The sequence below is a fragment of the Actinophytocola sp. genome, from assembly GCF_035712165.1.
GTDB lineage: Bacteria > Actinomycetota > Actinomycetes > Mycobacteriales > Pseudonocardiaceae > DASYTH01.
This window is the reverse complement of sequence record NZ_DASTBH010000432.1, coordinates 1-45483: the sequence shown is the minus strand read 5'-3', so window position 1 is coordinate 45483 and position 45483 is coordinate 1. Positions and strand designations below refer to the sequence as shown.

The following is a 45483-nucleotide window of genomic DNA, read 5'->3' as shown; positions in this document are numbered from 1 at the left end:
AACTGGCTGCGGGTCAGCGGCCGTTGTCAGGTGACGAACATGGTGAACTCGGCCCGGTGGATCTGACCGCTCACGCTGAACTCGAGGAACAGGCGGTGTTCTCCGCGGTTGGCGAATTGGGCGGTGAAGGTCAGCTCCGGTCCGCCCGGGATGCTGTCGATCGCCTGGCCGACAGGGTGTTGGTGGTTCAGGCCCATGGTGAGTGAGTTGAACGCGGACAGGTGTGCGTAGGCGCCCAGGTATGGCTCGAGCGCCTCGACGGGTTTGCCGGCGCCGTCGGTGATGCGGAAGCGCAGCTGGTTGACCTTCTCGGCGGGCACCGCCGCCGTGCCGTCGGCCCGGCTCACGGTGTACCCGTCCACGCTCATGCTGGCCTCGGGCGCGGGCAGTGGGACGAACGCGGTGTCGCCGGGCACGACGAACGAGACCCCGAGCACGGTCGGGTGCGACAGGTTCTGGCGTCCTTTGGGGACGAACTCGGTGTAGAGCCGGTAGAACCCGCCGTCCGGCACCGAGATCGTGGTGCGCCAGCTGTCGCCGTCCAGCACCGGGTGCAGATGCTGGTACTGGCTCATGTCGTCGCGCAGCACATAGAAGTGCAGCATCTTGGTGTGCGGGGTCTCGTACCCCAGCTGCGGCCGGCCGGTGGGGTCGAGCACCCGAAACGTCACCGGCACGGCGGGGCCGCGTCCGGCTGGAGCCGTGATCAGCTCCAGCCGGAAGCCGTCCTGCACCTGCTTGAGCCCTTCGTCCTGGACCGTGGCACTCGGGGGCGGCATGGAGTGGGACTGGTGCCCACTGGCCGGCGGTCCCGGTCGCAGCATGAGGAACAGCGCCACACCGACGAACGCCACCGCGAAGGCGGCCATGACCGCGGTGACCGCACGGTTTCCCCGGCGTGGCACGAGTTCGGGCCCCATCACGTTCCCAATAATCAGAACTGCAGGACCCACGAGTCGACGAACCCGGTGTCCAGCCGGGCGGCGTCGCGCACCCGCAGCTTCCAGCTGCCGTTGGCGGCCTCGCTGGAGGCGTTGACCGTGTAGGTCTGGATGATGTTGTCCGCACTGCCGCCGGTGCGGTTGTGCAGGTTGTAGACGCTGCCGTCCGGCGCGACCAGGTCGACCACGAGGTCACCTCGGAAGGTGTGTTTGATGTCCACGCTGACCTGCAGCGTGGCCGGCGCATTGCCCGGTATCCCGGTCACCTGGATCAGGCTTTCCACAGTGGACACGTCGGGAATGGGGACGTCGGTGTCGTTGCGGAAGGAGTTGCCGGGTGGCGGCGTCTGGGTGAGGTTCGGCCGGACCACGACCAGACCCTGTTCGATGCCGTTGACGATGACGATCCCGCTGTTGAAGTAGGGGTAGTTGCTCCACGTGCCGTTGAACGCGGCATTGTTCCCCGCCGGGTAGATGTCGAAGAAGCCGACCTCGGTCAGCTGAGCGGACGCCACGTTGGTGATGTCCAGGATCCGCAGCCCAGCCTGGTAGTTGGACTGGAAGGACAGGTTCCCCTTGATGTACTGGTTGTGGTCGATCGCGGTGGCCGGTGAGCTGTAGGTGCCGATGTGCGCCGGACTGTTGATGTTCGCCAGATCCCAGATGTAGGTCCGGGTGTGCTTGTCGGTGCTGCGCGACTCGTCCAGTTCGTCGTCGAGCAGGAAGTAGCGCTGGTCCTCGGTCAGCCAACCCTGATGGGAGTACTGCGCCCCGCTGTAGGCGGCCCTGGCCAGCTGCACCGGGCTGGACTTGGTGGTCACGTCCACGATCGTCAGCGTGTCCTCGTTGGAGCTGAAGCACAGCTCCCGACCGGTGAAGCGGGTGTCCGGCCCCCGGTACACCACGCACTGCGTGTCGTGGGTGTAGCCGTCCTGGCTCACACACCCCGCACCGGTCGGCGACTTCGGGGACTGGATGTTCACCATGTGCGGGCCACCGCTGCAGGTGTTGGAGCCGACCGCGTAGGCGAACCCGGTCGCCTCGTTGATCGCGAGGTTGTGCGCGGGGCCGAACCCGGCGTAGTGCGCGTCCTCGGTGAACGTCTGCGGCGTGCTGACGTCGCGCAACCTGGTCAGGTCGAACACCTGCATCCCGTGGCCGGCGATCGCGTCCGCCACGATGAACGCGTGGTCGGCGAAGACCTTGATATCCCGCCACGAACTGCTGCCGCCATGCGACGGGAGATTGCCCAGATAGCGCGGCGAGGTCGGGGCACTGACATCGACGAACGCGGTGCCGTTGGTGCGGCCCACGATCGCATACTCCTTGCTCGTGGTCGGATCGGTCCAACCCCAGATGTCGTTTCCGTTGCCCCCGCCAATACTGGCCAGCGGGAGCACGGCCAGCAGATCGACATTGCGGCACGGGTAGATGTCAGCCATCCCGTTCTGACACGGGACCATCGCGCCCACCACCGGGGCTCTGCGCTCCGCCGGCTGGTGATCCGCCATGAACGCCTTGATGGCCGCTTTGCCCTCCGGTGTCTCCGGGTCATGAGCAGACGCCGGTGACACAGCCACCACACCGGCCACCACCGCGAACACGGCCAAGCTGGTCACACGCTTGAATACACGCACGAGGGCTCCTCTCGGAGTGCAGGGACGTGCGAAGGAAACGGCCGAACCGGCGCCGCCTGTGATCGACGCTAACCGGACAATCCCCTGCTCAACAGGTCCGTCCGGAGTGGGCCAAAGGAGTGAACGACACGGCGAACGCCCCAGGACCGACTGAGCAGCCGGCGACCCCTGGGGGGCGACCGGCGCGACCGTGATGATCATCGGCCGACAAGCCGCCCGACCCTGATCCGCCGTCCGACATCCGGGCTGCCGTCCACCCCGGCGTCCTCAGCGCGGCGGATCGGTGGGTGGTGCCAGGGCGGTGGGGATGTCGGGGTGGATGGCGAGCGTAGGGGCGATGCCGGTGATGTCGAGGGGGCGCAGGACCACGCGGCTGGTGGCCACGATCCGCAGCGGGGTGTGTTGGTCGATCGCGCGCTGGTTGGCGACGATGAGTTCGGCCACGCCGGAGGAGCCGAAGAAGGTGACGCCGGCAAGGTCGACGACGACGGGGTGTGGTGCGGCGACGTCGTTGTGGGCGGCGGTCAGTGCTTTGCGCACGGCCTCGGCGGTGGTCATGTCGATCTCGCCGGTGAACCGCACGATCAGGGCCAAGTCCCGGCGCTGATGTTCGACGGTGAGCGGCGGCGTGGTGCTGCCGTAGGGCTGCTGTGGGTCGATCATGTCGGGTTCCTCCCAACAACGCAGCGCAGTGCCGGTGGGCAGGGTCAGTGGGGCTGGCGGCGGTCGCGGACGCGGTGGCGGAGTTGGTCGACGTGGTCGGTGACCGATTTGACCCGGTTGGCCAGGTCGGTGTGGGTGTCGTCGAGCTGATCGCGGGTGTCGGCCAGCGGGGTGAGCAGGGCGGCCGGGTCGTTGTCGGCCAGAGCGTGGGTGAGCTGGTCGACCCGGTGTTGAGCCGGGCCGGACAGGCCTTGCAGGGCGCCGATCTGGCCGGCGAGTTGGCGCAGGGTGCTGGAGTTCTGGCGAGCCCAGGCGGCCACGGCCCGATCGCCGGCCCGTTTGGTGCGTTCGGCGCGCACCCGTTCCTCGCCGGTCTGCTCGCCGGTGGCGGAGGGCTGCAGGCGCAGGTAGCGGCGTTCAGCGGCTTGCCGGCTGGTCACCCCGAGCGCGGGCGCCAGCGTGGCCCAGCTGATCCCGAGGTGGCGGGCGGCGGTGATGAGCCGCGGCTCCCAGGCGGCCAGTTCCGCACGCAGCGAGCGCAGCACGGTCAAGGCAGCAAGCAGGTCTGCCGGGGCCGGCGCCGAAGAAGCCTGGCCAGTGGCGGGGTCGCCGAGCTCGGCGAGCACGGCATGGACGAGCGCAAGCGCTTCGACCGCACCCGGGTCGGTGGGGACGGGTCGGGTACGAAGCCGCTGGTCGGAGGTGTCGTGTTCGGCGGTGGTGTCGCCGTCACCCATCGCGTCGTCCTCTCGACGACCTTCCACTTGTCATCGGAACGACGACATGTTACAACTGGGGTGCGCGTTGACGCCAGACATCGAACCGAGGAGGGAAATCATGTTGATGCGCACCGACCCGTTCCGGGAGTTGGACCGGTTGACCCAGCAGGTCTTCGGCAACGCCGCCGCGGGTACCTGGTCACGACCCACGTCGATGCCGATGGACGCCTACCGCCGCGGTGATGAGTTCGTGGTCGCCTTCGACCTGCCGGGCGTGGCGGCCGAGGCGATCGAGCTGGACGTGGAGCGCAACGTGTTGACCGTCAAGGCCGAGCGGCGGCCCACGGTCACCGCCGACGATGTGGAGATGCAGGTCGCCGAGCGGCCGCTGGGGGTGTTCTCCCGCCAACTGTTCCTCGGCGACACCCTCGACGCCGACCACATCCAGGCCCACTACGACGCCGGCGTGCTGACGTTGCGGATTCCGATCGCCGAACGGGCCAAACCCCGCAAGATCACGATCACCGGCACGGACAACACCCCCAAGGAAATCAACGCCTGACCGCCCGGCGGCACCGCCCGCTGACAGTGCCCGGGGTGATCGTCATGCCCACACAGCAGTCCACCGACTCCGACGCGTTCCTCGCCATCGTGTGCGCCGACGCCGAACTGCTGCGCGCCGAGTTCGAGGCGATCATCAACGCCGGCTGGAACCCACCGCCCGTCACCCGGCCGGCCCGGCCGGTCCGACCACCCATCAGACCGGACCGGCCGGGCACCCGCCAGCAACCGTCCCATCCCCGATCCACCGACCGACGCAGCGACCACCTGTGGGAACGGCAACGTTCCCCTCCGCACGGCACAGCGGCACCGTGATCCACCGCTTCGAGCAGAAAGGCAGGTGATGAGCTGAACCCGATCGCACCAGGGACATGCTGCCGGGCCGCTCGCCACCCCTTCACCTGATCACGCGGCCACCATCGATGAGCCGCCCGCGCCAGATGGCGCACCACGCGACGGGCCGCGCCGGCAGCATCTCCCCCGGGTGGTGGCCCCGCGCCGGTCGGCCGGGGCCACCACCGCTCATTCACCGAAGATCGGCTACCCGTCTCCAGCCGTCCCATAACTGCTCATGCGTGGTGTGACGCAGCATGCCGAGCGCCAACTGGAGATCGAAGTCGTGAACCGCAAACCGTTGGCGCGGCCTCGGCACACCGCCGCTACTCCTGCCGCCAGTCGGACCGAAACCCCGGCGGGCACACACCAGGATCGCCGCGACCGTGGGCGTCACTGTCAGGTCGACGAACTCGTGCATCAGTCGCTTCGCCAGGTCCGCGACCGGCTCGACCATCGGTTCACCCCATCCCGCCGTCGCGCCTCTCGTCCGCCGGGTACTCGCTCATCTTGCGGGCAGCCAGCCGCAGTCGACCTGACGAGTTCCTGACAATGCGGCCCATGCGTGGCCGGCGGTGCTCGCCATGGACTACAAACGGCTTGGGCCGGCAGGCAACCAACGGCCGCGCGTCTCGTGGGGATCCCAGCCGACATCCCGGCACGGTTGTCGGGACAGTGCTCGTGCCAGGCGCTCGCGGGATCCACGCCCTCGGACGAGGCGCGCGCCTGCCGGCCCGACCAGGCCGGTGATCGGCATGTCATCACGAGGGACACCGCGGAACCTCGACGCGCCGAAGAGTAGAACCGAGGAAGGTTGCGCGGAACAATGGTTGCCATACGCAACGTCGATTGCCCGCTCCGGGTCGGCTGTCCGGCAATCGTCAGGTCCGCCGGGGTTTAGGCCCAGTCGGTGTCGTCGGCGTCGTAGGGGGATGCTGAGGCCGGGGGTTCGCCGCCGGCTTGGCTGAACGCGGTGAGTGCGCGGACCAGCCCGCGGCGGTGGGTTGCGGGCATGTTTTCCACGATGCGCGCGATCTCCTGCCGTCGGCGCCGGGCGACGTTGCGTACCAGTCGCCGGCCGGCGGGGGTCAGGCTGATCTGCATCTCGCGCCGCGAGTTCGGGTTGGTCTGCCGGTCGACCAGGCCCGCGGTGAGGAGCCGGTCAACGGCGCGGGTGGCGGTCGACGGGTTGACCCCCAGGTTCTCCGCGATACCGGCGATCTTCTGCTGGCCGCGTGCGTGCAACACCACCAGCAGCCGGAACTGCGGCAGCGTGATGCTGTCGTCCACCGCCGCGATCGACCGCGCGGACACCGCCACCAGCAGTCGCGAGGCGGTCAGGACCGCGTCGGTGACGGCGTCGACGTCATCGATCTCAGCCCCCTGGACCTTGGATTGCGGCATGGGGAAGTTGTACCTCATCGCGGGTCGGCAGGTGCCACGGCGATCACCGCGCAGGGCATGGTCGCCGAGTGCCGGCTTTGGGCCGGATCTGCGATCGGTCGTGGTGGACCCCGACGAATTTGTCACTACTTGGCTGGTGTGAACGCGATCGCGTGGACCCGGGCGGCGACCTCGGGCCAGTGCGGGTCGTCCTGGTCGGCCGGGAATCCGAGGGCGGGGGCGATGCGTCGCCAGGCATGGCGGTGTGCTTGCCGGTAGGAGAGCAGGACCTGAAGGGTGTCGGCGGGGTCGAGGAATCGGTGCTCGGGCCGCTGCCAGCGGTGCGCGCCCACGCGCAGTTCGATGGCCGGCGCGGCGCGCAGGTTGAGGTACCAGTCGGGATCCTTGCCCCAGGCGGCGATCACGACGACTTCGGGCGGTATCGGGGTGTGCCGGACGACCTCGGCCACCACCTCGCGCCGCGCCCCGGTGCGTCGGCCCCGGTGGGCGATGTAGACCAAGCGGTGGCCGAACAGCCATCCCAACCTGACCCGGTAGACCCAGATCGGGATCCGCAGCAGCCGTCGGAGCAGTCCGGCCGGCTTGCGATCCACGGAACTCACGAGGTGCACCCTTCCGCCGCGCTCGACTCAGCCGGACGCGGTCCGGCCGAGCAGTTGTCCAACCAGGTCGGATCGCGGGTTCGCTCCGGCTCGCCCAGTGTCACACAACAGACGCGACGGCGTACTCAGCTATTCGTGCTATGAACAATGTTTGTTATATGCATCTATTGTATCGCGCATGCAGGCCTGCTAGCTCGGCACAGGTCAGGTTCCCATGATCGCTGGATGGTGTCGGACCGCCGGCTTGGGGGCGAGCGTCCACACGCACGGGATCGCCGTGCTCGGACTGGCGGACGTAGGAACCACCGAACCGGCGGCCCAGCCGCCACAGGCTGCTCACCCAGTCAGCTCCTGTCGTGGATCGGGCGCCAGCCAGCCACCTCATGTTCTACCGCCCCCGCACCCGGTCCGGGGGCCGGAGTGGACATTGTCAGCAAGTCGCAAGGTGGTCGGCGACCCGGTCAGGGCTCGGTGGCGGAACACCACAGGAAATCCGGACGAACCGGAGTGGCCGCGGCCCATGAGTTTCGGTGTAGGCTCATAGTTGGGCGATCGCCCAGGGCGAACGACCAGGATGGTGGCGGTGGCGCGAACGGCGGCGGAGCGGGGTCGAGAGGTGCGCCAACAGCTCGTGGGTGCCGCGCGGGAGCTGATCGCCGAGCGTGGGTGGTCGGCGGTGAGCACCCGGATGCTGGCCGAGCGGGCCGGGGTGGCGCCGGGGTTGGTGCACTACCACTTCGCCTCGCTGCCGGCGTTGTTGACCGAGGCGGCGATCGGTGCCATGCGCAGCGCGGTCGAGGAGATCGGGCAGTTGCTTGATCAGGCCGGGACACCGGCACAGATGCTGGACCGCATGCTCACCGCGCTGGAGGTGCACACCGGGCGCGACCCCCTGTCGCTGCTGTTCACCGAGACCTACCTGGCCGCGACCCGCGATGACGACCTGCGCGCGGCGGTCAGCGGCATCGTCGTGGACCTACGGGACCGGCTGGCCCGGTGGCTGGGCGGGCACGGCATATCCGAACCGGAGCGGACCGCCGCGGTGCTGGCCGCGGCGATCGACGGGGTCGTGCTGCACCGGGCTCTGCAACCCGATCTCACCGCCCGGACGGTCGCGCCCATCTTGCGCGGAATCCTGCGAACGGAAGGTGAACGAGGATGAAGGTCGTGATCTGTGGCGCGGGCATCGGCGGGTTGGCCCTGGCTCACCAGCTTGACGCGCTGGGCTGGGAGGTCGTCCTGGTGGAGCAGGCACCCGGGCCGCGCGAGCAGGGCTACATGATGGACTTCTTCGGACCCGGTTACGACGCCGCCGAGGCGATGGGCGTGCTGCCCCGGCTGCGGGAACTCAGCTACCAGATCGGCGAGGCGTCCTATGTGGACGATGGGGGTCGGCGGCGGGCCGGGCTGGACTATGACCAGTTCACCCGGATCGCGCGGGGTCGGCTGATCAGCATCATGCGTCCCGACCTGGAGCGGGCGCTGCGCGAACACCTCGGCGGACAGGTCGATGCGCGGTTCGGCACCAGTGTGGCCGAGGTGGACAACCAGCCGGACCGCGTCCGCGTCGGGCTCACCGACGGCACCCGGCTCGACGCCGACCTGCTGGTCGGCGCCGACGGCATTCACTCGGCGGTGCGCGGTCTGGTCTTCGGCGCCGAAGAGCGTTTCCTGCGCTACCTCGGCTTGCACACCGCCGCGTACACGTTCACCGACAGCGAGATCCACCAGCGGCTACATGGCCGGTTCTGCCTGACCGACACCCTCGACCGGCAGGTCGGCCTGTACGGGCTGCGCACCGGCCTGGTCGCGGTGTTCACCGTGCACCGCTCGGCCGACCCCACCCTGCCGGCCGACCCCCGGGCCGCCCTGCGCGCCGAGTACGGCTCGCTGAACGGGATCGTGCCGCAGGCGCTGGCGCACTGCCCGCCCGGCGAGGACGTCTACTACGACCAGGTCGCGCAGATCGAACTGCCGCACTGGAGCCGCGGCCGGGTCACCCTCGTCGGCGACGCCTGCTACGCCGTGTCCCTGCTGGCCGGCCAGGGCGCGTCCCTGGCCGTTGCCGGCGCCTACCTGCTGGCCGACCAACTGGTCCGCACCGGCTCCGTCGAGGACGCGCTGCGCCGCTACGAACAACTCTGGCGACCCATCGTCACGCACCGGCAAACCGTCGCCCGCTCGGTGGCCCAGTGGTTCGTGCCACGCTCCCGGCTCCGCCGCCAGGTCCGCCGCACCGCGCTGCACCTCGCCCGGCTGCCCGGCGCCGACCGCTTCCTCGCCGCCGCCATGATCGGCAAGCCCACCACCGTCATCCAGGACCTGACGCAGCGGTCACCGCGTTGACCCGGCTCCTGGCCGGTCAGCCGCTGGCGAGGCGGCGCAGGGTGCGCCGGGCCAGCACGGCGATGGCGACCGCGGTGAGAACGGCGCCGGTGAGCAGGCCGAGCCAGGTGGGGTGCCACAGGGCGGTGACGGTCCAGTAGTACGGGACGGCCCGCAGCGGCCAGGCGGCCGGGTCGGCAAGCCACCACAGGGCCGGGGCGATGGCGGTGGGAAGCAGCGCGAGGATCTTCAGCCAGGCCAGGCCTTCGACCTTGTTGCCGGCCAGGGTGACGGTGGCCAGGGTGAGCAGCGGCGCCTGCGCGGCCGCCAGCAGCAGCGCGGGCGCCTGGGCCGGCAGGGTGGGCCAGGGTGCCAGCCCGCTGACCGGGACGGCGATGGCGAGCATGACCAGGGCGACGGCGGCGACCGCGGTGATCCGGTAGGTGAGGTAGCGGGGCAGGGTGACCGGGCTGGCCCGCAGGATGAGCACCTTGCGGTCGTCGAGGTCGTCGAGGATGAGCAGCGCGCCGACCATCCCGATGATCAACGGGACGTGCAGCACGACCAGCGCGGCCAGCAGCACCGGTTGATAGGGCACCAGGTCCAGACCGAACCGGCTGTGCAGATAGGTGGTCAGCGGCGGGTAGCCCAGCCGCAGCGCGAGCGCGAGCAGGATCGGCCCGGCCAGCACGATGACCAGCAGCGCGCTGCGCACGGTGGTACGCAGGTCGATGTGGATCAACGCACGCAGCCAGCCCGCCGGGTGGGATCCGGCCCGGCCGCGGCGGCTGCGCGGTGGGCGGGCCGGGCGCGGGCTGGTGAGCGCGCGGGCCAGGCGTCGCCGGGCCGCCACGGTGGCGATCACAGTCGCCAGCAGCAGGTAACCGGCCAGGGCCGTGGCCCGGAGGGGCGAGATCACCGTGGCCGGGTCGATGCCGAGGCGGATCAGGTCGGCCGCGCCGGTGGTGGGCACGAGGTAGCCCAGCGGATGGTCGACAAGGCCGGCCAGGTGGGCCAGTGGGACGGCCAGCAGCGGGATCAGCGGCAGCGGGGCGACGGTGAGGAATCCGGTGATGGACCGCTGCCCGGCCACGATCGCGACATTGAGCACCAGGAACAGCACGGCGAGCAGGCCCACGGCCGGCAGCAGCACCCCGAGGCCGGTGTCGGCCCGGCCGGCGGCCAGCGCGACCGGGACGGCCGAGAGCAGCGCCAGCCCGGTCAGCGTGGCCACCTTGACCGTGAGGTATTCGCCGAGCCGCAACGGGCTGACCGCCAGCGCCGCCAAGGCCCCCTCGCCGCGCTCGAACAGCACCAGCGCGGCGATGAAGAACGCGCCGAAGGTGGCGGTGTCCAGGGTCAGAATCATCGGCCCGGCAACGCGGGCCGCCGGCGCCGGCAGCGCCAGCAGCACCACCGTCCACACCACGGTCACCACCAGAGCGACGGCGGGGATGCGGTAGCGCCACTGCACCCGAAGCTCCAGCGCCAGGGCCGCAGCCTGGCGGGTCACAGCGCCCCACCGGTGACGGCGACGAACACCTCGTCCAGGGAGGCTTCGCGGGTGTGGATGGTCTCCACCTGGTGATCGCGCAGCAGCCGCGCGAAGACCGGATCGCGCCCGATGTCGGCGAGCGGGAACTCCTTGCGCTGCACCGTGTCCGCGTCGCGGTACTCGACCACCACACAGGGTTGACCGTGCGCGAGCCGGAAGTTGCGGGGCGTGTCGATGGCGGCGATGCGTCCGTCCACGAGGAACGCGACCCGGTCGCAGAGCTGCTCGGCGGTGGCCATGTCGTGCGTGGTGAGAAACACCGTGCGACCGAGTTCGGGCTGGCGGCCGATGAGCTCGCGAACCAGACCGGCGTGCACCGGATCCATCCCGGAGGTGGGTTCGTCCAGAAACAGCAACCGCGGCCGGTTCACCAACGCCCGGGCCAGATTCAGCCGCATCTGCATGCCCTTGGAGAACTCCCCCACCGCCCGGCCGGCCGCCCCGGCCAGGTCCACCGACTCCAGCAGCGTCCCGGGTTCCTCCGTCGGTCCCTGGTAGAGGCCGGCGAACGCGGCCAGGTTCTCCCGCGCGGACAGCCGGGAGAAATGTGCCGGCAGCTCGAAGGAGACCCCGATGTGCTCGTAGTAGTCCGCACCCCACCGGGCAACCGGGCGGCCCAACACGTCGGCCCGACCCTGATGGCCGCGCAGCAGCCCGGTCAGGATCCGCTGCGTGGTGGACTTGCCCGCCCCGTTCGGGCCGAGGAACCCGAAGATCTCCCCGGCGGCCACCGCGAACGAGATGCCCTGCACCGCATCGGTCGTGGCGCCGCGGTACCGCATCCGCAGCTCGTCCACCACGATCACCGGCGCCGTCATGACCGGTCCGTCAGGTCGCGCCGCAGCACCCGGAACGCCTCGTCGATCAACTCCGGCAACTCGCGCGCACCGCCGCTGGCCGCCCACTGCTCCAACGCGGTTGTCAACGCCGCCAGGCACACCGCGGCCAGCACCCGCACCCGCATACTCGGCGCCCCCTTGGCCAGGGCCTGCTCGAACAGTTCCCGGGTGGCGAACTGGTTCTCCCACAGCCGCGCCCGCAGCGCCGGCGTCCGCAGGATCAACTGAACCCGGCCCAGCAACGCCTCCCGATCCGCCGCGTAGATCGCGACCAGCCCCTGCCGCACCGCGGCGTGGATCCGCGCGATCGGATGCTCCGTACGCGGCCGGGCCCGGATCGCCTCGGCCAGCATCGGGTCGTACTCGTCACCGAGCACGACGTCCTCTTTGGTCGGGAAATACCGGAAGAACGTCATATGCGACACCCCGGCCGCCACCGCGATCTGCTCCACCGTCGTCGCCTCATACCCGTGCTCGGCGAACAACCGCAACGCCTGCTCCTGCAACCGCATCCGGGTCTGCGCCTTCTTGCGTTCCCGCCAGTCCGGTGCCGACACGACCCCTCCCGCTACATGTTAGTAGCTAACATATTAGCAACTAACATCACGGTGTGGAAGAGTGCCGCGGGCTTGCCGAGGCGTTGGGGAGGGTCGGGAGCTGGCGCGGTAGCATGGTCTGGCGGTAGGGCGCGAAGCCATTGATGCCCATCGGTTTCCCGCTGGGTTGTTCTTCTTCGCGGCCGTGGCCGGCCTGTTCCGTTTCCAGCTCCCGCCCGTCAAACCGTGCATGCGGTTCTCCCGCACACGGCTTACCGACGTTCTTCACCGGTGGCATTCAGCGTTTCCAGGCTCGGAAGGGCCTGGGTGGGACAACGATCCCATTGAGGCTGATCAGGCCCAGGTCGTTCGGGGAGAGCAGTACCTGGGTTATGCCCCATCCCCATGCTCGGCGGCGCTTGCCCCGCTTGGACAACCACAGCGCGAGCCGGGTCAGGGCGTAGTTCCTGATCTGGCCGAGCACCAGGGCGGAGTTCCCGTAGCGGAAGTATCCCGCCCAGCCGCGCAGGAACAGGTTGAGTTCCTCCACGATCTGCTCGACCGGCACCAGCAGCCGGGACCGGGCCGTAATGGTCCGAATCCGGTCCCGGGCGTGTTGGACTGCCCGACGTGCGGGCCAGCGGGCGAGGAAGATCAGATGTGCCGAGCGGGGAGTCCGACCGCGCACCAGCCGTTTGTGGAAGCCCAGGAAGTCCAGCCCCTGTCCTCCGTCGACCAGCTGCACGATGCGGGTCTTGGCGGCCTTGGGTTCCAACCCGAGGTCGTCCAGCAGGACCGTCAAGGCCGCCAAGGCGGCTTCGGCCTGCTCCCGTGACTGACACAGCACGACCAGGTCATCGCAATAGCGCACCAGCACCCCGTGCTCGCCCGTGTCCCATTCCCGGTCCAGCCGGTGCAGGTACACGTTGCACAGCAACGGCGATGCCGGACCACCCTGCGGGGTGCCGGACGCCTCGCGGTGCACGGTCCCGTCCTGCATCACTCCCGCCCGCAGCATCGCGCGCAGCAGTTTCAGGACGGCCTGGTCGCTGATGCGTTCCTCGACCGCTCGCATCAACTTCTCGTGACCAATCGCCGTGAAGCAGTTGGCGATGTCCGTTTCCACCACCCACCGCTTGCCCTGCCAGGACTCGTCAATGAGGACTTGCAGGGCATCGTGCGCCGAACGCTTGGGGCGAAACCCGAAGCTGCACGGCAGAAAGTCGGCTTCGAAGATCGGCTCGAGCACGATCTTCACCGCCGCTTGCACGATGCGGTCACGGACCGCAGGAATCGACAACGGACGCTGCTCGGTCGTGCCGGGCTTGGGGATCAACACCCGCCGCGCCGGCAACGGCCGCCACCGTCCCGTCCTCAACTCCTCGGCCACTTCGTCCAGGAGCCGCTCAACGCCGTACTCCTCGACATCATCCAGGGTGGTTCCGTCGATGCCCGGTGCACCATCGTTACGGCGCACCGCCACCCACGCCCGCCACAAGACGTCTCTGCGATAGACCTTGTCCCGCAGCGCATGAAACCGTCGTCCCGGATCGGCCTTGGCCGCCCGGTACAGCGCATGCTGCAAGGCACGAACCGGATCCCGCACCGGGGATCTCCTCGCGGTGGAACTAGCCGAAACGGCACTCACCGGGCCCCTCCATCACAACACCACGCATGAACGAAGCAGCGGCCCTTCCCTCACCGACGGTTATGTTGTCCGCACGGCTCGATCGGTACTACGACCGCCTCCGACTCCCTCCCAGCACCCGATCCACTTCCCGGCTCCACACCGGTTATAGGACCAGACTTGTCCACGCCACTCGCAGGGCGTTTCAGCCGGGGAGGGCCTCTCCAGTTCCCGCCGTTACTGTCTGCACGTTCCGCGCCCTCTTACGCCGGGGAGTCCTTCGCGGCTGCGCTTTCAGGATCTTCACCGCTTCCATGGCCTTCGCCGTGAGCCGCACGGCTCGGCTCTCCCTCAATGTCTAACGACGCGGCAGGCTTCGCTATCTGCTACAGACCGCACAGTTGCTTCCCCCAACGGGGCTTTCGACGCTGGGCTTCGACCCGACCCGTTTCCAGACCAGACCGCCAGCCTGCTACCGGGCTCCCTGACGACTACCCGGACCGGACTCACACCGGCAAGCAACGACGAGCTTCAGACCAGGTCACAACCGCTGGACGATCACCTCCTGATCACTGGACGCACCAGCTGGAGTACTAACACGGCCGGACCGACGGGTAACATGCCGGGCCAGGCGGGGAAAGGGGAATGCGATGCCGTCGGTGGTCGTCTTCGACGTCAATGAGACGCTGTCGGACATGGCCCCTATGGCCGACCGGTTCAACCAGGTCGGCGCGCCCAGTCTGCTGGCGAAGGTGTGGTTCGCCGCCCTGCTGCGCGACGGGTTCGCGCTGACCGCCGCCGGAGCCCAGGAACGCTTCGCCGTCCTCGCCGCCGGCCAGTTGCGCACCGTGCTCGCCGGGGTGGAGCTGGACCGGCCGGTTGACACCGCCGTCGCGCACATCCTGGACGGGTTCACCCACCTGCCGGTGCACCCCGACGTCCCGGACGGAGTGCGCGCCCTGCGCGCCACCGGCCGGCGCCTGGTCACCCTCACCAACGGCGCCGCCGACATCGCCGAGCAGCTGCTGACCAGAGCCGGCGTCCGCGCCGAGTTCGAGCACCTGTTGTCGGTCGAACAGGCCCCGGCCTGGAAACCTGCCCGCGCCGCCTACGAATACGCCGCGACCGCGTGCGGCACGCGGCCGGCCGACCTGCTGCTGGTCGCCGTGCACCCCTGGGACATCGATGGCGCCGCCCGCGCCGGACTGCACACCGCGTGGCTCAACCGCACCCACGCCCGCTACCCCGACTACTTCACCCCACCCGAGCACACCGTGGCCACCGTCGGCGAACTGGCCGACCGGCTTGCCGGGTAGCCCTCACCCGCGCGCTGGCATCGCCGGGCGCGGTTGCTCGGGGCACCCGTTTGAGGGCGGCTCGCCGGGTGGCCGGTCGGGTGTGGCTGAAAGGCCCACCGGTCACCGCCTCGAGTCGACGGATGCCGGGGGTGTGACCGGTGGGCCTCGATTGACGACGGGTCAGCCATTGGCCGAAACCCGGACAATGCGCTGCAGCTGCGTCGCGGAGTTCACCGTGGCCGAAGGTGACCGGGTGGGGCTGCGACTGGCCTGGCGCGGGCTGCACCAGCCCGACCCCGCCGACCTCGACGCCGCCGTGCCGATGCGGGGCACCGAGCGCTAGTGGCAGCGGTGGGTCGACCGATGCCGCTACACCGGTGCCTACCGGGATCAGGTGGTGCGCTCGCTGGTCACCCCTCAAGGCGCTCGGGTACGCACCCAGCGGCGGCATCGCCGCCGCCGCGACCACCTCCCTGCCCGAGCGGCTTGGTGGGTCGCGCAACTGGGACTATCGCTACTCTGCTGGATCCGCGATGCCACCTTCACCCTCATGGCGTTGCTCGACGCCGGCTACGAGCGCGAGGCCGCGGCCTGGCGCGAATGGCTGGTGCGGGCCGTGGCCGGTGATCCCGCACGGATGCCGATCATGTACGGCGTGCCGGGCGAACGCCGGCTGCCGGAGTTCGAGCTGCCCTGGCTGCCCGGATACGCCGGCTCAACCCCGGTGCGGGTCGGCAACGCCGCCTCCCGACAGTTCCAGCTCGACCCACTTGCTCATCGCGGCCGGCGGCCGCGGTGGGCCAGCGCCACCCGCAGCAACCGCGACTCGGTGATCACCCCGACCGGCTGCCCACCGACCAGCATCGCGGCCAGCAGACAACGCAACCGGGCGATCACCGCAGCCAACTCCGGCGCCTGGGCCGGTACCAGGACGGCGACCCGCTTTCCGCTCAGCGTTTTGGCGATCCGGTCGGCCATCGATCGTTGAGTGCTCCGGCCTGACCGGAACGTCCCGCCACATAGCCGGGCCCCAGAACCGCGCCCACATCCGGCCGATCCTGCCGCGTTGCGTGTGCGCCGCCGAAGACGTGTCCGCGCGATGCGGTAGCCAAGCAGCATGTGGCACGAAATTCGCCACAATCGCGCCACTGCGCTGATGCCGGAGGTCGGACGCGGTGTGGGTGAAGTCGAGTCCCCCTGCGACGCGGCCACACTCTGCGTGTCGGTTGGCATCGACAATCCATGCGGGGATGCTCGAAGTAGATGTCCACGCCAATCCGGCGGTTCGTGAGCATCCAACCGACACGGCGCGCCTCCCCAAGCGCACCACTCTTGGGAAGGCGGAACCGGTGACCGTGAAAACCCGGCGAGCGAGTAATCGCGCCAAGGGCAACATCCAGGCAGATGTACCTCGACTCGCCTGGACAGTTCGCGAATTCGCGGCCGCGATTGGCGTCAACTATCAGACGGCATTGCGGATGGTGCACCAGGGGAAGGTCGGGCACTTCAAAGCCGGAGGCGAGTTCCGCATACCGCACAAAGAGATCGAACGACTTCTCGCCGAGGCGTCCCAGCAGAGATAGCAGTCGGGTCTACCCACCAAACCCGATTCTCCGCCGTCGAAGACATTTTCCACCGCAGCCGTATAGACGGCTTTCGCCGCTACCGAAGCCGCATTGCTCCCGCGGTCACTCGAATATGCGCCGAGGCAGGATGCAGGATTCGCGAGCACGCGGCATGGGCGAGGTGTGCCCTCTCGCACAACATCACCGGGAGTCGATTTCACCTAGGAGACCCAAATTGTTGCTTACAACGATCTCCGGCGCGCCCGCCGCGACGCCATGAGCAGGCCACCGCTTCCGCTCGGCACGCATGGTGACATTCGTGTCAGGCGCCTTGGCCCGAAGCGGTACGAAGCTCGATGTCAGTTCCGCGCGCGTAACGGCGCGACCAGCACACCGTCAGCCAGCGGTGAATCAGCCGCGGCCGCCAAGCGTGCGCTGAAGGAGAAACTGACGAAATACAAGGTCACCGCGAGGAAAGGAAAGATCAACCGCGACACGCGATTCACCGATGCCGCCAAGATCTACTTGGACAACGTGAAGCACCAGGTCGACCAGCGGCGCATGTCGCCGAACACCCGCCGTTCCTACGTGTCCATCCTCAAGACCGTCGAGAGCTACCTCGGCGACATGCGGATGGGTGAGCTCGAGGAGGCGGTCGACGTCGTCGACGAGACGATTAAAGACATCAACCTCACGATGAGCTACGAGAGCGCGAAGAAGGCTCGCACCGTCATCTCCGGGATCTGCCAACTCGCCATCCGTCGTCGTGCCATCACCAGCAACCCGGTGCGCTCCATCGAGGCACTGACCCGGGGCCACGATCTCACCGACGACGATGACGAGACCGCGGACACCAGCGGCGTGCCGGCGATGACCGAGGACGAGATCCAGGACATGTTCGGCGGGCTGGAGGAGTTCTGCCAGCAGAAGGTCGACGAGACCGACCGGCTCGGCCGGCGGCTGGGCAAGCGCGGCGCGGTCTGGACCGACCTGCCCGACCTGGCCGAGGCGAGCCTGTCCACCGGGACCCGGCTCGGCGAGACGCTCGCCCTGAGCGGCACCGACGTCCAATGCCACACCGATCCCGACACCGGCAAGCCCTTCGTCGCGGTCCACATCAACGCCCACCTCGTCGACGACAGCGGCAAAGACATCCGCCGGGTACCTGGCCGCAAGAGCAAGCGGCCCGGCATCCTGGTGCGCGTGCCGAACTGGTCGGAGGCGATGTGGCTGCGCCGCAAGGCCGCCGCCGGCCAAGGCCCCCTCTTCCCTTCCGTGGGCGGCGGCTGGCTCGACCAGACCAACTGCAACAAGCGCCTGCGGACCGCCCTCGACGCCGCCGGGTTCGAGTGGGTCACCGCGCGGGTGTGGCGCAAGACCGTCGGCACGCTCATGCGCCAGGCCGGACGCAGCTCCGAGGACATCGCCGAGCAACTCGGCAACACCCGTGCGGTCGCCGAGAAGCACTACATCGCCCCACCCACCATGACCCACACCGGCGCCGAAGCCCTGGAGAAGATGATCAATCCGCGGCGCGCGGGCACGGGGTTTTCCGACGGTAAACCGACGGTTCGGGCCAAAAAAGGTTCGAGTCTCACCCCCGAAAACGGGGTCCTACCTGCGGAAACGGTGGGCGCAGCAGGATTTGAACCTGCGACCGCTCGGGTGTAAACCGAGTGCTCTTCCGCTGAGCTATGCGCCCTGTGGGTCAGGGGGTGATGGTGGCGATGGCCTTCTTCCAGGCGGTCTGGTCGCGGGCTTCACCCGGCTGGTTGACTTCGGCGAACCGGACGACGCCGGTCTTGTCGACCAGGAACGTGCCGCGGTTGGCGAGGCCGGCCTTCTCGTTGAACACGCCGTAGGACTGGGCTACGGCACCGTGCGGCCAGAAGTCGGCCAGCAGCGGGAACTTGTAGCCCTGCTGGTCGGCCCATGCCTTGAGGGCGAACGGGGAGTCGACCGAGATGCCCAGCACCTGCACGTTGGCGTCGCTGTACTCGGACAGCTCGTCGCGCAGCTGGCACAGTTCGCCCGTGCAGACGCCGCTGAACGCGAACGGATAGAAGACCAGCAACACGTTCTTGTCGCCCTGGAACGAGGACAGGGTGACCTGCTGCTTGTTGTAGTCGCTCAGGGTGAAGTCCGGGGCCTTCGAGCCGACCTCGACTGCCATGCGAGCCTCCTGGGAATTGCCGTCCGGGTTCTCCGGTCAGCCTAGGGCACCCAGGTGATCGGGCGGTCAGCGCTTGGACTTCGCCGACTTGGGCGCCACCAGCCTGGTGGCGGACCAGTCGTCACCCACACTGGCGGTCGAGGTCTGGGCGAGGCCCGCGGTCGGGACCGCCTCGGCGATCTCGCTCGGCTCGACATGGCCGTCGCGACCGGTCTTCGGAGTGAGCACCCAGATCACGCCGTTGTCGGCCAGCGGACTGATGGCGTCCATCAAGGCGTCGACCAGGTCGCCGTCATCCTCGCGCCACCACAGCAGTACGACGTCGACGACGTCGTCAGCGTCCTCGTCGAGGAGGTCACCGCCGATCTTCTCTTCGATCGCGGCCCGCACGTCGTCGTCGACGTCCTCGTCCCAGCCGATCTCCTGGACAACCATGTTGGGTTCGATCCCAAGCCTTTCGGCGACACCGACCTTGCCGGCGTCTTCCGCGGCGACCACGGCCTGCTCCTCCTCCTACACCTTGAGCGAAAAACGGTCTTGCGACAGCGAACACTGGTAGTGGCCACCTGCGCAACCGTCCAACCGCCGACACGCCGGAACTCGTGCCGCGGTCGCTGATGGTGCCCCTACCGGTGGGTAGGGATGACGGCGGCGGCGATCACGGTGACGATAGTGGGCAGCGCGCGACCCGAGTGCCCGGACCGACCCCGGCGGGGGTACCGGCCCGGGCAGTAACGTGGGACGAAAGACCAGGTAATGGAGATCCCGTTGGCTACCAAGAGCAGTTCCAGCGGTCCGGAGCGGGTGCGGGTCATCCGCGACGGTCTCGCCGCCTATCTGCCGGACATCGACCCGGAGGAGACCGCCGAGTGGCTGGAGTCCTTCGACCACGTGGTGCGGGACGGGGGGCAGCAGCGCGCGCGGTACCTGATGCTGCGGCTGCTGGAACGGGCCCGCGAGAGTCGGGTCGGCGTACCGGCGCTGACCAGCACGGACTACGTCAACACCATCCCGACCGACCGGGAGCCGTGGTTCCCCGGCGATGAGGAGGTGGAGCGCCGGTACCGGGCGTGGATCCGGTGGAACGCCGCGATGACGGTGCACCGCGCCCAGCGTCCGGGGGTCGGCGTCGGCGGCCACATCTCCACCTACGCCTTCTCCGCCGCGCTCTACGAGGTCGGTTTCAACTGGTTCTTCCGGGGCAAGGATCACCCGGGCGGGGGCGACCAGATCTACATCCAGGGCCATGCTTCGCCCGGTATCTACGCCAGAGCCTTTCTGGAGGGACGCCTGTCGGCCGACCAGCTCGACGGGTTCCGGCAGGAGCTGTCCCATTCCGGCCCGGGCGGCGGGCTGCCGTCCTATCCGCACCCGCGGCTGATGCCGGACTTCTGGGAGTTCCCGACCGTCTCCATGGGCCTCGGCCCGATGAACGCGATCTTCCAGGCACGGTTCAACCGGTACCTGCGCGACCGGGGGATCAAGGACACCTCCGACCAGCACGTGTGGGCGTTCCTCGGCGACGGCGAGATGGACGAGCCGGAGTCGCGCGGCCTGATCCACGTCGCGGCCAACGAGGCCCTGGACAACCTGACCTTCGTCATCAACTGCAACCTGCAGCGGCTGGACGGCCCGGTCCGGGGCAACGGCAAGATCATCCAGGAGCTGGAGGCGTTCTTCCGCGGCGCAGGCTGGAACGTGATCAAGGTGATCTGGGGCCGGGAGTGGGACGCCCTGCTGCACGCCGACCGGGACGGCGCGCTGGTCAACCTGATGAACACCACCCCGGACGGCGACTACCAGACCTACAAGGCCAACGACGGCGCGTTCGTGCGCGAGCACTTCTTCGGGCGGGACCCCCGCACCAAGGAGTTGGTCGCGCCCATGACCGACCAGGACATCTGGAACCTCAAGCGCGGCGGCCACGACTACCGCAAGGTGTACGCGGCCTACCAGGCGGCCACCGAGCATCACGGCCAGCCGACCGTGATCCTTGCCAAGACCATCAAGGGTTACGGCCTCGGCCCGCACTTCGAGGCCCGCAACGCCACGCACCAGATGAAGAAGATGGCGCTCGGCGACCTCAAGCTGTTCCGGGACACGCTGCGCGTCCCGATCTCCGACGCCGACCTCGAGAACGACCCGTACCTGCCGCCCTACTACCACCCGGGCCCGGACGCGCCGGAGATCCAGTACCTGCTGGAGCGGCGCCGCCAGCTCGGCGGGTTCGTGCCGGAGCGGCGCGGCAAGTCCAAGGCGTTGGTGCTGCCCGGGGACAAGGTCTACGACGTGATCCGGCGCGGCTCCGGCAAGCAGGAGGTCGCCACCACGATGGCGTTCGTCCGGCTGGTCCGGGACCTGGCCAAGGACCCGGAGATCGGCTCGCGGCTGGTGCCGATCATCCCGGACGAGGCGCGCACGTTCGGCATGGACTCGATGTTCCCGAAGCAGAAGATCTACAACCCGCTCGGCCAGCTCTACACCTCGGTGGACGCCTCGCTGATGCTGTCCTACCAGGAGAGCGAGCAGGGTCAGATCCTGCACGAGGGGATCAACGAGTCCGGCTCGTCCGCGTCGTTCATCGCGGCCGGGTCCTCCTACGCCACGCACGGCGAGCCGATGATCCCGGTCTACATCTTCTACTCGATGTTCGGCTTCCAGCGCACCGGCGACAACCTGTGGGCCGCGGCCGACCAGATGACCCGTGGGTTCCTGCTCGGCGCGACGGCCGGGCGGACCACGCTGACCGGCGAGGGGCTGCAGCACGCCGACGGGCACTCGCTGCTGCTCGCCGCGACCAACCCGGCGGTGATCGCCTACGACCCGGCCTGGTCGTTCGAGATCGCGCACATCGTGCGGGACGGCCTGCGCCGGATGTACGGCGAGCAGGCCGAGGACATCTACTACTACCTGACCGTCTACAACGAGCCGTACGTGCAGCCGGCCGAGCCCGAGGACCTGGACGTCGAGGGTCTGCTGCGCGGGCTCTACCGGTACCGGCCGGCCGGCGACGGTCCCGGCCCGGTGGTGCAGATCCTGACCTCCGGGGTGGCGATGCCCGCGGCCCTCAAGGCGCAGCAACTGCTGGCCGACGACTGGCAGGTGCGGGCCGACGTCTGGTCGGCGACGTCCTGGTCGGAGTTGCGCCGGGAGGCGGTCGAGGTGGACCGGCACAACCTGCTGCACCCCGAGGCCGAGCCGCGGGTGCCGTACGTGACTGCGGTGCTGGCCGGCACCGAGGGCCCGGTGGTGGCGGTCTCGGACTGGATGCGCGCGGTGCCGGACCTGATCCGGCCCTGGGTGCCGACCGACATGGTCAGCCTGGGTACGGACGGGTTCGGGTTCTCCGACACCCGCCCGGCCGCCCGGCGGCACTTCCTGGTGGACGCCGAGGCGGTCGCGGTCGGCGCGCTGGCCGCGCTGGCCCGGCAGGGCGCCGTGGAGCAGGCCGCGGTCATCGACGCCGCCCGCAAGTACCGCATCGACGACGTGTCCGCGGCCGGGCCGCAGACCTCCGATCCCGGAGTCGCGTAGCACGCCGCGTTTGCCGGCTGGGCAACAACGGGAAACCGTCCGGTGAGGACTGTCCTGGTTGGACGGAATTTGTACCACGAACGGGGGACGGGGGTGGCGTGGGCAAACCGGGATCGTCCATAGTGGAGAGACCGGTGGGGACCGGGGAGATGGGCCGCCTGGCATCGGGCGCACCGAGTTAGCCAGGCGGCCCGTTCCCGTTCCGTTCGGCTGGCGTGACGGCCAGCCGCGCGTGCCCAGTAAGCCCAGCCCCGGCGCGGCGTGCGATTCTGAGGCCATGAGCGGCACGCGCGAGACGACGTTGTCCGCCGCCACGTTCGCGGCGCTCGACCACGCATCCGGCAAGATCGCCTCCGCCGCTCTCGCCGCGATGGAGGACCAGTTCCCCTGGTTCGGCCGGATGCCGGCCGAACAGCGGGCGAGCGTGCTGTTCATCGCCCAGACCGGCGCCGCCGGGTTCACCGCGTGGCTGCGCGACCCGACCGGCGCCCGCAAGCTGACCACCGACGCCTTCCGCAGCGCCCCGCAGGACCTGTCTCGCTGGATCAGCCTGCGGCAGACCGTGGAGTTGGTGCGGGTGGCCCTGCAGGTGCTCGAGCGCCAGGTCCCCGAACTGGCCGCCGACGAGCCGGAACGGCAGGTGCTCACCGAGGCGGTGCTGCGCTACGGCCGGGAGGTCGCGTTCACCTCGGCCATGTCCTACGCCTCCGCGGCCGAGGCGCGCGGGGCGTGGGACGCCCGGCTGGAGGCATCGGTGGTGGACGGGATCGTGCGCGGCGACGCCGAGGAGTCGCTGCTGTCCCGGGCCGCCGCGCTCGGCTGGGACCCGGCCGCGGAGGCCACCGTGCTGGTCGGCAACACGTCCTCGGACGACCCGCCGACCGTGATCTACGAGGTGCGCAGCCGGGCCGCCCGGGTCGGCCGGTCGGTGCTGCTCGGGGTGCAGGGCGCCCGGCTGGTGGTGCTGCTCGCCGGCCCGTCCGAACAGACGGTGCTCAACCGGATGGTCAACGCCTTCGGCCCCGGCCCGGTGGTGGCCGGACCCACGGTGTCCAGCATCGCCGAGGCGCACCGCAGTTCGGCCGACGCGCTGTCCGGGCTGCGTGCGGTGGTCGCCTGGCCGGCCGCGCCGCGCCCGGTGCGCTCCGCCGAGCTGCTGCCGGAACGCGCCCTGGCCGGTGACCCGGAGGCGGAACGGCAGCTCATCGACCGGGTCGCCCGGCCGTTGGAGCAGGCCGGCGGCGGGCTGCTGGAGACCGTGGAGACCTACCTGGAGACCGGCGGCGTGCTGGAGAGCTGCGCCCGGCAACTGTTCGTGCATCCGAACACCGTGCGCTACCGGTTGCGCAAGGCGGCCGAGATCACCGGCTGCAACGCCAACCTCCCTCGGGACGCCCTGGTTCTTCGGGTGGCGCTCGCGGTCGGCCGGTTGTCCCGCTCGCGCGGGCTGTGGTGACCCCCGGACGACCAGCTAATGTCATCGGCACGTCACGGTGTGAAACAGACAACGATTTCCGGCTAACGGCGTTCAGGCGGCGGAAACTTTTGTAGGGCTCCTACAAGACGGCTGTCCTAGATTCGTACCTGTCGGCATGGCTCCCGGCCGGATGACCCGGGAGAGTGTGCACGTGCTCGCTTTACTCGCGCCCGGACAGGGCTCCCAGTCCCCCGGCATGCTCACCCCCTGGCTGGCGGTGGCGGATGCCCGGGACACCCTGGCGCGCTGGTCCGAGCTCACCGGTCTGGACCTGGTTCACCTCGGCACCGAAGCGGACGCCGAGGAGATCAAGGACACGGCCGTCACCCAGCCGCTGGTGGTCGCGCTGGCCCTGCTGGCCTTCGCCGAACTGGAGCGGCAGGTCCCACTGCCCGACGACCTGGTGGTCGCGGGGCACTCGGTGGGCGAACTGGCCGCCGCGGCCATGGCCGGGGTGCTCAGCCCGGACGACGCCGTCGCGCTCGCCGCGGTCCGCGGCCGCGAGATGGCCGCCGCCTGCGCGCTGGAGCCGACCGGCATGGCCGCCGTGATGGGCGGCGACCCCGACGAGGTGGTCGAGTGGCTGGCCGGGTTCGACCTGACCGCGGCCAACCGCAACGGCGCCGGGCAGATCGTGGCCGCCGGCCCGGTCGACGCCCTGGACAAGATCGTGGAGGCCGAGCAGCGCCCGGCGACCAAGGTGATCAAGCTGAAGGTGGCCGGGGCGTTCCACACCCGCTACATGAGCCCGGCCAGGGACGCGATGGAGCAGCGGGCCAGGGACATCCGGGTGGCCGACCCCGTCCGGACCCTGCTGTCCAATGCGGACGGACAGGTGGTCCGGACCGGTGACGAGGTACTGACCCGGCTGGTCGCCCAGGTCACCAGCCCGGTGCGGTGGGACGCGTGCATGACCACGATGGCGACGACCGGGGTCGACGCGATCGTCGAGCTGCCGCCCGCCGGAACCCTGACCGGGTTGGCCAAGCGCGAGCTGAAGGGCACACCGACCGTGGCCCTCAAGGTTCCCGCGGATGTCGCCAAGGTGGCCGAGCTGAATCAGAACAGGAGTGGATCGTGACCGCACTGCGGCTCGCGGATGGCGTTCGGGCGACGCGAATTCTGGGCATCGGGAGCACCCAGCCGGAGCGGGTGGTCACCAACGACGACCTGTCCAGGACCATGGACACCACCGACCAGTGGATCCGGGAGCGGGTCGGGATCGTCGAGCGCCGGTTCGCCGACAAGGACGAGAGCGCCGAGGACATGGCGGTGATCGCCGGTTCGAAGGCGCTGGCCGACGCCGGACTCGCGCCGACCGACGTGGACACCGTGATCCTGGCCAACTGCACCTCGACGGTGCCGATCCCGAACGGCGCGGCCCCGGTGGCCGACCGGATCGGGGTGAAGGCGGCCGGCGCGTTCGACCTCAACGCCGCCTGCGCCGGGTTCTGCTACTCGCTGGGCGTCGCGTCCGACCTGGTGCGGGCCGGCTCGGCCGGCCGGGTGCTGGTGATCGGCGCGGAGAAGCTGACCGACGTGGTGGACCCGGTGGACCGCGCCAACGCGATCATCTTCGCCGACGGCGCTGGCGCCGCCGTGGTCGGTCCAGCCGACGAGCCGGGCATCGGCCCGGTGGTCTGGGGCAGCGCGGGCGACATGGTCGACCTGATCTACATGCGTGACGAGCGGTACATCTACCAGGAAGGGCAGTCGGTGTTCCGCTGGGCCACCACCCAGATCGCACCGATCGCCATCCGCGCCCTGGACGCCGCCGGCCTGCAACCGTCCGATGTGGACGTGCTGGTGCCGCACCAGGCCAACCTGCGGATCGTCGAGGCGATCGCCAAGCGGCTGCGGGCCAAGGGCGCACGGGAGGACATGGTGGTGGCCGACGACATCGTCCACTCCGGCAACACCTCCTCGGCGTCCATCCCGATGGCGCTGGACCACATGCGGGCCGCCGGCCGGGTGCACTCGGGCGACGTCGCGCTGCTGATCGGGTTCGGCGCCGGCCTGTCCTACGCCGGCCAGGTCGTGATCTGTCCCTAGCACCACAGGCTCCGGCCGGCGTCCGTGCCCGGCCGGTGATCGACAAGGAAGGAATTTCTCCATGGCGAACGATGCCGCGAAGAGCCTCACCAACGAGCAGATCCTCGAAGGGCTCGCCGAGATCGTCGAAGAGGTCGCCGGTGTGGCGGTCGAGGACGTGACCGCCGACAAGTCCTTTGTGGACGACCTGGACATCGACTCGCTGTCCATGGTCGAGATCGCCGTTCAGGCCGAGGACCGGTTCGGGGTCAAGATCCCGGACGACGAGCTCGCCAACCTCAAGACCGTTGGCGACGCGGTGAGTTACGTCTCCAAGAACGCGTAACAAGACACTCTCAGGACTCGGAGGGCTAGTGAGCAACGCCGACATCGTCATCACCGGGTTGGGCGCCACCACGCCGCTTGGCGGCGATGTGGCGTCCACCTGGGACGCCATGTTGACCGGTCGAAGTGGGGTGTCCACGCTCGAGTACGACTGGCTCGAGCGGTTCGACATGCCGGTCCGGATCGGCGCCACCCTCGCGGTCGAACCGACCGAGATCCTGCCGAGGGTCGAGGCGCGCCGCCTCGACCGGTGCGAGCAGGTCGCGATCGTCGCGGCGCGGCAGGCGTGGCGGGACGCCGGCTTCGGCGAGCCCGGCGAGGGCGTGGACCCCGACCGCCTGGCCGTGGTGGTCGGCACCGGGATCGGCGGCGCCATGACCCTGCTCAACCAGGACGACCTCCTGGAGAACGTGGGGCTGCGCAAGGTGTCGCCGCTGACCGTGCCGATGCTCATGCCCAACGGTCCGGCCGCGCACGTCGGTCTCGACCTGAAGGCACGCGCCGGGGTGCACGCCCCGGTGTCTGCCTGCGCCTCCGGAGCCGAGGCCCTGGCCTGGGCGTGGCGGATGCTGCGCGCCGGCGAGGCCGACGTGGTCGTGGCCGGCGGCGCCGAGGCCTGCATCGCCCCCGTCACGATGGCCGGCTTCACCCAGGCCCGCACGATGAGCACCCGCAACGACGAGCCGACCAGGGCGTCCCGACCGTTCGACGTGCACCGGGACGGCTTCGTGCTCGGCGAGGGCGCCGGGATCGTGGTGCTGGAACGGGCCGACCACGCCGCGGCCCGGGGCGCCCGGGTGTACGGCCGGCTGGCCGGCATCGGCACCAGCGCCGACTCCTACCACATCACCGCGCCCGACCCGGAGGGCGTCGGCCAGGCCAGGGCCATCTCGGCGGCGCTGCGCAGCGCCGGGGTCGACCCGGCCGACGTGGGCCACGTGAACTGCCACGCCACGTCCACCCCGGTGGGCGACGTGGCCGAGACCGTGGCGATCCGCAAGGCGATCGGCGACCACCCGGTGCTCACCGCGCCCAAGAGCGCCTTCGGGCATCTGCTCGGCGCGGCCGGGGCGGTCGAGGCGATCATCACCGTGCTGTCCATCCAGGACGGACTGGTGCCGGCCACCCTGAACCTGGACGACCAGGACCCGAAGGTGTTGCTCGACGTCGTCACCGGCGAGCCACGCAAGATCGAGCTGACCGCTGCCGTGAACGACTCGTTCGGCTTCGGCGGCCACAACGTCGCACTGCTGTTCACCGCCGCCTGACCACGAGTCCGGCGTGGAATCACCCACCTCCAGGGAGGATCGCTCGATGACCGCTGTGGCCACCCGGCCGGGCGCCCGCCAGCTCGACCCCCGGGAACCGGAGGTTCGGCTCGCCGCGCTGCTCGATGCCGGTTCGATGGCTCCGCTGCGCCCGGCGGACTCCTCCGGCGTGTACGCCGTGCGCGGGCGCATCGACGGCACGAAGGTGATCGCCTACTGCACCGACGCCACCAAGATGGGCGGCGCGATGGGCACCGACGGCTGCCGGCACATCGTCGAGGCCATCGACGCCGCGGTGCGCGAGCGCTGCCCGGTCCTCGGGGTGTGGCACTGCGGCGGGGCCCGGCTGGCCGAGGGCGTGGAGTCGCTGGACTCGGTCGGCCAGGTGTTCGCCGCGATGATCCGGGCCTCCGGCCGGATCCCGCAGATCTCGGTGGTGGTCGGGCCGGCGGCGGGTGGCGCGGCCTACGGCCCGGCGCTGACCGACGTGGTGATCATGGCGCCCGAGGGACGGGTGTTCGTCACCGGTCCGGACGTGGTGCGCAGCGTCACCGGCGAGCAGATCGACCAGGAGGGCCTCGGCGGCGCCGAGGCGCACGGCCGGCGCTCCGGCGTGGTGCACGTGCTGGCCGACGACGAGCCGGACGCCTACCGGCGGGCCCGGCGGATCACCTCGCTGTTCGCCCGCCCCGGCCTGTTCGACCTGCACGCCGTGCGGGCCGAGGAGAACCTGCGGATGTTGCTGCCCGAGCAGGCCAACCGGGCCTACGACGTCAAGCCGCTGCTGCGCGGCATCCTCGACCATGACCAGGACGGGTCGGTGTTCGAGGAACTGCAGGCGAAGTGGGCGCCCAACATCGTGGTCGGCCTCGGCCGGCTCGGCGGCCGCACGGTGGGTGTGATCGCCAACAACCCGCTGCGCAAGGGTGGCTGCCTGGACTCGCTGTCGGCCGAGAAGGCCGCGCGGTTCGTCCGGATGTGCGACTCGTTCGGCGTTCCGCTGCTGGTCGTGGTGGACGTGCCGGGCTACCTGCCGGGCGTCGGCCAGGAGTGGGAGGGCGTGGTGCGTCGCGGCGCCAAGCTGCTGCACGCCTTCGCCGAGGCCGTGGTGCCGAGGGTGACGCTGGTGACCCGCAAGGCCTACGGCGGCGCCTACATCGCGATGAACTCCCGCTCGCTCGGCGCCACCGCCGTGTTCGCCTGGCCGGAGGCCGAGGTCGCCGTGATGGGCGCCAAGGCGGCGGTCGGCATCCTGCACCGCAAGAAGCTCGCCGCCGCGCCCGAGGAGGAGCGCGAGACGCTGCACGTGCGGCTCACCGAGGAGCACGAGCGGATCGCCGGCGGCGTGGACCGTGCCATGGCGATCGGAGTGGTCGACGAGGTGATCGAGCCGCGGCAGACCCGGCGCAAGCTCGCCGAGGCGCTGGCCGCCGCACCGGCCGGTCGCGGCGCGCACGGCAACATCCCGCTGTAGCGCGCCGATCCGGCCGGGTCAGCGAACACAGGTCAACAGCCTTGGTGCTGCGGGATGAAGTTGGTCTCCCCGACGTCGATCTTCCACGCCCCGTCCTCGACCACGAACGCCCAGATCAACCGCCAGCGCAGGCAGCCCAGCGGCAGCTCGATCGGCGCCTTGTCCTCGTTCTGGGTGCTGGTGAAGCTGAGCAGCACCCGGGCGCTGTCGTTCGCCCCGGTCTCGATCCGCCACATGACGATGGTGCCGTCCCGGGTGCTCTCGTAGCTTTCCCGCCACTTCCGCTCCGGCTCCTCCTTGACCCGGCCCGCGGTCACCACGTGGCGCCACTGGTCGTAGTTCCGCGTGTTGATCGCGTCGAAGTAGGCCTGCAGCACGCCGCGCAGGTCGTCGTAGAGCGGGTGGTCGGCGGCGTCCTTGGTGGCCTCGACGGTCGCCGGTCCGGGCTGCTCGTCCGGCGGCACCTGGTTCTCGCTGGGCAGCACCGCGACCGGCGAGCTGTCCGGGTCGAAGTAGAGCTGCCGCGCCACGATCCCCGCGGAGACGGTGGCGATCATGGCGAGCAGCACCACCGGCAGCACCCAGCGCGGCTTGGCGGACATGCGCCTCAGCGTCGCACGGTTCAGCCGACCCGGTGCAACCAGGTCACCGGCGCGCCGTCGCCGGCCCGGCGGAACGGTTCGAGGGCCGCGTCCCAGGACGCCCCGAGCAGTTCGTCGACCGCGTGCGCGAAGGACTCCCCGGCCCGGCTGGCGCCGGCCAGCGCGCGCAACTGGTCCTCGGCCACCACGATGTCGCCGTTGGCGCTGGTGCGTGCCCGCCACAGGCCCAGGGTGGGTGCGAAGCAGAACCGTTCGCCGTCCACGCCCGGGCTGGGCTCCTCAGTGACCTCGAACCGGATCATGGGCCAGGCCTTGAGTGCCGCGACGAGTTTGCCCGCGGTGCCGGGCTCCGCGGTCCAGCAACACTGGGCCCGGAGCTGTCCGGGCGCGGCCGGCTGCGCGGTCCACTGTAGATCCGCGCGAGTGCCGAGGGTGCCCGAAATCGCCCACTCGACGTGCGGACATACCGCAGACGGCGACGAGTGGACGTACACCACGCCACGGGTGCTCACTGCTGACCTCCGCTGCTCGACGAGGATCGTCTTCCCCTACGTCCTGTCGAGCGCGGTGACACCCGCCGTCTATTGTGCCCTGCCGTCCCGCCGTTTCGCCACACATGATCCTTGGCCGGGATTGCCCATACGTCCGGCGCGGCGAGGGGCGCGAGGATACCGTGGACCAAACGCGCGGGCGGGAGGTTCGAGGTGCGGCTGATCCGGCTCGGCGGAGGGTCGTCCGGGGTCGGTGCGGACGTGCGGGCGGCGCTGGCGTCATGGGGGCAGGGCAACGCGGTGGTCGGCGGGATCGCGCTGATCGGCTGTCAGCCGCCCGGCTGTCCCCGGCCGGTCGACGCGATCGTGGTGCTGCCGCGCGCCATCCTGGTGGTGGTCGGCGTCGACCTGCCCGATCCGGCGGTGCGCCTGGACGCACCGCTCGCCGGGCAGTGGAAGACCGACGGCTGGCCGCTGGTCCGCGGCGACGGAATGGTCAACCCGGGAGCCGAGGCGCTGGCCTCGGCCGGGGCGATCACGGCGATGCTGGAAGCCGCCCGGGTGGAACCGCTGCCGGTCGGCACCGTGATCGCGGTCGGTCCGTACGTCTCCCAGGTGTTCCAGCCCACCGCCGACCTGCTGCGCGGGGTGCGCATCCTGCACCCCGAGCCGATGACGCTGCTCGGCGCCGTCCGGGAGTTGGCCGTCTACCAGGGATCCTGCACGATCGACGGGGCTCGCCGGGTGATCGGGACACTCAGCCCGCAGACCGCCGTCGAGCCGGCGGACCTGGCCGCCGAGGGGTTCGCCGACGCCGCCGTGGCCCGCCTGACGGCCGCCGACACCACGCTGATCTCCCGGGTGACCGACACTCCGCCGCCGCAGCGGCCGGCCCGGCCGCCCCGTCCGGCCCGCCGCGCTGGACGCCCGCTGCGCTGGCTGCCGGTCGGCGCCGCGGTTCTGGTCGCGCTGCTCATGATCACCGGCGTGGTGCTGGCCATCACCTCGTCGGGCGACGAGCCGGACGCGGGCGGCCCGGCCGCCAACCGGGGTGTGACCAGTTCGGCCGCCACACCGGAGATCAAGGTCGAGGGCGTCGCCTTCCAGCCCAAGGGGGACGTCCGGGCCACCGACTGCGCCAACCACGCCTACGGTGACCTGCAGGTGTGGCTGCGCAACGGCCGGTGCAGCGAGCTGATCCGGCTGCGCTTCGAGTCCACTGTAGACAAACAGCGGGCCGCGGTGCTGGTCGCGGTGCTGCGGTTCACCGACCCGACCTCGGCGACGGAGCTGCGCTCGGTGGCCGACCGGCCGGGCAGCGGAGCGGTGACCGACGTGTCGGTGGAGGGCGCCGCCTGGCCGGACGGTGGCAAGCCGTTCTTCGAGTCGGCCGCCTATGCCAGCGGCCGGGAGGGCAACAGCGTCAAGCTGGTCCAGGCGGTCTGGATGGACCAGCAGTCCAGTCCGGACAACCCGATCCTGAAGGACCTCGCCACCAAGGCCCTGCAGCTCCCGGTCGCGAACTGAGGGCTCAGGGCGCGACGGCGTCGAACAGCTCGGGGCCGTAGCCGAACAGCCCGGGCAGCCCGCCGGTGTGCAGGAACACCACCGTCTCCGCCGCGCCGGTCTCCCCGCCGCGCACGGCATCCACCAGGGCCGCGCCGGCCTTGCCGGTGTAGACCGGGTCCAGGGTGATGCCCTCGGTCCGGGCGAACAGCCGAATGGCCGCCCAGGTCTCGGCGGTCGGCACGCCGTAGCCCGGCCCGACCGCCCGGCCGGTCACCCGGACGTGGTCCAGCGCCGGCCGTGGCACCTCCAGCAGTGCCGCGGACTCGTCCACCAGCCGGCGGATCTGGGCGGGCTTGTCCGCGGCGGGCGGCGAGACGGCCACGGCCTCCACGACGACCGGCCAGTCCAGCAGCGCGACGCCCAACGCCAGCCCGGCCACCGTGCCGCAGCTGCCGGCCGCGCAGAAGATCCGGTCCACCGCCAGCCCGGCGAGCTGGTCGCGCAGCTCGACGGCGGCGGCCAGGTAGCCGAGCACGCCGAGCCCGTCGGACCCGCCGACCGGGAACGTGACGGTCCGGCGCCCGGCGGCCGCCGCCTCGTCGACGATCCGCCGGTAGGTGGCCTCGGTGCTGGCGTCGTCGTCGCAGATGTGCACCGCCGCCCCGTAGAGCAGGTCCAGTGCCACGTTGCCGGAGCGCTCGTAGGCCTCGCCGGTGCGCGGCACCGCCCGGGTCAGGACCAGCTCGCAGCGCAGTCCGAGCCGGGCGCAGGCGGCGGCGGTCTGCCGGCCGTGGTTGGTCTGCAGCCCGCCGAAGGTGATCACCGTGTCCACACCGCCGGCCAGCGCGGCGCCCAGCAGGAACTCCAGCTTGCGCAGCTTGTTGCCACCGACCCCGAGCCCGTTCACGTCATCCCGCTTGACCAGGATGCGTGGGCCGCCGAGCGCCTCGGACAGCCGGCGGCAGTCCTCGAGGGGAGTCGGCCAGGTGCCGAGCGCGGCCCGGGCGAACCGGGACAGGTCGAGCGGGCGAGTCACGGCCGGAGCCTCCTCGTGCTGGGGTGGTTCAGCCGAACATAGCGGCGGTGATCGCGTGGCCGAGCACGGTGGCCCCGATCCCGGCGATCACGCTGACCGCCACGTTGGCCACCGCCAGCATCCGGGCCCGCCGTTCGTAGAGCCGCACGGTCTCGTAGCCGAACGTGCTGTAGGTGGTGAACGCGCCGCACAACCCGGTGCCGAGGAAGCCGGCCAGACCACCGGGTAGCGCGCCGCCGAACCCGGCGAGCAGGCCCAACAGTGCCGATCCGCCGACGTTGACCAGGCAGGTGCCCCACGGGAACACCGAGTCGTGGCGCTGCTGCACGAACCGGTCGACCAGGTAGCGCAGCGGCGCTCCGAGCGCACCGCCCAGGACGACCCACAGCGGCGTCATGCGGCCCGGACCCGGACCCGCCGGGTGGCCAGCCGGGTCAGCGCCAGCCCGGTCCAGGTCGCGGCCAGCGCGGCGGCGACCGTGCCGGTCAGGTAGGCCAGGCCGGTCGCGGTCCACTCCGGACGGAGCAGGTCACGCACCTCATCGGCGTAGGCGGAGAACGTGGTGAACCCACCCAGCACGCCGACGCCGAGGAACGGGCGAATCAGCGGGTGCGCCCGGTATACCTCGGTGATCAGCACCATCAGCACCGCGATCAGGAGGCAGCCGGTCACGTTGGTCAGAAACGTGGCCACCGGGAACCGTCCCGGGGAAACCGGAATCGCCTGGGCCAACCCGTACCGGGCGAGCGCCCCCAGCCCGCCGCCCACCGCGATCGCGGCCAGGGCCGCGCCGTGCGTCCGGGTGAGTTCCGCCCGCTGGCCAGACACGTGCAGATCGATGTCCGGATCGACCGGCACTTCCGCCATCCGGTCGAATCCGTCTCGCTTATCGGGCACATTCACCTCCATTGGGGTGATAGGCGCGTCGCCACACCGATCCACCTGACCAATGGGGGTAGCGCATTCCGATATCCTCCCGCTTGCAAAGTTATCTGAAGCACTGGGAGGAATGGTGGCGCAGCAAACCGTGGTCGAACTCATCGACGATCTCGACGGTGGAGAAGCCGACGAGACCGTGGCGTTTGCGCTCGACGGTGTGGAATTCACAATCGACCTGTCGGCCGACAATGCCAATCGGCTGCGGGACACCCTCGCCGAGTACGTGGGCCATGCGCGGCGCACCGACGCCCGCCGGGCCCGGGCCGCCAGCCTGTCCAGGAGCAACGGGAAGCCGGACACGCAGGCGGTCCGGGAATGGGCGCGCAGCCAGGGCGAGCCGGTCGCCCAGCGCGGCCGGATCTCCCACGACCTGCTCATTCGCTTCCAGGCCGCGCACGGAAACTGAGCCTCACAACGCCGGCAGGCGCTTCGGGCTGGGCATGGACCAGGCGCCGAGCCGGCGGGCGGCGGTGACCGGGTGCGGCTCCCGCCGCCCGATCCGGACCCCACCGGGGATGGACAGCGCGGCCCGGCGCGCGGCACGCAACGCGACCGTCGCCGCGCCGGACGGGTAGGCGCGCCGTCCGTAGAGCCGTAGCGCCCACCGTGGCAGCAGCGAGTAGGCCAGGTGTCCGATGACCGGCTCGTACACCCGCACCCCGAGGCCGAGCAGGCCCGGCACCGGCGGGCGGTGCAGGAAGTCGTAGATCGTGTCGCTGTCGCCGGTGCGCCGCAGGGACGGCCGGATGTCGCGGAAGTAGTCCGACATCTCGGCCACCGAACCGGGCACCCCGGCCGGATCCAGCCCGACCAGCGCCGCCGTGGCCCGCTGCTCGTCCAGGTAGCGGTCGGCGTGCGCCCGGCGCAGCGGGAACCCGGACCGGGCCACCACCGACAGGAACGACGCCACCTCGGCGCAGTGCACCCACAGCAGCAGGTCCGGCCGGTCGATCGGGAACGGCTGCCCGGTGTCCGGGTCGCGGGCCCGCAGCGACCGGTGCACTCGGCGTACCCGGGCCGACGCCCGCTCCACCTCCTCCCGCGTGCCGTAGGTGGACACACCCACGAAGTCGGCGGTCCGGATCAGCCGGCCGAGCGGGTCGGACTGGAAGTCGGAGTTCTGCACGACGGCCGCGACCGCCAGCGGATGCAGCGCCTGCAGGTAGAGGCTGCGGATCCCGGCCACCCACATGGCCGGATCGCCGTGCACCTGCCAGGTGACCGAGTCGGGCCCGAACAGGCCGTGGTCCGGCTCCTGGTCGAGCCGCTCGGCCGGGCTGGCGCTTCGCATGAGTTCAGAATGCCCCAATCCGTCCACGTTCAATACCGTTCCGCTGGACACGCACGGTCGCGGGCCTGGCCGTACTCTCACCCCATGTCCGAGGCAGACGGTTGGGGCGGGGTGCGTACCGTCTGCCATGGCTGCCGGACGATGCGCGAGGTGGTCGAGCAGGTCGACACGCACCAGTTCGAGGTCCGCGCGATGATCGTGCCCGGGGACGGCACCGTGTACCGGCGGATCCGGGCGTCGTTCGAGGTCCCCGACGTGATCGTGGAGATCCCGTGCCCGGACTGCGCGAACCGGCTGGCGGCCGACCGGGTCGCGGCCGACCGGACGCTGGCCGAGCGCGAGGTGGCCGAGGCCGCCGGCCCGGACGAGGACCTCGACGAGGAGCCTGACGACGAGGACGACGAGGACGACCCGGAGTGGCTGCTGCCCGGGTTCGTTCCCCCGGCCTGAGCCGCTACAGGGTCTTGAGCTCCGCGGTCAGTTCGGACACCGACGACTTCGCGTCGCCGAACAGCATGCTGGTCTTGGGATCGAAGTAGAGCGCGTTGTCCACGCCGGCGAACCCCGGGTTCATCGACCGCTTCAGCACGATCACCGACCGGCTGGCGTCCACGTTGAGGATCGGCATCCCGTAGATCGGGGACGCCGGGTCGGTCCGTGCGGCCGGGTTGGTCACGTCGTTGGCGCCGATCACCAGCGCCACGTCGGTGCGCGGGAACTCGCCGTTGACGTCGTCCATCTCCTTCTGGTGCTCGAACGGCACGTCGGCCTCGGCGAGCAGCACGTTCATGTGGCCCGGCATGCGCCCGGCGACCGGGTGGATCGCGTACAGCACGCTGACCCCGCGGGCCTCGAGCAGCTCGGCCATCTCGGCCACGGCGTGCTGGGCCTGGGCGACCGCCATCCCGTAGCCGGGCACCACGACCACCTGCTTGGCGTAGGCCATCTGGATCGCCGCGTCCGCGGCGCTGGTCTGCCGGACCGACCGGTCGCCCGCGTCCACCGCCGCCGCCGTGCCGCCGCCACCGAAGCCGCCGGCCACGATCGCCGGAATCGACCGGTTCATCGCCTTGGCCATCAGGTTGGTCAGGATGGAACCCGAGGCGCCGACGATCATGCCGGCCACGATCAGCGCGGTGTTGTCCAGCGCGAGCCCCATGGCCGCGGCGGACAACCCGGTGAACGCGTTGAGCAGCGAGATCACCACCGGCATGTCCGCGCCGCCGATCGGCAGCACCACGGTCACCCCGAGCACCGCGCTGGACAGCAGCAGGACGATCATCAGCAGTTCGGCGTCCCCGCCGGCGACGATCGCCACCGCGCAGCCGACCGCGATCAGCAGCAGCACCAGGTTGAGCGGTTGCTGCAGCCGGCCGAGGCCGATCGGGCGGCCGGGCAGGATCTCCTGCAGCTTGCCGAACGCGATGTTGGAGCCCCAGAACGACACCGAGCCGACCACCGCGGAGAACAGCGACGCGATCGCAACGTAGCGCGGCTCCTCGGCGTACCCGTGGGTGGTCCGGAACTCCACCCAGGCGATCAGCGCCACCGCGCCGCCGCCGACGCCGTTGAACAGCGCCACCATCTGCGGCATCGCGGTCATCTTCACCCGGCGCGCGGCCGGGATGCCCACCGCGGTGCCGATCGCGACCCCGAGCAGGATCAGCCACCAGTTGCCCATGCCCGGGGTGAGCAGCGTGGCGCCGACCGCGACCGCCATGCCCGCGGCGGCGATCAGGTTGCCGCGCACCGCGGTCTTCGGCCCGGTCAGGCCCATCAGGCCGTAGATGAACAGGCTGAACGCGACGATGTACAGCGACTGGATCAGCGCGGGGTCGTGCAGCCAGCTCACGCCCTGTGACATCGATTCGCTCGCAAGCTCGCTCACTGCTTCGAACCGTCCGACTTGGACTTGAACATGCTCAGCATCCGGTCGGTGACCAGGAACCCGCCGACCACGTTGATCGTGCCGAACGCGATCGCGACCACCAGCAGGATCTTGTTCAGCACACCGTCGACCCCGAGGCCGAGCACGATCAGGCCGCCGAGCAGCACGATCCCGTGGATGGCGTTGGTGCCGGACATCAACGGGGTGTGCAGCGTGTTGGGCACCTTGGAGATCACCAGGTAACCGACGAAGCCGGCCAGGACCAGCACGGCCAGGTTCTGCACCAGCATCTAGCGCTCCTCCGCCCGGCCGGTCACGCAGGCGCCGGCCACCACCTGGTCGCCGAAGTCGGGTGCGAGCGCGCCGTCGGCGTCGACCAGCAGTTCCAGCAACGCGAACACGTTACGCGCGTACAGCTCGCTGGCGTGCTCGGGCATCTCGGCCGGCAGGTTCGGCGGCGCGGCGATCGTGATGCCGTCCACCTCGACGGTCTCCCCCGGCACGGTCAGCTCGCAGTTGCCGCCGGACTCGCCGGCCAGGTCGACCACGACGCTGCCCGGCCGCATCCCGTGTACCGCCTCCGCGGTCACCAGCGTCGGCGCGCGGCGGCCCGGCACCTGCGCCGTGGTGATCACGACGTCGAACCCGCTGATCGACTTGGACAGCAGGTTCTGCTGTTCGGCCCGCTCCTCCTCGGTCAGCTCGCGGGCGTAGCCGCCGGATCCGGCCGCCTCGATGCCCAGGTCCAGCCAGCGCGCCCCGACCGAGCGCACCTGTTCGGCGACCTCCGGGCGCACGTCGTAGCCGGTGGTGTGCGCGCCGAGCCGGCGCAGGGTGGCCAGGGCCTGCAGGCCGGCGACGCCGGCGCCGAGCACCAGTGCCTTGGCCGGCGGCACCGTGCCGGCGGCCGTGGTCAGCATCGGCACGAACCGGGTCAGCCGCTCGGCGGCCAGCAGCGCGGCCCGGTAGCCGGCCACGTTGGCCTGCGAGGACAGCGCGTCCATCGACTGGGCCCGGGAGATCCGCGGCACCGACTCCATGGCGAAACCGGTGATGCCGGCATCCGTGAGCGCCCGGACCACCTCCGGGTGGGCCAGCGGGCTGAGGAACCCGATCAGGACCGCGCCGGCGCGCAGCCGGCCGATCTCCTCCGGACTGGGCGGCGCCACCTTGACCACGACGTCGGCCGGCCACGGGTCGCCGATGCGCGCGCCCGCGTTCTCGAAGGCCGAGTCGGGAAGGTGGGCGCCGGCGCCCGCGCCGCTCTCGACGATCACGTCCAGGCCCAGATCGCTCAGTCGCTCGACCACCTTGGGCACGAGCGCCACTCTCCGCTCGTGGCGGGTGGACTCCCTGGGCACGCCGACCCGCGTGCGCGTCCCTGTCTGTTTCACAGCAGACCTCCGTGGATCCCCGTTGACCCCAACCCCACATTTACCACCAAGACGGACGTACGGTCTATAAGACTCGCCCAAGCGTGAGTGACCCTTGACTTGCCAGTTGCCGGTAACGTCAAGCCATGGTCAATGAATCCTTGCCCAACAAGGACACCCTGCAGGCGGTGGCCGACTCCGCCGCCGAGCATCTCGGCAAGATCGCCACGATCGTGCAGACCGCGGTGGTCGACATCGCGAAGGAACTCGGCGAGTGGTTCTCCGACGTCATGGCGGCACGGGAAACGCCTTCCGAACCCAAGCGGGAGGCGGCGGAGTCCTGAGGGCACCGGGCCGGCAGTGGGCATTCGGCGCGCGATTTTCTGACAATTCACGCTCAATTCTCCGGACGACCGTCTAGCACACCTAGACAGTTAGAGGATCGTCCACCTACCCTAGACACGTGGTGATCGACGAGGACCTGCTGCGCCAGGCCCGCGAGTGCGGCGCCCGGCTGGCCGACGCGGTGCGTCAGTCGGACCTGGCCAAGGCCGACTACCACCACGCCGTGCGCCGGCTGCACTTCGCCGGGGCCTCGCTGCGCGAGATCGCCGAGGCGCTGGAGCTCAGCCACCAGCGGGTGCACCAGATCATCGAGTCCACCGGCGGCACCGGCGGCTGGAAGGCCCGGAAGAAGGCGACCGGCATCCTCGCCTGCAGCTTCTGCGCCCGGCCCAAGCACAAGGTGACCAAGCTGATCGCCGGGCCCGGGGTGTACATCTGCGACCGGTGCGTGGCTCGGGCGCAGCACACCGACCCGGCACCGGCGGCCGGCCTGCTGGAATGTTCCTTCTGCGGCAAGGCGCCGGGCACCGCGCTGTTCGCCGGTCCGGACGTCCGCATCTGCGGGGAATGCCTGCAACTGTGCGAGGAGATCCTCGCCGCGGTCCGGTGACCGTTAGAACAGGGACGGGACCATCGCCTCGATCAGGTGCGGGCCCGGCTCGGCCAGCGCCTTGCCGAACTGGTCCGCCAGTTCCTCGGCCGTGGCGGCCCGGCTCGCCGGAACACCCATGCCCTGCGCCAGCGCCACGAAGTCCAGATCCGGCCGGCCGATATCCAGCAGATCGGCCGCCTTGGGACCGGCCGCCTCCGCACCGACCCGCTGCAGCTCCATCCGCAGGATCGCGTACGAGCGGTTGCTCAGCACCACCGTCGTCACGTCCAGACCCTCCCGGGCCATGGTCCACAGCGCCGAGATCGTGTACATCGCGCTGCCGTCGGCCTGCAGGCAGACCACCGGCCGGTCCGGGCAGGCCACCGCCGCGCCGGCCGCGACCGGCAGACCCTGCCCGATCGCCCCGCCGGTCAGGGTCAGCACGTCGTGCCGCGGCGCGCCGGCCGTAGCCCCCGGCAGCAGCAGGCCGGAGGTGTTCGCCTCGTCGGCGACGATCGCGCCGTCCGGCAGCAGCGCGCCGATCACGTCGACCCAGTTCTGCGGCGTCAGGTCGCCGGACGGCAGGCCGGGCCGCACCGCGTCCTGCAGCACCGGCTTGGTGTCCGCGGCCACCACGTCGGCCAGATGCTCCAACGCCCCCGCGGTGTCCTCGCCGAGCACCGCCAGCACGTGCACCGCGCACCCGTCCGGCACCAGTTCGCTGGGCTTGTCCGGATAGGCGAAGAACGACACCGGCGACTTGGCCCCGACCAGGATCAGGTGCGCGACGTCGGTGAGCTGCCACTGCACCTGCTCGGCGAGGTAGCCCAGCCGCTCCACCCTGGGCAGGCCGGCGCCGCGCTCGAACCGGGCCGGGAAGGTCTCCGCGAACAGCTTCGCCCCGGTCGCCTCGGCGATCCGGCTCGCGGCCAGCAGGCCACGCTCCCGGGTGGTGCCGTGCCCGAGCAGCATCGCCACCGGCTCGCCGGTGCGCAGCACCTCGGCGATCTCCCGGATCCGGTGGTCCCCGACCGGCTCGGGCGGCGCCGGCAGCGCCGGATCCGCCGGCACGCCACCGTCCGACCAGGACACATCGGCCGGCAGCACCAGGTTGGCGATCTGGCCCGGCGCGCGCAACGCCGCCGCGATCGCCGCGGCCGCGTCCGCCCCCACCTCGTCCGGGCTCTTGGAGGTCCGGCTCCAGCCGTGCAGCCAACCCGTGAGCGCGTCGATGTCGCTTTCCAGCGGCGCGTCGAAACCCTTGTGGTAGCGGGCGTGGTCACCGATCACGTTGACCATCGGGGTGTGCGCCCGGCGGGCGTTGTGCAGGTTCGCCAGGCCGTTGGCCATGCCCGGCCCGAGATGCAGCAGGGTCGCCGCCGGGCGCTCGGCCATCCGGCCGTAGCCGTCCGCGGCGCCGGTCACCGCGCCCTCGAACAGGGCGAGCACGCCGCGCATCCGCGGCACCGAGTCCAGCGCGGCCACGAAGTGCATCTCCGAGGTGCCGGGGTTGGCGAAGCACACGTCCACCCCGCCGGACACCAGCGTGCGGATCAGGGCCTGGGCACCGTTCATCGTCACGCCGCTCCTCAGTCGAACAGGACACCGGGGTTGAGAATGCCATTCGGGTCGAAGGCCTGCTTTACCCGGCTCATCAGCGCCACCTTCGCCGGATCCTCCAGCTCGAGGAAGTGCCGCTTCTTCTCCCGGCCGATGCCGTGCTCGCCGGAGATCGCGCCGCCCAGCCCGATGCCCGTCTCGAACAGCGCGTGCAGCACCGCGTAGCGGATCTCCGGGTCCTTCTGGAACACGGCCAGGTGCACGTTGCCGTCGCCGGCGTGCCCGCAGCCCACGATCAGCGTCTGGTTGGCCTGCGCGATCTTGAGCACGGCGGCGAAGAACTCCGGCAGCGCCGCACGGGGTAGCACGGTGTCGATGATGTCGTCGGCGCCGGCGGACCGCGCGGTGAAGAACGCCTTCTCCCTGGCCTCGATCAGCCGGCGGGCGGACGGGCCGGGCAGCACGTAGACGTCGACCGCGCCCAGCTTGGACAACAGCGCGCTGACCGCCTCGACGTCGCCGTCGAGCCGGTCGGTGGTCCGGTTCTCCAGCATCACCACCAGGTAGGCCTGCGAGCTGTCCCGGACCTGGTCCGGGATGCCCAGCTGCAGGTCGGCGGTGTAGGTGATGGCGCCCATGGTCAGCGCGTCGATGAACTCGAGGATCAGCGGCCCGATGCCGCTGCCCACCACCCGGGGCACGGCCCGGGCGACGGCGGCCAGGTCGGCGAACGGGGCCAGCACCGTCGCCTGGTGCGGCTGGCGCGGCTGCAGCTTCAGCACCGCCTCGGTGACCAGGGCGAGCGTGCCCTCCGAGCCGATGATCAGCTGGGTGAGGTCGTAGCCGGTACTGGCCTTGACGAACCGGCCGCCGGTCCGGATCACCTCGCCGGTCGGCAGCACCGCCTCCAGGCCGAGCACGTTGTGGCGGGTCACGCCGTAGCGGACCGCGCGCATGCCGCCCGCGTTGGTCGCCACGTTGCCGCCCAGGCTGGAGCTCAGCTCGCCGGGGTAGACCGGGTAGACCAGGCCGGCCTCGGCGGTGCGCTCCTCCAACTCGGCCAGGGTGACCCCGGGCTGCACCACCGCCACGTGGTTCTCGGTGTCGATCTCCAGCACCTGGTTCATCCGCTCGAAGGAGACCAGGATGCCGTCCGGCCGGGGAACCGCAGCCCCGGACAGCCCGCTGCCCGACCCTCGGGCGGTCACCGGGGTGCCGGTCTCGTTGGCGGCGCGCAGCACCTCGGCCACCTCGGCGGCCGAGGCCGGCCGGACGACGTAGGCGGGCAGCACCGGTTCGGCGGTGAGCGCCTCGTCGTGCGCGTAGTCCTCGGACGCCGACTCGCCGGTCAGCACGTGCTCGGCGCCGACGATCTCGACCAGCCGTGCGCCGATGTCCGCCATCGTGCCCTCCCCGGGTCAGCCGCTACTCGCTAGTACAGGGGCCGACAATAGAGGGTTTCCGGAGGGCTAGGGCGACCAGTTCGGGTCCCTTCCGCTGAGACCGAGGGCCCGCACCAGGGCCGGCGCGTCGTCCGGGACCGCGACCGGCTCGCCGAAGATCTGGTACTCGCGGCCCATCTCGGCGAACTGCACGGTCCCGGTGTAGATCTCTTCGGCGAGTCCGGGGGGACACACCAGCTCCTGTCCGGTGGCCTTGGCCAGGTCCCAACCGTGCAGCACCAGCTCACCGATGATCATCCGGCCGATCGTCGGCGCCGGCATCTGCCCACCGGCCATGCCGGTGACGCCCTCCCACGCACCGGGCTCCGCCCAGGCGGCGACCGCACCGGTGAGCTGCCGCTCGTAGACCCGGACCCAGTCATCGGTGATGTGGTCCACGTCGCTCTCCTCGCCGGACGGCGGGTCCAGCTTGCGGGCGGCGACCTCGGACCGCAGCGCCGACCAGAACACCAGGTGGTTGGCCAGCGTGCGGACATCCCAGTCCCGGCAGGGCGTCGGCAGGGCCAGCTGGTCGGCCTTGACGTTGCGCACGACCGCCAGGTTGGCCTCGGCGGCCTGCTCCATCAGTGGTTGCAGATCCATGACCGGGACGCTACGCCGGCGCTCACCTGGCGTATTGCACAAACGCGACGCGACCGCGCCCCGGCGAGCGTTGCGCCAGCTCCGTGCCCAACCGCGCCACGGTGTCCGTGAGGATGCGCAGAAACCGTTGCACCGCAGGAGGTTGGGCAATGGTGGCCGGGGTTGCGGCGTACACCGCCCGGGCCGGGGTGTCCTGCGGGCTCAACCACTTGATCAGCACGTCGGTCCGGGCGACGCCGCCGGCGAACAGACCCGGCACCAGGGTGATCCCGAGCCCGGCGGCGACCAGACCGAGCTTGGCGGTCCAACCGGGCACCACGTAACGGATCTCCGGCTGCATCCCGGTCGGCAGGGCGGTGCCGATCAGGGTGTCCTCCGGGTTCTGCCATCCGGCGATCCAGTGCTCGTCGGCCAGTTCGGCCAGTCGCAGCGTGCGGCGGCGGGCCAGCCGGTGGCCGCGCGGGATCGCCACCAGGAGCGGGTCGTCCAGCAGGTGGGTCAGTTCCAGGCCGTCGCCGTCCAGCGACCGTCCGGGCGGGACACTGACCACGCCGAGGTCCAGGTCGCCGTCGCGGAGTCGGGCGATTTGCACCGGGGTCAGCGACTCGGTGAGCGAGAGCGTCACGTTCGGGTGCTCGGTGTGGAAGGTCGCCATGGCGCGCGGGACGAGCGCGGCGTCGGCGGTGGCGAAGGCTCCGATGCGCAGCCGGCCGATGTCCAGATCGCGCAGGGCGGCCAGGTCCCGGCGCGCGGTGTCCAGCCGGCCGAGCACGGCGTCGGCGTGGTCGAGCAGGCAGCGGCCCTCGTGGGTGAGCCGCACGCCGCGCGACACCCGGTCGAACAGGGTCGTGCCGGTGTCCGCCTCCAGCGCGGCGATCTGCCGGGAGACCGCGGACTGGGTGTACCGCAACGCGGTCGCGGCCGCGGTGAACGACCCCTGGCGGGCGACCTCCCGGAACACCCGCAACCACATGATCTCCATCGGCGCCTCCCATGCGGGTTTCGCATGTGACCCATGCGAGACGTTCGCTTGTCGCATGTCTGCCGTCGAGCCTAACGTCGGCGCCGAACCTCTCACCAGACGGACAGGGAGTCGCATGATCGCCTTCATCGGGCTCGGTCACATGGGCGCACCGATGGCGCGCCGGCTGTTGTCCGCCGGGGCCGAGCTGGTGGTGTGGAACCGGACCCGGTCGCGCGCCGTCCCGCTGGCCGGCGCGGGCGCCCGGATCGCGGACACTCCGGCCGCCGCGGCCGCCGGCGCCGACATCGTGATCACCATGCTGTCCGGCCCGCCCGCGGTGGAGTCCGTCCTGTTCGGACCGGACGGCGTGCTGTCCGCGCCCGGTTCCCGTTGCCTGGTGGAGATGTCCACCATCGGCCCGGCCGCGGTGCACGGCATCGCCGCCCGGCTGCCCGCGGGCGTCTCGTTGGTGGACGCCCCGGTAGCCGGTGGGGTCCGCCAGGCCGAGGCCGGCGCCCTGCGCATTCTCGCGGGGGGTGACGCCCCCGACCTCGAACGCGTGGCCCCGGCCCTCGCGCCGCTGGGCACGGTGCTGCGCTGCGGAGGGGTGGGGTCGGGGGCGTCCGCGAAGATGGTCGCCAACACCGCTCTGATCGGCGGCATGGCGCTCCTGGCCGAGATCCTCGAGTTGGCCGGTTTGCTCGCCCTGCCCCAGACGCTCACCCTCGACGTGCTCTCGCACGGCCCCCTGGCGAGCCTCCTCGACCGTGCCCAGGCCCCCGGCGGTCACTTCACCCTCGCCCTGGCCGCCAAAGACCTGACCCTCGCGCTCACCTCCCCCGCTTCCGGTCTTCCCGTCACCACCGCCGCCCACGCCACCCTGCAGACCGCCGCGGCCCACAACCCCGGGCACGACCTCCGCACCCTCACCAACCTCACCGCACCCCAACCCCGGTAGCCCCAACGTATTGCCCTTCCCCGCACCGTTCGATGGAGGATTCGCCCGTGACCGTGTCGTTCCACAATCCGCCCACCGCCCCGGCGCCACTCGCGGACCGGTACTCGAACATCGCCGTGATCGACCTCGGGACGGCGACCATGCTGGTGCTGTCCGGTCAGGTGGCGTTCGACCACGACGGCTCACTCGTCGGCGAGGACATGGTCACTCAGTCGGAGCAGGTGTTCCGGTGCATCGGCGCGCTGCTCGCCGCGCACGGCGCCGGGTTCGAGCACGTGGTCAACATCCGCACGTACCTCACCGACATCGGGCAGATCGCCGAGTACGCCGCCGTGCGTCGCCGCTATCTCACCGGCACGCCGCCCACGAGCACCACGGTCGAGGTGCCCCGGCTGGTACTGCCCGACGCGTTGCTGGAGGTGGACATCCTGGCGGTCGTGCCCAGGTAGATTCGCCCGTGTGACCACCCGGATCGAACTCGACACCGACCCCGCCCGGATCGACCTGGACACCGTGTGGACGTTCCTGTCCACACAGGCCTACTGGCACCGGTGGCGCAGCCGGTCCGATGTGGAACGACAGATCTCCGCATCCTGGCGCGTGGTCGGCGCCTACGACCGGGACACGGGCCGGATGATCGGTTTCGCCCGCGCCCTGTCCGACGGCGTCGCCCTGGCCTACCTGGCCGACCTGTTCGTTGTGGACGATGCCCGCGGTCTGGGCGTGGGCAAGAGCCTGGTCCGCGAGATGATCGACAACGGGCCCGGCGCCCGGTTTCGCTGGATGCTGCACACCGCCGACGCCCACGGCCTCTACGCGCAGTTCGGCTTCCAGAAACCGGACGACACCTACCTGGAGCGGCCCGCGAACCCGCCCGCGGTTCTGCCGGTCGCCCCGGCATGACCGAGGGTGCTCAGGACTCGTCCACCGACGCTCGTTCCAGGAACGGGTTGAGCAGGCCGGGCACGGCCTCCTCGGCGAAG

50 protein-coding genes and 1 tRNA gene are annotated in these 45483 nt (G+C 70.6%); 23 read left to right on the top strand and 28 right to left on the bottom strand.

The window, feature by feature from the left end; genetic code table 11:
- Positions 1-26: 26 nt before the first annotated feature.
- The 4 genes from VFO68_RS24090 to VFO68_RS24075 all read right to left on the bottom strand — a co-directional run bounded on the left by VFO68_RS24090 (position 27) and on the right by VFO68_RS24075 (position 3978).
- A complete protein-coding gene (locus VFO68_RS24090; protein WP_325160642.1) occupies positions 27-920 on the bottom strand; it encodes a hypothetical protein in 894 nt (297 codons plus the stop codon).
- 14 nt (positions 921-934) lie between these two features.
- Positions 935-2560 carry a choice-of-anchor B family protein gene (locus VFO68_RS24085; RefSeq protein ID WP_325160639.1) on the bottom strand — a complete coding sequence of 542 codons (1626 nt, stop codon included), beginning with the start codon at positions 2558-2560 and terminating at the stop codon, positions 935-937.
- A 285-nt stretch (positions 2561-2845) separates the two neighbouring features.
- Positions 2846-3241 carry an STAS domain-containing protein gene (locus VFO68_RS24080; RefSeq protein WP_325160638.1) on the bottom strand — a complete coding sequence of 132 codons (396 nt, stop codon included), beginning with the start codon at positions 3239-3241 and terminating at the stop codon, positions 2846-2848.
- 44 nt (positions 3242-3285) lie between these two features.
- The gene (locus tag VFO68_RS24075; RefSeq protein WP_325160637.1) at positions 3286-3978 is read right to left on the bottom strand and encodes an HSP18 transcriptional regulator; all 693 of its coding nucleotides are present in this window, start codon (positions 3976-3978) and stop codon (positions 3286-3288) included.
- 100 nt (positions 3979-4078) lie between these two features.
- Between VFO68_RS24075 and VFO68_RS24070 the strand changes: the two genes are divergently transcribed.
- Positions 4079-4522: an Hsp20/alpha crystallin family protein gene (locus VFO68_RS24070; RefSeq protein ID WP_325160636.1), complete on the top strand. Its 444-nt coding sequence runs from the start codon at positions 4079-4081 to the stop codon at positions 4520-4522.
- A gap of 44 nt (positions 4523-4566) precedes the next feature.
- A complete protein-coding gene (locus VFO68_RS24065) occupies positions 4567-4836 on the top strand; it encodes a hypothetical protein (RefSeq protein ID WP_325160635.1) in 270 nt (89 codons plus the stop codon).
- A 211-nt stretch (positions 4837-5047) separates the two neighbouring features.
- Here VFO68_RS24065 and VFO68_RS24060 read toward each other — a convergent pair whose 3' ends face one another.
- From VFO68_RS24060 to VFO68_RS24050, 3 genes are all read right to left on the bottom strand, one after another.
- Positions 5048-5311, bottom strand: a complete 264-nt coding sequence (locus VFO68_RS24060) for a hypothetical protein (RefSeq protein ID WP_325160634.1) — start codon at positions 5309-5311, stop codon at positions 5048-5050.
- A 440-nt stretch (positions 5312-5751) separates the two neighbouring features.
- Complete coding sequence (locus VFO68_RS24055) at positions 5752-6258, bottom strand: MarR family transcriptional regulator (RefSeq protein ID WP_325160633.1); 507 nt, start codon at positions 6256-6258, stop codon at positions 5752-5754.
- 125 nt (positions 6259-6383) lie between these two features.
- Positions 6384-6860, bottom strand: coding sequence for a nitroreductase family deazaflavin-dependent oxidoreductase (locus VFO68_RS24050; protein ID WP_325160632.1), 477 nt, complete (start codon positions 6858-6860; stop codon positions 6384-6386).
- A 574-nt stretch (positions 6861-7434) separates the two neighbouring features.
- On the opposite strand from VFO68_RS24050, the gene VFO68_RS24045 reads away from it, so the two are divergent.
- Together VFO68_RS24045 and VFO68_RS24040 are read left to right on the top strand one after the other, a co-directional pair.
- A complete protein-coding gene (locus tag VFO68_RS24045; protein WP_414635560.1) occupies positions 7435-8022 on the top strand; it encodes a TetR/AcrR family transcriptional regulator in 588 nt (195 codons plus the stop codon).
- Positions 8019-9206 (top strand): FAD-dependent monooxygenase, encoded by a 1188-nt coding sequence (locus VFO68_RS24040; RefSeq protein ID WP_325160630.1) that lies wholly within the window; start codon positions 8019-8021, stop codon positions 9204-9206. Before VFO68_RS24045 ends, VFO68_RS24040 begins: the two co-directional genes overlap by 4 nt.
- Before the next feature lie 16 nt (positions 9207-9222).
- Here VFO68_RS24040 and VFO68_RS24035 read toward each other — a convergent pair whose 3' ends face one another.
- From VFO68_RS24035 to ltrA, 4 genes are all read right to left on the bottom strand, one after another.
- Positions 9223-10698: a hypothetical protein gene (locus tag VFO68_RS24035; RefSeq protein ID WP_325160629.1), complete on the bottom strand. Its 1476-nt coding sequence runs from the start codon at positions 10696-10698 to the stop codon at positions 9223-9225.
- A complete protein-coding gene (locus tag VFO68_RS24030) occupies positions 10695-11558 on the bottom strand; it encodes an ABC transporter ATP-binding protein (RefSeq protein ID WP_325160628.1) in 864 nt (287 codons plus the stop codon). The genes VFO68_RS24035 and VFO68_RS24030 overlap by 4 nt, the downstream gene beginning before the upstream one ends.
- Positions 11555-12136: a TetR family transcriptional regulator gene (locus VFO68_RS24025; protein WP_325160627.1), complete on the bottom strand. Its 582-nt coding sequence runs from the start codon at positions 12134-12136 to the stop codon at positions 11555-11557. Before VFO68_RS24025 ends, VFO68_RS24030 begins: the two co-directional genes overlap by 4 nt.
- A 277-nt stretch (positions 12137-12413) precedes the next feature.
- Positions 12414-13721: a group II intron reverse transcriptase/maturase gene (ltrA, locus tag VFO68_RS24020; RefSeq protein WP_325160626.1), complete on the bottom strand. Its 1308-nt coding sequence runs from the start codon at positions 13719-13721 to the stop codon at positions 12414-12416.
- A gap of 671 nt (positions 13722-14392) precedes the next feature.
- On the opposite strand from ltrA, the gene VFO68_RS24015 reads away from it, so the two are divergent.
- The 4 genes from VFO68_RS24015 to VFO68_RS24005 all read left to right on the top strand — a co-directional run bounded on the left by VFO68_RS24015 (position 14393) and on the right by VFO68_RS24005 (position 16623).
- Entirely contained in the window at positions 14393-15058 is a 666-nt protein-coding gene (locus VFO68_RS24015) for a haloacid dehalogenase type II (RefSeq protein ID WP_325160625.1), read from the top strand.
- Positions 15059-15245: 187 nt separating this feature from the next.
- The gene (locus tag VFO68_RS34330; protein ID WP_414635559.1) at positions 15246-15383 is read left to right on the top strand and encodes a hypothetical protein; all 138 of its coding nucleotides are present in this window, start codon (positions 15246-15248) and stop codon (positions 15381-15383) included.
- Positions 15384-15434: 51 nt separating this feature from the next.
- Positions 15435-16028, top strand: coding sequence for a glycoside hydrolase family 15 protein (locus VFO68_RS34325; protein WP_414635558.1), 594 nt, complete (start codon positions 15435-15437; stop codon positions 16026-16028).
- 262 nt (positions 16029-16290) lie between these two features.
- Positions 16291-16623, top strand: a complete 333-nt coding sequence (locus VFO68_RS24005; protein WP_325160624.1) for a helix-turn-helix domain-containing protein — start codon at positions 16291-16293, stop codon at positions 16621-16623.
- A 393-nt stretch (positions 16624-17016) separates the two neighbouring features.
- Here VFO68_RS24005 and VFO68_RS24000 read toward each other — a convergent pair whose 3' ends face one another.
- From VFO68_RS24000 to VFO68_RS23985, 4 genes are all read right to left on the bottom strand, one after another.
- Entirely contained in the window at positions 17017-18072 is a 1056-nt protein-coding gene (locus VFO68_RS24000) for a hypothetical protein (protein ID WP_325160623.1), read from the bottom strand.
- A gap of 163 nt (positions 18073-18235) precedes the next feature.
- Positions 18236-18307 (bottom strand) — tRNA-Val (locus VFO68_RS23995).
- A 6-nt stretch (positions 18308-18313) separates the two neighbouring features.
- Complete coding sequence (locus VFO68_RS23990) at positions 18314-18778, bottom strand: peroxiredoxin (protein WP_325160622.1); 465 nt, start codon at positions 18776-18778, stop codon at positions 18314-18316.
- A 66-nt stretch (positions 18779-18844) separates the two neighbouring features.
- Entirely contained in the window at positions 18845-19276 is a 432-nt protein-coding gene (locus VFO68_RS23985; RefSeq protein WP_325160621.1) for a DUF3052 domain-containing protein, read from the bottom strand.
- 270 nt (positions 19277-19546) lie between these two features.
- Here VFO68_RS23985 and aceE point away from each other — a divergent pair, with 270 nt between their 5' ends.
- From aceE to VFO68_RS23950, 7 genes are all read left to right on the top strand, one after another.
- Positions 19547-22312 (top strand): pyruvate dehydrogenase (acetyl-transferring), homodimeric type, encoded by a 2766-nt coding sequence (gene aceE / locus VFO68_RS23980; protein ID WP_325160620.1) that lies wholly within the window; start codon positions 19547-19549, stop codon positions 22310-22312.
- A 277-nt stretch (positions 22313-22589) separates the two neighbouring features.
- On the top strand, positions 22590-23768 hold the full coding sequence (locus VFO68_RS23975) for a PucR family transcriptional regulator (RefSeq protein WP_325160619.1): 1179 nt from the start codon (positions 22590-22592) through the stop codon (positions 23766-23768).
- A gap of 136 nt (positions 23769-23904) precedes the next feature.
- Positions 23905-24870 carry an ACP S-malonyltransferase gene (locus tag VFO68_RS23970; protein ID WP_325160618.1) on the top strand — a complete coding sequence of 322 codons (966 nt, stop codon included), beginning with the start codon at positions 23905-23907 and terminating at the stop codon, positions 24868-24870.
- Positions 24867-25841 carry a beta-ketoacyl-ACP synthase III gene (locus VFO68_RS23965; protein ID WP_325160617.1) on the top strand — a complete coding sequence of 325 codons (975 nt, stop codon included), beginning with the start codon at positions 24867-24869 and terminating at the stop codon, positions 25839-25841. The genes VFO68_RS23970 and VFO68_RS23965 overlap by 4 nt, the downstream gene beginning before the upstream one ends.
- A gap of 61 nt (positions 25842-25902) precedes the next feature.
- Complete coding sequence (locus VFO68_RS23960; RefSeq protein WP_325160616.1) at positions 25903-26166, top strand: acyl carrier protein; 264 nt, start codon at positions 25903-25905, stop codon at positions 26164-26166.
- A gap of 28 nt (positions 26167-26194) precedes the next feature.
- Positions 26195-27433, top strand: a complete 1239-nt coding sequence (locus tag VFO68_RS23955) for a beta-ketoacyl-[acyl-carrier-protein] synthase family protein (protein WP_325160615.1) — start codon at positions 26195-26197, stop codon at positions 27431-27433.
- A gap of 46 nt (positions 27434-27479) precedes the next feature.
- Entirely contained in the window at positions 27480-28907 is a 1428-nt protein-coding gene (locus VFO68_RS23950; RefSeq protein WP_325160614.1) for an acyl-CoA carboxylase subunit beta, read from the top strand.
- Positions 28908-28939: 32 nt separating this feature from the next.
- Here VFO68_RS23950 and VFO68_RS23945 read toward each other — a convergent pair whose 3' ends face one another.
- Both VFO68_RS23945 and VFO68_RS23940 read right to left on the bottom strand, forming a co-directional pair.
- Entirely contained in the window at positions 28940-29509 is a 570-nt protein-coding gene (locus VFO68_RS23945) for a hypothetical protein (RefSeq protein WP_325160613.1), read from the bottom strand.
- A gap of 20 nt (positions 29510-29529) precedes the next feature.
- Positions 29530-30021, bottom strand: a complete 492-nt coding sequence (locus VFO68_RS23940; protein WP_325160612.1) for a DUF3145 domain-containing protein — start codon at positions 30019-30021, stop codon at positions 29530-29532.
- A gap of 192 nt (positions 30022-30213) precedes the next feature.
- On the opposite strand from VFO68_RS23940, the gene VFO68_RS23935 reads away from it, so the two are divergent.
- A complete protein-coding gene (locus VFO68_RS23935; RefSeq protein WP_325160611.1) occupies positions 30214-31527 on the top strand; it encodes a hypothetical protein in 1314 nt (437 codons plus the stop codon).
- Between the two features lie 4 nt (positions 31528-31531).
- Here VFO68_RS23935 and VFO68_RS23930 read toward each other — a convergent pair whose 3' ends face one another.
- The 3 genes from VFO68_RS23930 to VFO68_RS23920 are packed head-to-tail and all read right to left on the bottom strand — an operon-like array spanning position 31532 to position 33442.
- Positions 31532-32545: a D-cysteine desulfhydrase family protein gene (locus VFO68_RS23930; protein ID WP_325160610.1), complete on the bottom strand. Its 1014-nt coding sequence runs from the start codon at positions 32543-32545 to the stop codon at positions 31532-31534.
- A 28-nt stretch (positions 32546-32573) separates the two neighbouring features.
- Positions 32574-32942, bottom strand: a complete 369-nt coding sequence (crcB, locus tag VFO68_RS23925) for a fluoride efflux transporter CrcB (protein WP_325160609.1) — start codon at positions 32940-32942, stop codon at positions 32574-32576.
- Complete coding sequence (locus VFO68_RS23920) at positions 32939-33442, bottom strand: CrcB family protein (protein WP_325160608.1); 504 nt, start codon at positions 33440-33442, stop codon at positions 32939-32941. Before VFO68_RS23920 ends, crcB begins: the two co-directional genes overlap by 4 nt.
- A 115-nt stretch (positions 33443-33557) precedes the next feature.
- On the opposite strand from VFO68_RS23920, the gene VFO68_RS23915 reads away from it, so the two are divergent.
- Complete coding sequence (locus tag VFO68_RS23915; RefSeq protein ID WP_325160607.1) at positions 33558-33890, top strand: Lsr2 family protein; 333 nt, start codon at positions 33558-33560, stop codon at positions 33888-33890.
- Positions 33891-33893: 3 nt separating this feature from the next.
- Here VFO68_RS23915 and VFO68_RS23910 read toward each other — a convergent pair whose 3' ends face one another.
- Positions 33894-34775 carry an oxygenase MpaB family protein gene (locus VFO68_RS23910; RefSeq protein ID WP_325160606.1) on the bottom strand — a complete coding sequence of 294 codons (882 nt, stop codon included), beginning with the start codon at positions 34773-34775 and terminating at the stop codon, positions 33894-33896.
- Positions 34776-34859: 84 nt separating this feature from the next.
- On the opposite strand from VFO68_RS23910, the gene VFO68_RS23905 reads away from it, so the two are divergent.
- Positions 34860-35225 (top strand): hypothetical protein, encoded by a 366-nt coding sequence (locus VFO68_RS23905; protein WP_325160605.1) that lies wholly within the window; start codon positions 34860-34862, stop codon positions 35223-35225.
- Between the two features lie 4 nt (positions 35226-35229).
- On the opposite strand, the gene VFO68_RS23900 is transcribed toward VFO68_RS23905, so the two are convergent.
- The 3 genes from VFO68_RS23900 to VFO68_RS23890 are packed head-to-tail and all read right to left on the bottom strand — an operon-like array spanning position 35230 to position 38057.
- A complete protein-coding gene (locus VFO68_RS23900) occupies positions 35230-36639 on the bottom strand; it encodes an NAD(P)(+) transhydrogenase (Re/Si-specific) subunit beta (RefSeq protein ID WP_325160604.1) in 1410 nt (469 codons plus the stop codon).
- A 20-nt stretch (positions 36640-36659) separates the two neighbouring features.
- Positions 36660-36953 (bottom strand): NAD(P) transhydrogenase subunit alpha, encoded by a 294-nt coding sequence (locus tag VFO68_RS23895; protein ID WP_325160603.1) that lies wholly within the window; start codon positions 36951-36953, stop codon positions 36660-36662.
- A complete protein-coding gene (locus VFO68_RS23890) occupies positions 36954-38057 on the bottom strand; it encodes a Re/Si-specific NAD(P)(+) transhydrogenase subunit alpha (RefSeq protein WP_325160602.1) in 1104 nt (367 codons plus the stop codon).
- Between the two features lie 125 nt (positions 38058-38182).
- On the opposite strand from VFO68_RS23890, the gene VFO68_RS23885 reads away from it, so the two are divergent.
- Together VFO68_RS23885 and VFO68_RS34320 are read left to right on the top strand one after the other, a co-directional pair.
- Complete coding sequence (locus tag VFO68_RS23885) at positions 38183-38380, top strand: hypothetical protein (protein WP_325160601.1); 198 nt, start codon at positions 38183-38185, stop codon at positions 38378-38380.
- 119 nt (positions 38381-38499) lie between these two features.
- Positions 38500-38991 (top strand): ClpX C4-type zinc finger protein, encoded by a 492-nt coding sequence (locus VFO68_RS34320; protein WP_414635557.1) that lies wholly within the window; start codon positions 38500-38502, stop codon positions 38989-38991.
- A gap of 3 nt (positions 38992-38994) precedes the next feature.
- Here the strand turns inward: VFO68_RS34320 and VFO68_RS23870 are convergent, their stop codons facing one another.
- From VFO68_RS23870 to VFO68_RS23855, 4 genes are all read right to left on the bottom strand, one after another.
- Positions 38995-40548: an acetolactate synthase large subunit gene (locus tag VFO68_RS23870; RefSeq protein WP_325160640.1), complete on the bottom strand. Its 1554-nt coding sequence runs from the start codon at positions 40546-40548 to the stop codon at positions 38995-38997.
- A gap of 14 nt (positions 40549-40562) precedes the next feature.
- Entirely contained in the window at positions 40563-41936 is a 1374-nt protein-coding gene (locus tag VFO68_RS23865) for an FAD-binding oxidoreductase (protein ID WP_325160600.1), read from the bottom strand.
- A 66-nt stretch (positions 41937-42002) separates the two neighbouring features.
- Complete coding sequence (locus VFO68_RS23860) at positions 42003-42578, bottom strand: TIGR03086 family metal-binding protein (protein WP_325160599.1); 576 nt, start codon at positions 42576-42578, stop codon at positions 42003-42005.
- A 22-nt stretch (positions 42579-42600) separates the two neighbouring features.
- Positions 42601-43560, bottom strand: coding sequence for a LysR family transcriptional regulator (locus VFO68_RS23855; protein ID WP_325160598.1), 960 nt, complete (start codon positions 43558-43560; stop codon positions 42601-42603).
- 115 nt (positions 43561-43675) lie between these two features.
- On the opposite strand from VFO68_RS23855, the gene VFO68_RS23850 reads away from it, so the two are divergent.
- Genes VFO68_RS23850 through VFO68_RS23840 form a run of 3 tightly spaced genes read left to right on the top strand, consistent with a single transcriptional unit; the run spans position 43676 to position 45403 of the window.
- The gene (locus VFO68_RS23850) at positions 43676-44500 is read left to right on the top strand and encodes an NAD(P)-dependent oxidoreductase (RefSeq protein WP_325160597.1); all 825 of its coding nucleotides are present in this window, start codon (positions 43676-43678) and stop codon (positions 44498-44500) included.
- Between the two features lie 47 nt (positions 44501-44547).
- The gene (locus tag VFO68_RS23845) at positions 44548-44949 is read left to right on the top strand and encodes a RidA family protein (RefSeq protein WP_325160596.1); all 402 of its coding nucleotides are present in this window, start codon (positions 44548-44550) and stop codon (positions 44947-44949) included.
- A gap of 10 nt (positions 44950-44959) precedes the next feature.
- Positions 44960-45403, top strand: a complete 444-nt coding sequence (locus VFO68_RS23840; protein ID WP_325160595.1) for a GNAT family N-acetyltransferase — start codon at positions 44960-44962, stop codon at positions 45401-45403.
- The last annotated feature ends 80 nt before the right edge of the window (positions 45404-45483 follow it).

Coding starts and splice junctions, on each gene's coding strand:
- VFO68_RS24070 (WP_325160636.1), top strand. CDS start 4,079: ATGTTGATGCGCACCGACCCGTTCCGGGAGTTGGACCGGTTGACCCAG.
- VFO68_RS23885 (WP_325160601.1), top strand. CDS start 38,183: ATGGTCAATGAATCCTTGCCCAACAAGGACACCCTGCAGGCGGTGGCC.
- VFO68_RS24045 (WP_414635560.1), top strand. CDS start 7,435: ATGGTGGCGGTGGCGCGAACGGCGGCGGAGCGGGGTCGAGAGGTGCGC.
- VFO68_RS24080 (WP_325160638.1), bottom strand. CDS start 3,241: ATGATCGACCCACAGCAGCCCTACGGCAGCACCACGCCGCCGCTCACC.
- VFO68_RS24040 (WP_325160630.1), top strand. CDS start 8,019: ATGAAGGTCGTGATCTGTGGCGCGGGCATCGGCGGGTTGGCCCTGGCT.
- VFO68_RS24030 (WP_325160628.1), bottom strand. CDS start 11,558: ATGACGGCGCCGGTGATCGTGGTGGACGAGCTGCGGATGCGGTACCGC.
- VFO68_RS23870 (WP_325160640.1), bottom strand. CDS start 40,548: ATGAACGGTGCCCAGGCCCTGATCCGCACGCTGGTGTCCGGCGGGGTG.
- VFO68_RS24055 (WP_325160633.1), bottom strand. CDS start 6,258: ATGCCGCAATCCAAGGTCCAGGGGGCTGAGATCGATGACGTCGACGCC.
- VFO68_RS24075 (WP_325160637.1), bottom strand. CDS start 3,978: ATGGGTGACGGCGACACCACCGCCGAACACGACACCTCCGACCAGCGG.
- VFO68_RS23910 (WP_325160606.1), bottom strand. CDS start 34,775: ATGCGAAGCGCCAGCCCGGCCGAGCGGCTCGACCAGGAGCCGGACCAC.
- VFO68_RS23950 (WP_325160614.1), top strand. CDS start 27,480: ATGACCGCTGTGGCCACCCGGCCGGGCGCCCGCCAGCTCGACCCCCGG.
- VFO68_RS23865 (WP_325160600.1), bottom strand. CDS start 41,936: ATGGCGGACATCGGCGCACGGCTGGTCGAGATCGTCGGCGCCGAGCAC.
- VFO68_RS24060 (WP_325160634.1), bottom strand. CDS start 5,311: ATGGTCGAGCCGGTCGCGGACCTGGCGAAGCGACTGATGCACGAGTTC.
- VFO68_RS24090 (WP_325160642.1), bottom strand. CDS start 920: ATGGGGCCCGAACTCGTGCCACGCCGGGGAAACCGTGCGGTCACCGCG.
- VFO68_RS23900 (WP_325160604.1), bottom strand. CDS start 36,639: ATGTCACAGGGCGTGAGCTGGCTGCACGACCCCGCGCTGATCCAGTCG.
- VFO68_RS23855 (WP_325160598.1), bottom strand. CDS start 43,560: ATGGAGATCATGTGGTTGCGGGTGTTCCGGGAGGTCGCCCGCCAGGGG.
- VFO68_RS23945 (WP_325160613.1), bottom strand. CDS start 29,509: ATGTCCGCCAAGCCGCGCTGGGTGCTGCCGGTGGTGCTGCTCGCCATG.
- VFO68_RS23905 (WP_325160605.1), top strand. CDS start 34,860: ATGTCCGAGGCAGACGGTTGGGGCGGGGTGCGTACCGTCTGCCATGGC.
- VFO68_RS23850 (WP_325160597.1), top strand. CDS start 43,676: ATGATCGCCTTCATCGGGCTCGGTCACATGGGCGCACCGATGGCGCGC.
- VFO68_RS23975 (WP_325160619.1), top strand. CDS start 22,590: ATGAGCGGCACGCGCGAGACGACGTTGTCCGCCGCCACGTTCGCGGCG.
- VFO68_RS24065 (WP_325160635.1), top strand. CDS start 4,567: ATGCCCACACAGCAGTCCACCGACTCCGACGCGTTCCTCGCCATCGTG.
- VFO68_RS23970 (WP_325160618.1), top strand. CDS start 23,905: ATGGCTCCCGGCCGGATGACCCGGGAGAGTGTGCACGTGCTCGCTTTA.
- VFO68_RS23895 (WP_325160603.1), bottom strand. CDS start 36,953: ATGCTGGTGCAGAACCTGGCCGTGCTGGTCCTGGCCGGCTTCGTCGGT.
- crcB (WP_325160609.1), bottom strand. CDS start 32,942: ATGACGCCGCTGTGGGTCGTCCTGGGCGGTGCGCTCGGAGCGCCGCTG.
- VFO68_RS24005 (WP_325160624.1), top strand. CDS start 16,291: ATGCTCGAAGTAGATGTCCACGCCAATCCGGCGGTTCGTGAGCATCCA.
- VFO68_RS23990 (WP_325160622.1), bottom strand. CDS start 18,778: ATGGCAGTCGAGGTCGGCTCGAAGGCCCCGGACTTCACCCTGAGCGAC.
- VFO68_RS23860 (WP_325160599.1), bottom strand. CDS start 42,578: ATGGATCTGCAACCACTGATGGAGCAGGCCGCCGAGGCCAACCTGGCG.
- VFO68_RS34330 (WP_414635559.1), top strand. CDS start 15,246: ATGCGCTGCAGCTGCGTCGCGGAGTTCACCGTGGCCGAAGGTGACCGG.
- VFO68_RS23960 (WP_325160616.1), top strand. CDS start 25,903: ATGGCGAACGATGCCGCGAAGAGCCTCACCAACGAGCAGATCCTCGAA.
- VFO68_RS24015 (WP_325160625.1), top strand. CDS start 14,393: ATGCCGTCGGTGGTCGTCTTCGACGTCAATGAGACGCTGTCGGACATG.